52 protein-coding genes and 1 tRNA gene (1 of these 53 running past the window's edge) are annotated in these 56447 nt (G+C 66.4%); 24 read left to right on the top strand and 29 right to left on the bottom strand.

Going from position 1 to position 56447, the window contains the following annotated elements; genetic code table 11:
* The 5 genes from J0I42_RS14535 to J0I42_RS14515 form a co-directional block, all read left to right on the top strand.
* Positions 1-139, top strand: partial view of an ABC transporter ATP-binding protein gene (locus tag J0I42_RS14535; RefSeq protein ID WP_291655753.1) — the 3' portion only. Its footprint begins 914 nt before the window's first position; only the last 139 of its 1053 coding nucleotides appear in the window; its start codon lies beyond the left edge, outside the window; its stop codon occupies positions 137-139.
* Positions 140-369: 230 nt separating this feature from the next.
* Complete coding sequence (locus tag J0I42_RS14530) at positions 370-1674, top strand: ABC transporter substrate-binding protein (RefSeq protein ID WP_291655751.1); 1305 nt, start codon at positions 370-372, stop codon at positions 1672-1674.
* A 137-nt stretch (positions 1675-1811) separates the two neighbouring features.
* On the top strand, positions 1812-2768 hold the full coding sequence (locus J0I42_RS14525) for a carbohydrate ABC transporter permease (RefSeq protein WP_291655749.1): 957 nt from the start codon (positions 1812-1814) through the stop codon (positions 2766-2768).
* Positions 2761-3663, top strand: coding sequence for a carbohydrate ABC transporter permease (locus J0I42_RS14520; protein WP_291655748.1), 903 nt, complete (start codon positions 2761-2763; stop codon positions 3661-3663). Before J0I42_RS14525 ends, J0I42_RS14520 begins: the two co-directional genes overlap by 8 nt.
* A gap of 73 nt (positions 3664-3736) precedes the next feature.
* Positions 3737-4642: an NAD(P)-dependent oxidoreductase gene (locus J0I42_RS14515; protein WP_291655747.1), complete on the top strand. Its 906-nt coding sequence runs from the start codon at positions 3737-3739 to the stop codon at positions 4640-4642.
* A gap of 7 nt (positions 4643-4649) precedes the next feature.
* Here J0I42_RS14515 and J0I42_RS14510 read toward each other — a convergent pair whose 3' ends face one another.
* Positions 4650-5720 carry a LacI family DNA-binding transcriptional regulator gene (locus J0I42_RS14510; RefSeq protein ID WP_291655746.1) on the bottom strand — a complete coding sequence of 357 codons (1071 nt, stop codon included), beginning with the start codon at positions 5718-5720 and terminating at the stop codon, positions 4650-4652.
* Positions 5721-5821: 101 nt separating this feature from the next.
* Here J0I42_RS14510 and J0I42_RS14505 point away from each other — a divergent pair, with 101 nt between their 5' ends.
* Positions 5822-6733 carry an NAD(P)-dependent oxidoreductase gene (locus J0I42_RS14505; protein ID WP_291655744.1) on the top strand — a complete coding sequence of 304 codons (912 nt, stop codon included), beginning with the start codon at positions 5822-5824 and terminating at the stop codon, positions 6731-6733.
* 14 nt (positions 6734-6747) lie between these two features.
* On the opposite strand, the gene J0I42_RS14500 is transcribed toward J0I42_RS14505, so the two are convergent.
* The 11 genes from J0I42_RS14500 to J0I42_RS14450 form a co-directional block, all read right to left on the bottom strand.
* A complete protein-coding gene (locus tag J0I42_RS14500) occupies positions 6748-7491 on the bottom strand; it encodes an aspartate/glutamate racemase family protein (protein WP_291655743.1) in 744 nt (247 codons plus the stop codon).
* A gap of 389 nt (positions 7492-7880) precedes the next feature.
* A complete protein-coding gene (locus J0I42_RS14495) occupies positions 7881-8327 on the bottom strand; it encodes a PTS sugar transporter subunit IIA (RefSeq protein WP_291655741.1) in 447 nt (148 codons plus the stop codon).
* Positions 8328-8378: 51 nt separating this feature from the next.
* The gene (locus J0I42_RS14490; protein WP_291655739.1) at positions 8379-9071 is read right to left on the bottom strand and encodes a response regulator transcription factor; all 693 of its coding nucleotides are present in this window, start codon (positions 9069-9071) and stop codon (positions 8379-8381) included.
* A complete protein-coding gene (locus J0I42_RS14485; RefSeq protein ID WP_291655737.1) occupies positions 9068-11776 on the bottom strand; it encodes a sensor histidine kinase in 2709 nt (902 codons plus the stop codon). Before J0I42_RS14485 ends, J0I42_RS14490 begins: the two co-directional genes overlap by 4 nt.
* A 52-nt stretch (positions 11777-11828) precedes the next feature.
* Positions 11829-12434 carry a K(+)-transporting ATPase subunit C gene (locus tag J0I42_RS14480; RefSeq protein WP_291655736.1) on the bottom strand — a complete coding sequence of 202 codons (606 nt, stop codon included), beginning with the start codon at positions 12432-12434 and terminating at the stop codon, positions 11829-11831.
* 11 nt (positions 12435-12445) lie between these two features.
* A complete protein-coding gene (kdpB, locus tag J0I42_RS14475; RefSeq protein ID WP_291655734.1) occupies positions 12446-14491 on the bottom strand; it encodes a potassium-transporting ATPase subunit KdpB in 2046 nt (681 codons plus the stop codon).
* Between the two features lie 32 nt (positions 14492-14523).
* Complete coding sequence (locus tag J0I42_RS14470) at positions 14524-14694, bottom strand: hypothetical protein (RefSeq protein WP_291655732.1); 171 nt, start codon at positions 14692-14694, stop codon at positions 14524-14526.
* Positions 14695-14704: 10 nt separating this feature from the next.
* On the bottom strand, positions 14705-16408 hold the full coding sequence (gene kdpA, locus J0I42_RS14465; RefSeq protein WP_291655730.1) for a potassium-transporting ATPase subunit KdpA: 1704 nt from the start codon (positions 16406-16408) through the stop codon (positions 14705-14707).
* Between the two features lie 29 nt (positions 16409-16437).
* On the bottom strand, positions 16438-16527 hold the full coding sequence (locus J0I42_RS14460; RefSeq protein ID WP_291655728.1) for a K(+)-transporting ATPase subunit F: 90 nt from the start codon (positions 16525-16527) through the stop codon (positions 16438-16440).
* A gap of 287 nt (positions 16528-16814) precedes the next feature.
* On the bottom strand, positions 16815-18446 hold the full coding sequence (locus J0I42_RS14455; RefSeq protein ID WP_291655726.1) for an MFS transporter: 1632 nt from the start codon (positions 18444-18446) through the stop codon (positions 16815-16817).
* 297 nt (positions 18447-18743) lie between these two features.
* Positions 18744-18828: transfer RNA gene (locus J0I42_RS14450), tRNA-Leu, on the bottom strand.
* A 196-nt stretch (positions 18829-19024) separates the two neighbouring features.
* Between J0I42_RS14450 and J0I42_RS14445 the strand changes: the two genes are divergently transcribed.
* A complete protein-coding gene (locus J0I42_RS14445; RefSeq protein WP_291655724.1) occupies positions 19025-19636 on the top strand; it encodes a YqaA family protein in 612 nt (203 codons plus the stop codon).
* 7 nt (positions 19637-19643) lie between these two features.
* Positions 19644-20171, top strand: a complete 528-nt coding sequence (locus tag J0I42_RS14440; RefSeq protein ID WP_291655722.1) for a disulfide bond formation protein B — start codon at positions 19644-19646, stop codon at positions 20169-20171.
* 3 nt (positions 20172-20174) lie between these two features.
* Here J0I42_RS14440 and J0I42_RS14435 read toward each other — a convergent pair whose 3' ends face one another.
* Positions 20175-20732, bottom strand: coding sequence for an HNH endonuclease (locus J0I42_RS14435; RefSeq protein WP_291655720.1), 558 nt, complete (start codon positions 20730-20732; stop codon positions 20175-20177).
* 265 nt (positions 20733-20997) lie between these two features.
* Between J0I42_RS14435 and J0I42_RS14430 the strand changes: the two genes are divergently transcribed.
* Positions 20998-21459: a DUF3060 domain-containing protein gene (locus J0I42_RS14430; RefSeq protein ID WP_291655718.1), complete on the top strand. Its 462-nt coding sequence runs from the start codon at positions 20998-21000 to the stop codon at positions 21457-21459.
* A gap of 30 nt (positions 21460-21489) precedes the next feature.
* Here the strand turns inward: J0I42_RS14430 and J0I42_RS14425 are convergent, their stop codons facing one another.
* From J0I42_RS14425 to J0I42_RS14360, 14 genes are all read right to left on the bottom strand, one after another.
* Complete coding sequence (locus tag J0I42_RS14425; protein WP_291655715.1) at positions 21490-22374, bottom strand: 3-hydroxybutyryl-CoA dehydrogenase; 885 nt, start codon at positions 22372-22374, stop codon at positions 21490-21492.
* 81 nt (positions 22375-22455) lie between these two features.
* Positions 22456-23400: an electron transfer flavoprotein subunit alpha/FixB family protein gene (locus J0I42_RS14420; protein ID WP_291655713.1), complete on the bottom strand. Its 945-nt coding sequence runs from the start codon at positions 23398-23400 to the stop codon at positions 22456-22458.
* Complete coding sequence (locus tag J0I42_RS14415) at positions 23400-24146, bottom strand: electron transfer flavoprotein subunit beta/FixA family protein (RefSeq protein ID WP_291655711.1); 747 nt, start codon at positions 24144-24146, stop codon at positions 23400-23402. Before J0I42_RS14415 ends, J0I42_RS14420 begins: the two co-directional genes overlap by 1 nt.
* 163 nt (positions 24147-24309) lie before the next feature.
* Positions 24310-25008 (bottom strand): rhomboid family intramembrane serine protease, encoded by a 699-nt coding sequence (locus J0I42_RS14410; protein WP_291655710.1) that lies wholly within the window; start codon positions 25006-25008, stop codon positions 24310-24312.
* 8 nt (positions 25009-25016) lie between these two features.
* A complete protein-coding gene (locus tag J0I42_RS14405; protein ID WP_291655709.1) occupies positions 25017-25598 on the bottom strand; it encodes a cob(I)yrinic acid a,c-diamide adenosyltransferase in 582 nt (193 codons plus the stop codon).
* Positions 25599-25656: 58 nt separating this feature from the next.
* A complete protein-coding gene (locus tag J0I42_RS14400; protein ID WP_291655707.1) occupies positions 25657-26253 on the bottom strand; it encodes an acyloxyacyl hydrolase in 597 nt (198 codons plus the stop codon).
* Positions 26254-26408: 155 nt separating this feature from the next.
* Entirely contained in the window at positions 26409-26597 is a 189-nt protein-coding gene (locus J0I42_RS14395) for a twin transmembrane helix small protein (protein WP_291655705.1), read from the bottom strand.
* A gap of 72 nt (positions 26598-26669) precedes the next feature.
* Positions 26670-27950, bottom strand: coding sequence for a glycosyltransferase family protein (locus J0I42_RS14390; RefSeq protein ID WP_291655703.1), 1281 nt, complete (start codon positions 27948-27950; stop codon positions 26670-26672).
* A gap of 149 nt (positions 27951-28099) precedes the next feature.
* Positions 28100-28897: a polysaccharide deacetylase family protein gene (locus tag J0I42_RS14385; protein WP_291655701.1), complete on the bottom strand. Its 798-nt coding sequence runs from the start codon at positions 28895-28897 to the stop codon at positions 28100-28102.
* Entirely contained in the window at positions 28894-30033 is a 1140-nt protein-coding gene (locus J0I42_RS14380; RefSeq protein ID WP_291655700.1) for a glycosyltransferase family 4 protein, read from the bottom strand. Before J0I42_RS14380 ends, J0I42_RS14385 begins: the two co-directional genes overlap by 4 nt.
* 26 nt (positions 30034-30059) lie before the next feature.
* Entirely contained in the window at positions 30060-31247 is a 1188-nt protein-coding gene (locus J0I42_RS14375; RefSeq protein WP_291655699.1) for an ABC transporter permease, read from the bottom strand.
* The gene (locus J0I42_RS14370; protein WP_291655819.1) at positions 31244-32242 is read right to left on the bottom strand and encodes an ABC transporter permease; all 999 of its coding nucleotides are present in this window, start codon (positions 32240-32242) and stop codon (positions 31244-31246) included. Before J0I42_RS14370 ends, J0I42_RS14375 begins: the two co-directional genes overlap by 4 nt.
* Positions 32243-32248: 6 nt before the next feature.
* Entirely contained in the window at positions 32249-34216 is a 1968-nt protein-coding gene (locus J0I42_RS14365) for an ABC transporter substrate-binding protein (RefSeq protein ID WP_291655698.1), read from the bottom strand.
* Positions 34213-36120 (bottom strand): ABC transporter ATP-binding protein, encoded by a 1908-nt coding sequence (locus tag J0I42_RS14360; protein WP_465247682.1) that lies wholly within the window; start codon positions 36118-36120, stop codon positions 34213-34215. Before J0I42_RS14360 ends, J0I42_RS14365 begins: the two co-directional genes overlap by 4 nt.
* 330 nt (positions 36121-36450) lie before the next feature.
* On the opposite strand from J0I42_RS14360, the gene J0I42_RS14355 reads away from it, so the two are divergent.
* The 10 genes from J0I42_RS14355 to J0I42_RS14310 all read left to right on the top strand — a co-directional run bounded on the left by J0I42_RS14355 (position 36451) and on the right by J0I42_RS14310 (position 49013).
* Positions 36451-39177, top strand: coding sequence for an ABC transporter transmembrane domain-containing protein (locus tag J0I42_RS14355; protein WP_291655697.1), 2727 nt, complete (start codon positions 36451-36453; stop codon positions 39175-39177).
* Positions 39174-39623 (top strand): cyclic nucleotide-binding domain-containing protein, encoded by a 450-nt coding sequence (locus tag J0I42_RS14350; RefSeq protein ID WP_291655695.1) that lies wholly within the window; start codon positions 39174-39176, stop codon positions 39621-39623. Before J0I42_RS14355 ends, J0I42_RS14350 begins: the two co-directional genes overlap by 4 nt.
* 16 nt (positions 39624-39639) lie before the next feature.
* A complete protein-coding gene (locus J0I42_RS14345; RefSeq protein ID WP_291655694.1) occupies positions 39640-41448 on the top strand; it encodes an adenylate/guanylate cyclase domain-containing protein in 1809 nt (602 codons plus the stop codon).
* A gap of 76 nt (positions 41449-41524) precedes the next feature.
* Entirely contained in the window at positions 41525-42187 is a 663-nt protein-coding gene (locus tag J0I42_RS14340) for a class I SAM-dependent methyltransferase (protein WP_291655692.1), read from the top strand.
* The gene (locus J0I42_RS14335) at positions 42184-43434 is read left to right on the top strand and encodes a glycosyltransferase (RefSeq protein WP_291655691.1); all 1251 of its coding nucleotides are present in this window, start codon (positions 42184-42186) and stop codon (positions 43432-43434) included. The genes J0I42_RS14340 and J0I42_RS14335 overlap by 4 nt, the downstream gene beginning before the upstream one ends.
* Positions 43431-44591 (top strand): glycosyltransferase family protein, encoded by a 1161-nt coding sequence (locus tag J0I42_RS14330; protein ID WP_291655689.1) that lies wholly within the window; start codon positions 43431-43433, stop codon positions 44589-44591. The genes J0I42_RS14335 and J0I42_RS14330 overlap by 4 nt, the downstream gene beginning before the upstream one ends.
* A 152-nt stretch (positions 44592-44743) precedes the next feature.
* On the top strand, positions 44744-45727 hold the full coding sequence (gene cobS, locus J0I42_RS14325) for a cobaltochelatase subunit CobS (protein WP_291655688.1): 984 nt from the start codon (positions 44744-44746) through the stop codon (positions 45725-45727).
* Between the two features lie 16 nt (positions 45728-45743).
* Positions 45744-46094 carry a GFA family protein gene (locus J0I42_RS14320; protein WP_291655687.1) on the top strand — a complete coding sequence of 117 codons (351 nt, stop codon included), beginning with the start codon at positions 45744-45746 and terminating at the stop codon, positions 46092-46094.
* Between the two features lie 28 nt (positions 46095-46122).
* A complete protein-coding gene (gene cobT, locus J0I42_RS14315) occupies positions 46123-48015 on the top strand; it encodes a cobaltochelatase subunit CobT (protein ID WP_291655686.1) in 1893 nt (630 codons plus the stop codon).
* On the top strand, positions 48015-49013 hold the full coding sequence (locus J0I42_RS14310; protein WP_291655685.1) for an esterase-like activity of phytase family protein: 999 nt from the start codon (positions 48015-48017) through the stop codon (positions 49011-49013). The genes cobT and J0I42_RS14310 overlap by 1 nt, the downstream gene beginning before the upstream one ends.
* A gap of 177 nt (positions 49014-49190) precedes the next feature.
* Here the strand turns inward: J0I42_RS14310 and rpmB are convergent, their stop codons facing one another.
* Positions 49191-49478, bottom strand: coding sequence for a 50S ribosomal protein L28 (gene rpmB, locus J0I42_RS14305; protein ID WP_291655684.1), 288 nt, complete (start codon positions 49476-49478; stop codon positions 49191-49193).
* A gap of 288 nt (positions 49479-49766) precedes the next feature.
* On the opposite strand from rpmB, the gene J0I42_RS14300 reads away from it, so the two are divergent.
* The gene (locus tag J0I42_RS14300; RefSeq protein WP_291655683.1) at positions 49767-50576 is read left to right on the top strand and encodes a DUF3108 domain-containing protein; all 810 of its coding nucleotides are present in this window, start codon (positions 49767-49769) and stop codon (positions 50574-50576) included.
* Positions 50577-50727: 151 nt separating this feature from the next.
* On the opposite strand, the gene J0I42_RS14295 is transcribed toward J0I42_RS14300, so the two are convergent.
* Positions 50728-51912 carry a pyridoxal phosphate-dependent aminotransferase gene (locus J0I42_RS14295; RefSeq protein ID WP_291655682.1) on the bottom strand — a complete coding sequence of 395 codons (1185 nt, stop codon included), beginning with the start codon at positions 51910-51912 and terminating at the stop codon, positions 50728-50730.
* 255 nt (positions 51913-52167) lie between these two features.
* On the opposite strand from J0I42_RS14295, the gene J0I42_RS14290 reads away from it, so the two are divergent.
* The 4 genes from J0I42_RS14290 to J0I42_RS14275 all read left to right on the top strand — a co-directional run.
* Entirely contained in the window at positions 52168-54000 is a 1833-nt protein-coding gene (locus J0I42_RS14290; protein ID WP_291655681.1) for an IlvD/Edd family dehydratase, read from the top strand.
* 332 nt (positions 54001-54332) lie between these two features.
* Entirely contained in the window at positions 54333-55172 is an 840-nt protein-coding gene (locus J0I42_RS14285) for an isocitrate lyase/PEP mutase family protein (protein WP_291655680.1), read from the top strand.
* Complete coding sequence (locus tag J0I42_RS14280; protein WP_291655679.1) at positions 55169-55495, top strand: hypothetical protein; 327 nt, start codon at positions 55169-55171, stop codon at positions 55493-55495. The genes J0I42_RS14285 and J0I42_RS14280 overlap by 4 nt, the downstream gene beginning before the upstream one ends.
* The coding region (locus J0I42_RS14275; protein WP_291655678.1) for a GNAT family N-acetyltransferase at positions 55492-56447 on the top strand (956 nt) is incomplete at its 3' end. The genes J0I42_RS14280 and J0I42_RS14275, both read left to right, overlap by 4 nt.

The following is a 56447-nucleotide window of genomic DNA, read 5'->3' as shown; positions in this document are numbered from 1 at the left end:
CGTCGTCCGCTGCGGCGGCCAGGATCTGACCTGCATCTTCCGCGAGCGCATCTCGGCCCGGCCCGGCGAGACCATCGGCATCACCCCCGATACCAGCGTCACCCATCTCTTCGACGCGGCTACGGGCAAACGCATCTAGAGCAGGTGAGGCCGGATTGCGCTGCGATCCGGTCGAACTGCACGTGTTCTCGATGCAAAGTTCAGAACCGGCCTTTCCGATCGGCCTTCCTCGCGCCTGATCGGGCCGGGTGCCAAGGAATTCGCCGCCCCGCAGACCGGGCGGCGGATGATCGCTGTCAATGCCCATAAATCATGCAGGACGGTGGTCCCATGCAGGCCGCCGCCGCGCCAACGGAGGAGACGGTTTCCATGAGCATTTCCAGAAGAGACGTTCTGATCGGCGGCGCGGGGCTCGCGGCGGGCGCAACCCTGCCCTTTGCCCCCTCAATCGCACAGGCCAAGATCGAGCCCGGCGCGACGCTGCGCGTGCTGCGCCCGACCAAGTTCGTCGATCCCGACCAGGCCATCTTCAACGAGAACACCGAGGCCTTCACCAAGGCGACCGGCGTGCAGGTCAAGGTCGACTATGCCGGCTGGGAGGATCTGCGTCCCCAGACGGCGGTGACCGCCAATACCGGCGCGGGGCCGGATATCGTCGTCGGCTGGGCCGATGATCCGCACATCTTCTCGGACAAGCTGATCGATCTCACCGATATCGCCGAGGAGCTCGGCAAGAAGTATGGCGGCTGGTACCCGATCGCCGAGAAATACGGCAAGAAGGACAAGACCAATCAGTGGATCTCGATTCCGATGGGAGCTTCCGGCGCGCCGGCGGTCTATCGCGAATCCTGGGTTAAGGAAGCGGGCTTCGACACCTTCCCGAAGGACCTCGACGGCTTCCTCAAGCTCTGCCGCAAGCTCAAGGAGCAGGGACACCCGGCCGGCTTCGCGCTTGGCAACGCGGTCGGCGACGGCAACGCCTTCTGCAACTGGCTCGTCTGGACTCATGGCGGTTACATGGTCGACGAGAACAACAAGGTCGCGATCAATTCGAAGGAGACGGTCGAGGCGCTGAAATACGCCAAGGCACTCTACGAGACCTTCATTCCGGGCACGCTCTCCTGGCTCGACATCAGCAACAACAAGGCGTTGTCCGCCGGCGAAATCGGCCTGACCCAGAACGGCGTCTCGCTCTATTTCTCGATCAAGAACTCGAAGGACGAGAAGACCGCCGCGATCGGCAAGGACCTGAACCACGCCACCATGCCGGTCGGCCCGCTCGGGCGCCCGTCGGAGCCGGCGCTGATCATCAACGCCATGGCGTTCAAGCACACCAAGTTCCCGAACGCCGCGAAGGAATATCTCCGCTTCATGATGGAGAAGGAGAATTACGACAAGTGGCTGACCGGCTGCTACGGTTACTGGACGCAGCCGCTGAAAGGCTATGCCGAGAGCAAGGTCTGGTCGAGCGACCCCAAGATCGTGGTCTATCGCGACACCTGGGAGCGCGCGCTGTGGAGCGGCTACAAGGGCTCGATCAACGAGGCGGCCGGCACCGTCAATGCCGAGTATGTCGTCGTCCAGATGGTCGCTTCGGTCTGCGCCGGCCAGGCAACGCCGGAAGAGGCGGCCAAGGAGGCCGAGCGCCGCGCCAAGCGCTACTACCGGACGTGATGCGCGCGCCGTGCTGATCTGACCATATGCGGCCGCCGGTCCGTCCGGCGGCCGCTGAAATATCGCATCGGATTTGCCAGAAAAGCGGCAGCCGCTTTTCGCCCCGATGTCACAGCCGACCCGAACGCGAGGGCGCCATGGCCGTAGCTGCCGCCGAATCGCGAACCGTCCACAGCCTGCAGCAGAGCTGGCTTGTGCGTCTGTTCGACAACAAGCCATTCCTGATCTTTCTTTGTCTGCTGCCTGCGGCGGGCTTCCTGCTTGTCTTCCTCAGCTACCCGCTGGGGCTGGGCATCTGGCTCGCCTTCACCGATACCCGCATCGGCCGCGTCGGCTACTTCATCGGTTTCGAGAATTTCGAGTCGCTCTGGCACGACCGCGTCTTCATCACCTCGGTCTGGAACACGCTGCTCTATACGGGCGTCGCTACATTCGGGAAATTCGCGCTGGGACTTTGGCTGGCGCTGCTGCTCAACAACCACCTGCCGTTCAAGTCGCTGCTCAGGGCGATCATCCTCATCCCCTGGATCGTGCCGACCGTGCTCTCGGCCATCGCCTTCTGGTGGATCTACGACCCGCAATTTTCCATCATTTCCTACGTGCTCGTCGATGTGCTCGGCTGGCGCGACACCTATATCGACTTCCTCGGCCAGCCCTGGCCGGCGCGGTTCTCGCTGATCGCCGCCAATATCTGGCGCGGCATCCCCTTCGTCGCAATCAGTCTGCTCGCCGGCCTGCAGACCATCTCGCCTTCGCTCTACGAGGCGGCGATGCTCGACGGCGCCAATTCCTGGCAGCGCTTCCGGCATGTCACGCTGCCGATGTTGATGCCGATCCTGGCGGTGGTGCTGACCTTCTCGGTGCTGTTCACCTTCACCGATTTCCAGCTCGTCTACGCGATCACCCGTGGCGGGCCGGTGAACGCCACGCATCTGATGGCGACGCTGGCCTTCCAGCGCGGCATTCCCGGCGGCCAGCTCGGCGAGGGCGCGGCGATCGCGGTCGCGATGATCCCGTTCCTCGTGATGGCAACGCTGTTCAGCTATTACGGCCTGGCCCGGCGCAAGTGGCAGCAGGGGGAAGACAATGACTGATCAGACCCTGGAAGCGCGCCCGCATCTGACCGACAAGGAGCGTGAAGGCGTCATCGACTGGTCGTCGGGCCCGCGGCGCTTCATCACGCTCTATCTGCCGCTTTCGGTTTTCGTGCTCGTGCTGCTGTTCCCGTTCTACTGGATGGCGATCACGGCGATCAAACCGAACGGCGAGTTGCTCGACTACAAGAACAATAACCCGTTCTGGGTGAAGTCGCCGACGCTGGAGAACATCAACAAGCTGCTCTTCCAGACCGACTATCCGCAATGGCTGTGGACCACGATGATGGTCGCGGCCGTGGCGACGGCGCTGTCGCTGTTCTCCAGCGTGCTTGCCGCCTATGCGATCCAGCGCCTGCGGTTCAAGGGCTCGCAATATGTGGGCCTGGCGATCTATCTCGCCTATCTCGTTCCGCCCTCGATCCTGTTCATCCCGCTGGCGACCCTGATCTTCCAGTTCGGCCTGTTCGACTCGCCCTTGGCGCTGATCCTGACCTACCCGACCTTTTTGATCCCGTTCTGCACCTGGCTCCTGATCGGCTATTTCAAGTCGATCCCCTACGAGCTGGAAGAATGCGCGATGATCGACGGGGCGACGCGGCTGCAGACGCTGTGGCGGATCACCTTGCCGCTGGCCATGCCCGGCCTGATTTCGGCCGGCATCTTCGCCTTCACCCTGTCCTGGAACGAGTTCATCTATGCGCTCGCCTTCATCCAGTCGGCGGAGAAGAAGACGGTGCCCGTGGCGGTGCTGACCCAGCTCGTCGAGGGCGACGTCTATCACTGGGGCTCGCTGATGGCCGGGGCGCTGCTCGGCTCGATCCCCGTCGCAATCCTCTATTCCTTCTTCGTCGACTACTACGTCGCGTCCATGACGGGTGCGGTGAAGGAGTAACAGGCTGCAGTGCCGACTATCCCACGGGCATGGCGTGAGCTGTGCCCGCTTTCGTTCCGAGAGTATTTGCCTCATGTCCGCTCAACCGATCTCCAGCATCGCCTTTGTCGGGCTCGGCGCCATGGGCGCGCCGATGGCCGAGAACCTCGTCAGGAAGCAGTTCCGCGTCACCGGCTTCGACATGCGTGAAGCGGCGCGCGAGGCGCTCGTCGCGGCCGGCGGGCATGCGGGAGCAAGCGCGAAGGATGCGGCCGAGGGCGCCGAAGCGCTGGTGCTGATGGTCGTCAATGCGGCGCAGGCCCGGTCGGTGCTGTTCGAAGCCGGAGCGCTGGGTGTTCTGGCGCCGGGTGCGACCGTCATCCTGATGGTGACCTGCCCGCCGGGCGAGGCGGAGGCGATCGCGGCGGAGGTGACGAAGACCGGGCGGCATTTCATCGACGCTCCGGTCTCGGGCGGCGTGAACGGCGCGCGTAATGCGACACTGACGATCATGGTCGGGGCGCCCGGCGACAGCTTCGCTCGGGCGAAGCCGGTGCTCGACGCGCTCGGCGACAAGGTCTTCCATGTCGGCGAGAGGGCCGGGCAGGGCGCGACGGTGAAGACCGTCAATCAGTTGCTCTGCGGCGTGCATATCGCGGTCGCGGCCGAAGCGTTGTCGCTCGCCGAGAAGGCCGGCATCGACGGGCGCCTGCTCTTCGAGATCATGGGCGGCTCGGCCGCTTCCTCCTGGATGCTCCGGGATCGCGGGCCGCGCATGCACGAGCCCGACCCGGTGGTGGCGAGCGCGGTCGACATTTTCGTCAAGGATCTCGGTATCGTGCTCGATGCCGGGCGCGCTGCGAGGACGGCCCTGCCGCTGGCCGCGGCGGCACATCAGATGTTCCTGTCAGCCTCCGGTCTCGGCCATGGCGGGCGCGACGATTCGCAGGTGGTCCGGGCCTATCGCGCGCTCAACGCCAAGCCCGCCAACGATGCCTGAGGCTGGCTCAGCGCCGCGGCGGGCAGGTCGTTCCGCGGATGTGGAGGGCGGGCGTCAGCAGCAGGCGCTGCGTCGGGGCGGCGGGATCGGCGATGCGGTTCAGCAGGAACTCGGCCGATTTGGCGCCCATCTCGTTCTGGAAATTGTACACGGTGGTCAGTGCCGGGAACCATTGCGCCGCCTCCTTCACGTCGTCGCAGCCGACGATCGAGAAATCGCTGCCGGCTTCCAGCCCGCGATGGCGCAGGCCGAGCATTGCGCCGAAGGCGGCGAGGTCGTTCATGCAGGCGGCGGCTGTCGGCGGGTCATGGGCGTCGAGGACCTGCTGTATGCCCTTGAGCCCGTTTTCGCGGGTGCCGTAGTCGAAATGCACCAGTTGCGGGTCGAAGGGCAGGCCGTGGCGGGCCAGCGCATCGCGATAGCCGGCATAGCGGTTGCGCCCGGTCGAGATGCTCTCGTTGGCGCACAGGAAGGCGATGCGGCGATGGCCGATCCCGATCAGGTGCTCCATCGCCAGATTGGTGCCGTGGCGGTCGTCGGATCCGACGAAATCGAGATCGAGCTCGGGAATTTCGCGGGAAAGCTGGACGATCGGGATACCGGCATCGACAAGCGGCAGCAGATTCTCGGCGGTGCTGGCACCCGCGGGGCAGAGCACCATGCCGTCCGGCCGGTATTCGGCGAGCGTGCTCAGCACGCGCTGCTGCCGGTCCAGATTCTCGGAATAGGTGCCGAGCAGGATCGAGCGATCGTGGCGGGCTGTGGTCTCCTCGATCGCCGCCAGCAATTCGGCGAAATAGGGGTTGGTGATGTCGTGGAAGCCGACGCCGATGATGTTGGTGCGGTCGGTGCGCAGCGAAGCGGCGCTGCGGTTGTAGCTGTAGCCCATCTCGCGGGCGATCTCGCGCACACGGCTGCGCGTCGCTTCCGCAACGAGCAGCGAGCCGCGCAGCGCCAGCGACACCGTCGCGGTCGAAACCGAAAGGCGCTCGGCGATGACCTGCAAGGTGACGCGGCTGCGGCCTGCGGGCGTCGGGTTCCTGGGCTGGCGGGCCCCGGGGGGGTCGCTGGCAATCATGACTCGTCCACACTGGGCGCGGGCCTCGCGGCCGGCTGCCGGTCGGGCCATTTCGCCGAATTCCGGCTCCATCTCAACCATATCAGTGGGAGAATTTGAAGATGAGCGCACGCAAAGAGTCCATCGGCTTCATCGGCGTCGGCCTGATGGGGCAGGGTATGGCCCGGAATCTTGTGGACAAGGGTTTTCCGCTCACCGTGATGGGACACCGCAACCGCAAGCCGGTCGAGGCACTGGTCGCGGCCGGTGCGGTCGAGGCGAAAACGGCTAAGGAGCTCGCGGCGCGCTCCGGGATCATCTTCCTGTGCGTCACCGGTTCTCCTCAGGTCGAGGCCGTGATGAGGGGCGATGGCGGCATCATCGCCGGCGCGAAGCCGGGCACCGTAATCGTCGATTGCTCGACTTCCGACCCCACGGTGACCGTGAAGCTCGCGGCGGAACTGGAGGCGAAGGGACTGTATCTGGCGGATGCGCCACTCGGCGGCACGCCGGCTCAGGCCGCGCTCGGCCAACTTTCGGCGATGGTCGGGGCCGCGCCGGAGGTCTTCGCCCGGATCAAGCCGGCCTGCGAAGCCTGGGCACAGAAGATCGTGCATCTCGGGCCGGTCGGGGACGGTCACAAGATGAAGCTGATCAACAATTTCCTGTCGCTCGGCTATGCCGCGATCTATGCTGAGGCGCTGACGCTAGGCCAGAAGATCGGCATCACCCCGCAGGTCTTCGACAGCGTGCTGCGTGGGAGCCGCATGGATTGCGGCTTCTACCAGACCTTCATGCAATACGTGCTGGAGCGCGACCGCGACGCCCACAAGTTCACGCTGCGCAACGCGCTGAAAGACGTGCGCTATCTGGAGAGCGTCGCCAACGAGGCCGGCGTCGCCAATCCGGTCGGCAATGCCGTGAAGAACAGCTACGCGACCGCGGTCGCGAGCGGGCATGGCGAGGATTACGTGCCGATGCTCTCGGACTGGATCGCCGGGCTGAACGGTACGTCGCTCGCTAGCAAGGGCTGAAGCGGCGCTGGCTGTCAGGGCGCTGCAAGCAGCCGCGACAGGCCGTCCGAGAGCCCGGTACTCGCGACCGGTGCCGGCAGGGCGAGGTCGCCTTCGCGCGGCTTCGGCTGCGGGTGGTCGAGTTCGGACAGCAGCATCCGGATGCCGGCCTCCGCCGAGCAGATCACGGGCACGTCGACATACGGCTGAACGCGGGAGGCAAGGCCCGCCAGTCCGGCGCCGCCGAGAATGACGGCGCCGGCGCCGTTGCGCTTGGCGACCCGGCCGCAGGCTTCCGCGAGCATCGCGATCGAGCCGTCGGGATCGCGGGCGATGTCGGCGCCGGTGGGCGCCACCGTCTCGACGGCGGCGAGGCGGCTGCCCAGCCCGATGGAGCCGACGAATTCGTGCAGGATCGGTCCCCAGCGCTCGCCGCCGGTGACGATGGCGAAGCGCTCGGCTTTCTCCGCGGCGTAGCGGCTGCTGGCCTCGGCCATGCCGATCACGGGAATCCGGGCCATCTCCTTGAGTGCGAGCAGGCCGGGGTCGCCGAAACAGGCGAGATAGACGCCGTCGCAATCTCGGCCATGCTCTGCGAAGGCTTCGAGCGCGGCATGGGCGGCAATGACCCCCGCGCTGCGGCTGGCGATGTAATGCGCCCCGAAACGGCCAGTGACCGGCACGAACTCTGCCTGTTCCGGCAGATAAGGCTGGACTACGCGCGCGACCAGCGCCGTCATCTCCGGCATGGTGTTCGGATTCAGCAGGAGAATGCGCAAGCGAGGCCTCACAATCCTGGATCCCGCCGCGCGCCGCCTCCGGCCGCCCGAGCGGGCAACGGGCGTGCAATAGCCATCAGGAGCGAACGATGTCTCATCGGTTTGAGATCAACAGCAGATGTGCCGCCCGGCCCGCAAGCGGCTGAAGGGAGAAACAGTGCTTCCATTCCGGCAAGACCGGTTAGCATCGCACTGTCGCGCGTTCTCGCATTCCGCCGGGCTTGCGGCAAGAGTCGGCTCTGGAGCCGATCGTCGGCCTCTCGGTTGCAAGATGCGCTCCTGCTCGGCTGACTGGCCGAGCTTATCATCCGCGACGAATGCGTCCTCGTCACCGGCGGCGCGCGCCGCAAGCCGTCGATCATGTCGGCGCCGATAGCCGTGAAGGCCGGTCAGCTCTCTTCCAGCAGCAGCGCGTAGATATCCTCGCTGCCGGCGGCGTTGCGGATACGGTCGCGGAGCTCGGGAGAACGCAGGCGCTTTGCGATGCAGGCCAGCGCGTCGATCCGGCCCTTGCCGCCATTCACCGGCGTCAGCACCAGGCAGACGAGATCGACCGGCGCGCCGTCGATCGCCTCATATGCGACCGGCCGCTCCAGTCGCGCCAGCAGGCCGAAGGGTTCGGCGAGGCCTTCGACCGGCGCATGCGGCATCGCCAATCCATCGCCGACGCCGGTGGAGCCGAGTGTCTCGCGCCGGTTCAGCGCATCGAGGATCACGGGCTCGGGCAAGGCGATCTGCTCGGCCGCCTTCGTCGCGAGGGCGCGGAACAGGGCGGGCTTGCTCGCGGCAGAGAGCCTGATGATCGAGCGCGGGCGGATGATGTCGGATGGAATCATGACTCTGGTTTTCGTGGGATGCCATCGGCCGGGAAGGCCGGGCGACAGGGCTCATTCGGCTTCGCGCAGGCGGTAGCCGACGCCGGTCTCCGTGGTGATGTATTGCGGCTGGTCGGGAACGCGCTCGATCTTCTGGCGCAATTGCCGGACATAGACGCGCAGATACTGCACATCGGCCGAGGCGCCCCAGACCTGCTTCATCAGGAACTGATGGGTCAGCACCTTGCCGGCATGCTGCACGAGGATGCGCAGGATATCGTATTCCTTGGGTGAGAGCTTCACCTCCTGCTCGCCAAGCCTGACGATGCGCTTGACGAGATCGACCGAGAGTTCGCCGGTCTGGAAGATCGGCTTCTCCCCCTGCTGCTGGAGCTTGTGGCGCAGTGCCACACGCAGCCGCGCCGCCAGTTCCTTCATGCCGAAGGGCTTGGTGACATAGTCGTCGGCGCCATTTTCCAGCGCCTCGACGATGCCGGCCTCGTCGGTGCGGCTCGACAGGATGACGATCGGCAGCGTGAGCGCCTCCGCGCGCCATTTCCGCAGCAGCTCCTGTCCCGAGAGATCGGGCAGGCCAAGATCGAGGATGACGAGATCGGGCAAGTCCTCGGCAATACGTTCGGTCGCCTCGCGCGCTGTCGCGGCCTCGCGGATGGCATAGCCTTCGGTCGAAAGCCCGACGCGCAGCAGCCGGCGGATCGCCGGCTCGTCGTCCACGACCAGCACCTTGATGTCCGTTGCCGTCATGTCTGCGGTTCCAATGGTTTGGGCTGGGCGTCCGCCGGCAGGCTGATGGTGAAGACCGCGCCGCTGCGATCCGTCCGGTTGGCCGCCGCGATCGTGCCCCCCATCGCCTCGACGAAGCCGCGGCAGATGGCGAGGCCGAGCCCGGTTCCGGCGCGGACCTGGTCGCCCTTGCGGACGCGGTAGAAGCTGTCGAAGACGCGTTCGAGATCTGAAGGCGGCAGGCCCGGCCCCTCGTCGGTCACCGTTACCAGCACCTCGCCGCCATCCTGCCGGGCGCGGATGGCGATGGCGCTGCCGGCGGGCGCGTATTTCGCGGCGTTGTCGAGCAGGTTGAACAGCACCTGCTCGAACAGGACGGGATCGAGCCGGAGCATCGGCAGGTCGCGGGGCAGGGCGGTCTCGACGTTGTGGCCGGCGGTAATCTTGCTGGCGCGGCGCAGTGCGCTTCCGACCACGTCGGCGACATCGACCAGGGCCGCGTTCGGCTCCATCGCTCCGGATTCGATCCGAGTCATGTCGAGCAGATTGGCGATGAAGCGGTTGAGGCGCTCGGATTCGTCGATCACGGTCGCGAGCAGGGCGGTGCGATCCTCTTCCGGCAGGGCCTGGCGATAATCGCGCAGGGTGCCGGCGGCGCCCAGGATCGAGGCCAGCGGTGTCTTGAGGTCATGCGAGATCGAGGTCAGGAGCGCCGAGCGCAGACGGTCGGCCTCGGCCGCGAGCCTGGCCCTGTCGACATCGGCGACGAGCTGGATGCGCTCGATGGCGACGGCAGCCTGATCGGCCAGGGCATCGAGCAGGCGTTGCTGCTCCGGCGTCAGCAGCGGACCTTCCTTGTCGTCGTCGAGGCCGATGACACCGATCGCGGTGCGGCCCGTCCGCAGAGGCAGATAGAGCCTTTTCGCGCCGGGCAAGGTGTCGGCGCCGCGCCCGGCGGGGCGGTCATGCTCCCAGGCCCAGCGCGCGGCGGCGATATCGGCATCGACCAGCGTGTCGTCGGGCGGATAGCCGGCGCGGACCGAAAGCGTGCCCTCGTCCGGCATCAGGATGACGACACGCAGGCGCAACATCGAGGCGATCTGGAAGGCGCTGGCCCAGAGCACGTCGTCGAGCGTGCCGGTACCGGCGAGCTTCTTCGAGAAAAGATAGAGATCCTCGGTGGTGCGGGCGCGCTGGCGGGCGGCATTGGCCTGGCGCTGGACACGGGCGGTCAGGTTCGAGGCGATGAGCGCGACGAGCAGGAAGAAGCCGAGTGCGACGACGTTCTCGGGATCGCTGATCGTGAGCGCATAGAGCGGTGCGATGAAGAAGAAATTCAGCGCGAGCGCGCTGAGGATCGAGGCGAAGAGGGCCGGCCACAGGCCCGCCGTCACGGCAGAGGCGAGGACGGCGGTGAGAAAGACCAGCGCGATATTGCGCAGGTCCATGATCTGGCTGAGCAGTTCCGCAGCGCCCAGCGCGATCGCGACATAGGCCAGTGCCGCAAGATAGGGTTTGGCCGAGAAGCCTGGCTCGCCGACGGCCGAGATGCCACCGCCCGTCTCGGGTGCCTGTTCCCGCAACGCCACGACATGGATGCCGATATCGCCGGCGCGGCTGATCAACTCATGCGAGACGGAGGGGCGCAGCCATTCGCGCCAGCGGGGCTTGGCCGGCTTGCCGACGATGATCTGGGTGACGTTGCCCGCGGCGGCATGGCGGAGGATTTCGCCGGCCACGTCCTGTCCTGGCAAGGTGATCGCTTCGGCGCCGAGCTGTGCCGCGAGTCTCAGCGCATTGGCGATCCGTGTTTTCGCCGCTTCCGTCAGGGCCGCAGCCTGCGGCGTCTCGACATGGAGCGCGTTCCAGGGCGCGCGCAGGCGATCGGCCTGCCGCTTGGCATGGCGGATCAGGGCGGGGGCGCCGGGGCTGTCGTCGATGCAGACCAGGATGCGCTCCCCCGCGGCCCATGGACCGGAGATCGCGTGTTCCTGCATATGGCTGAGGAGCTGGTCGTCGACCCGTTGCGCGGTGCGGCGCAATGCGAGTTCGCGCAGCGCCGTCAGGTTGCCGGGCGAGAAATAGTTGGCGACGGCGCGCTTGGCCGTCTTGCCGAGATAGACCTTGCCTTCCTCGAGGCGCTTGATCAGGTCGGCCGGGGTCAGATCGATGATCTCGATGTCGTCGGCGCGGTCGACGATCGAATCCGGCACGGTCTCGCGCACGCGGATGCGGGTAACCTGCGCGACGACGTCGTTCAGGCTCTCGACATGCTGGATGTTGAGCGTGGTATAGACGTCGATGCCGCGCGCGAGCAGCTCCTCGACATCGAGATAGCGCTTGGGATGGCGGCTGCCAGGCGCGTTGGTATGGGCGAGCTCGTCGACGAGGACGAGCGCGGGACGGCGCGCCAGGACCGCGTCGAGGTCCATCTCGTCGATCGCGCGGCCCTTGTAGTCGACGAGCCGGCGCGGGACGATCTCGAAGCCGTCGACCAGCGCTTGCGTCTCGCTGCGGCCATGGGTCTCGACGACGCCGATCACGACATCGATCCCTTCCGCCCGGCGCGCGCGTCCGGAACTCAGCATCTCATACGTCTTGCCGACACCGGGCGCCGCGCCGAGGAAGATCTTCAGGCGCCCGCGCCCCTCGCGCTGGGCGCTCGCCAGCAGCGCTTCGGGTGAGGGCCGGCCTCTCGTCTCGCGATGGCTGTCGGCGATGGTCATGCGGTCCGCACGGGAATGTGGCGGCGCGTGGTGCACCGCCGGGGTCTTTGTGTCAGCGTTGGCCGGCGCCGTCGAGAGCGAGATTCAGCGCGAGCACGTTGACGACGGGCTCGCCGAGAAAGCCGAGCTTGCGCCGCTCGACATGGGTGTCGACGAGCGCTTTCAGCGTTGCCGGGTCGGCATTACGGGCCCTGGCGACGCGCACGATCTGGAAATAGGCGGCCTCGGGCGAGATATGCGGGTCGAGCCCGCTGCCCGAGGCAGTCACCAGCTCCATCGGCACCGGCGCGTCGGGGTTCTCGGCCTTGAGCTTCTCGGTCTCGGCCTTGATGCGCTCGACCAGCTTCTGACTGGTCGGGCCGAGATTGGAGCCGCCGGAATTGGCGGCGTTGTAGGGCGCGTCGACCGTCTTCGAGCTGTCGTTGGGGTCGGTGCCGGCCGTCGCCGAGGGCCGGCCATGGAAATAGCGCTCGTCGGTGAAGTTCTGACCGATCAGGCTGGAGCCGATGATCCTGCCGTCCTTCTCGATCAGGCTGCCATTGGCCTGGTGCGGGAAGATGGCCTGGGCGATGCCGGTCATGGCGAGCGGGTAGGCGAGGCCGGTGATGGCAGCGAGTGCGACGATCATCACCAGCGCGGGGCGGATCTGCTTGAGCATGGTCGTGTTCCTCAGACGAGGCCGATGGCGGTGATGGCCATGTCGATGGCCTTGATGCCGATGAAGGGAACGACGAGGCCGCCGAGCCCATAGACGGTGAGGTTGCGGCTGAGCAGGGCGCCGGCGCCAACGGCGCGGTATTTCACGCCCTTCAGCGCGAGCGGGATCAGCGCGACGATGATCAGCGCGTTGAAGATGATCGCGGAGAGGATGGCGCTTTGCGGCGTCGCCAGCCCCATGACGTTGAGCGCGCCGAGCTGTGGGTAGAAGGCGAGGAACATCGCCGGGATGATGGCGAAATACTTGGCGACGTCGTTGGCGATCGAGAAGGTGGTCAGCGCGCCGCGGGTCATCAGGAGCTGCTTGCCGATCTCGACGATCTCGATGAGCTTGGTCGGGTCGCTGTCGAGATCGACCATGTTGCCGGCCTCGCGGGCGGCGACCGTGCCGGTGTTCATGGCGACGCCGACATCGGCCTGGGCCAGTGCGGGAGCGTCGTTGGTGCCGTCGCCGCACATGGCGACGAGCTTGCCCTTGGCCTGTTCCTCGCGGATCAGCGCGAGCTTGTTCTCAGGGGTCGCCTGGGCGAGGAAATCGTCGACGCCGGCCTCGGCCGCGATGGCGGCGGCGGTCATCGGGTTGTCGCCGGTGATCATCACTGTGCGGATGCCCATGCGGCGCAGTTCCGTGAAGCGCTCGCGGATGCCGCCCTTGACGATGTCCTTGAGGTGGATGACGCCGAGCAGACGCCCGTCGCGGACGACCGCGAGCGGCGTGCCACCGGCCTTGGCGATCTCGGCGGCGATGGCCTGGATTTCACGCACGGCCTCGGTGCCGGCACCTTCGACATATTTCAGGACGGCATCGACCGCGCCCTTCCGGATCTGCGAGCCTTCGAGATCGACGCCGCTCATCCGGCTCTGCGCGGTGAAGGGCACGAAAGTGGCGTGCAGCGCGCCCATGTCGCGGGCACGGATGGCGTATTTCTCCTTGGCGAGCACGACGATCGAGCGACCTTCCGGCGTCTCGTCGGCGAGCGAGGCGATCTGGGCGGCATCGGCCAGCTCCTGCTCGCTGACGCCACGCACCGGACGGAACTCGGTCGCCTGGCGGTTGCCGAGCGTGATCGTGCCGGTCTTGTCGAGCAGCAGCGTATCGACGTCGCCGGCGGCCTCTACGGCACGGCCGGACATGGCGAGCACGTTGAAGCGCACGAGGCGGTCCATGCCGGCGATGCCGATGGCGGAGAGCAGGGCGCCGATCGTGGTCGGGATCAGCGTGACAAACAGCGCGACCAGCACCACGACCGGGATATAGCCGCCGGCATAGGTGGCGAAGCTCGGGATCGTCACGGTCGCGAGCACGAAGATCAGCGTCATGCCGGCGAGCAGGATGTTGAGCGCGATCTCGTTCGGGGTCTTCTGGCGTTCTGCGCCCTCGACCAGCGCGATCATGCGGTCGATGAAGGTCGAGCCCGCCGCCGCGGTGATGCGCACGCGGATCCAGTCGGACAGCACCTGCGTGCCGCCGGTCACGGCTGAGCGGTCGCCGCCGGATTCACGGATGACGGGAGCGGATTCGCCAGTGATCGCGGCCTCGTTGACCGAGGCGACGCCTTCGATGGCCTCGCCGTCGGACGGGATGATGTCGCCGGCTTCGACCAGCACGATATCGCCGACCTTGAGCGAGGTGCCGGGCACGAGCCGGAACTGGCCGGGATCATCGCCCGAGAGCAGCTTGGCTTCCGTCTCGGAGCGGGTCTTGCGCAGCGAGTCGGCCTGGGCCTTGCCGCGCCCCTCCGCCACCGCTTCCGCGAAATTGGCGAAGAGCACGGTGAACCAGAGCCAGAGCACGATCTGGAAGGAGAAGCCGAGATTGGCGCCTCCCGTGGCGAGGTCCTTGACGAAGAGGATGGTGGTCAGCGCCGAGACCACGGCGACGACGAACATCACCGGGTTGCGGGCGAGGCTGCGCGGGTCGAGTTTGCGGAAGGCGTCGGCGAAGGCCGGCAGCAGGATCCGGGCGTCGATCAGGCTCGCGGATTTGGATGGGCTCATGAGAAGCTCCGGCGAAGGGGTGTAAGTCCGGTTCAGGCGGCAACGAGGCCGGCGAGCGCGCGGACGAGCAGCAGGACGAGGAACAAAGCGACGGTCAGGCCGAGGATGAGGGTGGCAGGACGCGGGGGCGCCCTGTCCGTTTCCCGCGAGGCGGCGTCCCGATGGACGGCGTCGCGGCGCATTTGGCGCAGGCAGCTTGTCATGATGGCCTCCTCAGAAGCTCTGGCCCGCGAGCATCGCGAGATGCTCGACGATCGGGCCGACGGCCAGCGCAGGAAAGAAGGTCAGGCCGCCGACGATCAGGATGACACCGACGAGCAGGCCGACGAAGAGCGGGCCGTCGGTCGGGAAGGTGCCGGCCGAGGAGGGTATGGATTTCTTCGCGGCGAGCGAACCGGCGATGGCGAGCGCCGGGATGATGACCAGGAAGCGGCCGATGAGCATCGTGATGCCGAGCGTCGTGTTGTACCAGAGCGTATTGGCCGAGAGGCTGGCGAAGGCAGAGCCATTGTTCGCCGCCGCGGAGGTATAGGCGTAGAGGACCTCCGAGAAGCCGTGCGGGCCGCCATTCCCGACGGAGGCCACTGCATCGGGAAGCACTACGGAGACCGCGGTGAAACCCAGTATGCCGGCGGGCAGGCAGAGGATGGCGAGCATCGCCATCTTGACCTCGCGGGCCTCGACCTTTTTGCCGAGATATTCCGGCGTGCGGCCGACCATCAGGCCGGCGACGAAGATCGCCAGCACGACGAAGAGGATGATACCGTAGAAGCCGGCGCCGACGCCGCCGATGATGACCTCGCCGAGTTCCATGTTGATGAGCGGGATCATGCCGCCGAGCGCGGTGAAGCTGCCATGCATGGCATTGACGGCGCCGCAGGAGGCCGCCGTGGTGACGACGGCGAAGAGGGCCGAGAGCGGAATGCCGAAACGCATCTCCTTGCCCTCCAGATTGCCGCCCTGGAGACCGAGCGCCTGAACAAGCGGATTGCCTGCGGCTTCCGCCCAGTAGCAGACGGCGATCGCAGCGATGAACAGGGTGCCCATGGCGGAGAGGATCGCCCAGCCCTGGCGCTCGTTGCCGACCATCCGGCCGAAGACATTGGTCAACGCGGCACCGATCGCGAAGATCGAGACCATCTGGAGGAGATTGGTGACCGCGTCCGGGTTCTCGAAGGGATGGGCCGAGTTGGCATTGAAGAAGCCGCCGCCATTGGTGCCGAGCATCTTGATCGCGAGCTGGGAGGCGACGGGGCCGCGTGCGATGGTCTGCTGGGTACCCTCGAGGGCGGTTGCCGTTACCGACGCGTCGAGCGTCTGCGGAACGCCCGAAGCGACATAGGCGAGCGTCAGCAGGATGCAGAGCGGCAGCAGGAGGTAGAGCGTCGCGCGGGTCAGGTCGACCCAGAAGCTGCCGACCGATTTGGCGGAGGCCCGGGCGAAACCCCGGATCAGCGCGACCGCGACGGCGATGCCGGTCGCGCCCGAAACGAAGTTCTGCACGGTCAGGCCGAGCATCTGCGTCAGGTATGACATGGTGCTCTCGCCGCCATAGCCTTGCCAGTTCGTGTTGGTGACGAAGCTGACCGCTGTGTTGAAGGCGAGGTCGGGGGCAACGGCGCTCATGCCGTCCGGGTTCAGCGGCAGCAGTCCCTGGAAGCGCTGCAGCCCGTAGAGCAGCAGCAGGCCGGAGAGGTTGAACAGCAGCAGGGCGATCGCATAGGCGCTCCAATGCTGTTCCTCGCGCTCATGCGTGCCGGCGAGGGCATAGAGCCCGCGCTCGACCGGTGCGAGCACTGGGGAGAGGAATGTGCGCTCGCCGTTGAACACGCGCGTCATGTAACCGCCGAGCGGCTTCACCAGGGCGAGCACGATCGCGCAGAAAACGAGGATCTGGATCCAGCCATAGAGTGTCATGGGGAGGCTTTCTCAGCTCGCGCCGGCGCTCAGAAGCGCTCGGGGCGCAGCAGCGCATAGGTGAGGTAGACGAGTAGGGCTGCGGTCACCGCGCTGCCGAGGAGATAGTCGACGATCATGAGAGGGCTCCTTCAGAGCGCGCCGCAGGCCGAGACATAGGCGAGGGCTGCCGCGAAGAAGCCGAGCGCGAGCGCGAGCATGGCGAAATCCATTGCCGTGGTCCTTTCGACCGGGCGTTGCCGATGGGCCGAGGCGCGCGGGTACAGGTTCTCGCGGAAGGCGAGGACGCGAGCGGATCGGCCATGACGGGGATTATCGTGCCGGCGGCATAGCCGTTCGAGACGGCGAGCGGCGTCGCGGAATAGGAATTTTATAGGAATTCGGGAGCGACAGGCCGGCGCGGTTTTCAGGTATGAGGCGTGTCAGACCGGATGATGTCGGCCTTTCGCGGCGAGGCTGTCGGCCGTTCGATCGAAAGGGTCACCGGCGGAGCGTCGTCTCCGATGTGCAGATCGGCGAGGCTGTCGTTCAGTGCGCTGTCGGCTGCAGTCCGGCGGTAGTTGAAGCGCAGATAGTCGTTCCAGGTCGGCGTGCGGAAAGTCTCGGTCCAGACCGTGATGTCGTGCAGGTTGCGCGTCAGGATCCAGCGTCGTGCACCGTTGCGCCCCTGCGCGCGCCGGCGCTGCAGCATCAGGGCGAGGAAGGTTTCAACCTGATCCGGGGCGATCCGATACTCGATCTTGACGGCGATCGGCCCGCTTCGCGGCTTCAGATTCAGGCCGAGCGCCGGCGCTTCGAAGCTCTCCGGCGTCGAGACATCGGAATCCTTGCGCTGATGGATGGGCAGAAGAAAACCGAGAAGGGCGACGCCGAGAGAGGCAGCCGTCGATGCCTGGAGGGCGAAAGCCAGCGAATAGCTCTCCGTGACCATGCCCCAGAGCCAGCTCCCGGCAGCGAGCCCGAACGAGGTGAGGGCGTAGTAGAGCGAGATCGTTCGGCCGACGACCCAACGGGGACTCGCCCATTGCACGCTGATGCTCAGGCCCGACCATCCCAGAACCCATCCGGCACCGCCCAACATCAGCACGACGGTCGCGACAGCCGTGGTCTGCGTCAGCGAAAGACCGAGCGTGCATGTCGCGCAAGCGAGGCAAGCCAGCTTCAGCAACTGTTCGTCCGACAGCTTTCGCCGGAGCGTCGTCGAGGCGAGGCCGGCCAGGAGCGCTCCTGCGCCAAAGCCCGTCATCAGCGTGCCGTAGGCGATTGCTCCCTGTTTCAACTGATCGCGAACCACCAGCGGAAGCAGGGCGAGGATCGCGATGCCCGAGAGACCGAACAGGAAGCCGCGCCCGATCGCCGTCTTGATCTCCGAGGACAGGGAGGTGAAGCGGATGCCGTCGGAGATCGCCGTCAGCATCGCTTCGGGCGGCAGTCTCGACACCGGCACTTTCCATCGGGAGCGCCAGACCACGGCCAGCGGCGCGAGATGGCCGAGGGTATACAGGCAGAACGCCGTCAAGGGGCCGAAGGCCGCGAGGATGATGCCGCCGAGCGCCGGCCCGATGCTGCGCACCGTGTTGAACCCGACGGATGTCAGCGTCACGGCCGCCGCGAGATCCTTGCGGTCGACGATATCACCGACCGAGGCCTGCCAGGCCGGATCATTGAAGGCGATGCCGCACCCGGCGAGAAAGCTGAAGAACAGGATGACCCAGGGATTGATCATGCCGAGCGCGACGAGGATCGTCAGTGCCGCGGCGGTCACGGTCATCAGAGACCGGGCTGCCAGCATCACCTTGCGGCGATTGAAATTGTCGACGATGGCGCCTGCGAAGATCGACAGGATGAAGGCCGGCAGGTTCGTCGCGGCCTGAACCAGCGCGACCATGACGCTGGACGGGGTGATGGTGGCCATGAGCCAGCTCATGGCGATGGTCTGGATCAGCCACCCGAGCGCGGAGATCAGCCCGGCGAGCCAGATCGCGCGAAACGTGACGTTCCTGAGAGGCGCAAACGGTCCAGCGTTCGCCGCACGCATCCCCACATCCATGACTCGGCTCATTTCCGACGTCTGCTCCTGGACCGCCGGCTTTGGTTCCGAGCGTGATTCTGAATCTTATGTCACGTTTCCTGTTCGGGGGGCGTCACTTTACGGCATGGGAGGCTTGCAGAGAGACGAGCGGTCCGCCTGGGGCAAGATTGCCCGTTGCGCCGCCGGTGCGGCATCCGAGAGGCCGCCTGGCGGGACGTCGTCCCGGCTTCCATCGACGACGTGATGCGTAACGATCCGATCGAGACGGTCCCAGACCGCGAAAGCATCGTTGAGAGCGGCGAATGGTGCCCCTGGCCGGGATCGAACCAGCACTCCTTGCGGAACTCGATTTTGAGTCGAGCGCGTCTACCAATTCCGCCACAGGGGCCCTTGCAGGCGGGCGGACTATAACGATCGACCGATGCCGGTCAATCGGCGGAGGCGTCATTCCCGCAGGTTTCAGCGCATGGTTCGCAGGTGTTTCGCTGCAAGAAGAGAAATACGGACGAGACCGCTCGAAAACGCGCCGATCCACGGCACGCAAGCCGTTGCGTCACCATCCCGCCCATGCTCTAGAGCGCGCCATGCTCAAGCGCCTCTATGAATGGACGATGTCGCTCGCCGCCCGGCCGCGGGCGGAGCTCTGGCTGGCGGTGGTCGCCTTCGTCGAAAGTTCCTTCTTCCTGATCCCGGCCGACGTGCTGTTCGTGCCGATGGCGCTGGCGCGGCCGCAGCGGGCCTATCGGCTGGCTTTCGTGGCGACGCTGTTCTCGGTGCTCGGCGGCATCGCCGGCTACGCGCTCGGCTATTATGCCTTCGAGGCATTGGCGAAGCCGGTCCTCGCCTTCTACGGCAAGCTCGGCGCCTTCGAGACGCTCAAGGCCTGCGCCGGGCCGGATACGACGCTGATCCTGCTGACGACCTCCGGCCTTGCCCATCTGCCGCCGATCAAGGTGGTGACGATCCTGGCCGGCGCCGTTCATATCGGCCTGACCTTCTTCGTTATCTCCTGCGTGCTGGCGCGCGGGGCGCGCTTCTTCGCGCTCGCCTTCCTGCTCAGGCGCTATGGCGTCACCATTCGCCATTTCATCGAGCGTCGGCTGAAAGTGATCGCGGTGGTGGGCGCGGCATTGCTGATCCTGCTTTATTTCGGCCTCAAGCTCGTCGCAGGGTCCGGCCAGCTTCTCTCCTGCTGAGCTCGCCATGACCACCTCCCTTCCCGTAGCCTCCGCTTCGCGCCATCTCCCCAGCGCGCGGCAACTGATCGCTCTCATCGGCGTAGCGAGCCTGGCACTGATCGCCGGAGCCTGGTTCTTCGAGCTCGTCGTGCATCTGCTTCCCTGCAAGCTCTGCCTCGAGCAGCGCCTGCCGCATTATACGGCGATCGGATTGGCTTTGGCCGGGCTGGCGCTGGCGCACTCCCCGCGCTTGCAATGGCTCGTCCTGCTCGGCCTGGCCGGGCTGATGGCCTGGAGCACCGGACTCGGCGTCTATCATGCCGGCGTCGAATGGGGCTGGTTCCTGGGGCCGAACGATTGCGGCGGCGCGGCTCCGGCAGTGGCGGGCATGCAGGATTTCATGAAGCAGTTGCAGGCCGCACGGATCGTCGCCTGCTCCGAAGCCGCATGGCGCTTCCTCGGCCTGTCGCTCGCAGGCTGGAATGCGCTGGCCTCGGCCGGGCTCTTCCTGCTCGCCGTGTTCGGGCTGCTGCGCGGGAAGGCGCCAGCGTAAGCTTTACGGCTCCAGTTCCGAATCCCAGTAGAGATAGTCCAGCCAGCTCTCGTGCAGGTAGTTCGGCGGAAAGAGCTTTCCGTTGCGGTGAAGGTCGTTGACCGAGGGCGCATAAGGCTTCTGGGCCGGAAACATCTCGACGGTGGCTGGCATCTTGTCGCCCTTGCGCAGGTTGCAGGGCGAGCACGCGGCGACGACGTTCTCCCAAGTGGTCAGGCCGCCCTTCGAACGGGGAATGACGTGATCGAAGGTCAGCTCCTCGCGCGCGTGGCAATACTGGCAGGCGAAGCGGTCGCGCAGGAAGACGTTGAAGCGTGTGAAGGCCGGGGTGCGCGAGGGCTTGATATAGCTCTTGAGCGAAACAACCGAGGGCAGTCGCATATCGAAGCTCGGGCTGCGGACAACGGTGTCGTATTCCGAGACGATGTTGACGCGGTCCATGAAGACCGCCTTGATCGCATCCTGCCAGCTCCAGAGCGACAGGGGGTAGTAGCTGAGCGGCCGGAAATCGGCGTTCAGCACCAAGGCCGGACAACCGTCCGGCGATGCCATCGGATGCATCACATGCGCCGTCAAACTCGTCGCACCTCCGCTTCGTCAAGCGGGACGAATCCCGCCCAAGGATCAATGTAAGCGCGAGACGACAGGAATGTGAAGAAACTTGTTGCAGGTGCGTTGAAGCAATCGGGTGCGCTGCGGGCACATAACGGCCCGACTTTGCGGTTAGTGCGGTGAGGCCGCGCGCCGTCGATTCGTCGCCGAAACACCGGAGTATCTGCCCGTGAAGCCTCGGATTGCCATGTTCCTTGCCCCGATGGTCGGGATCTTGCCGGCTTTCGCGGCGGAGATCCGGGTCGAGGGCGCACGGATGTCGCGGGATTTCGCCTGCGAGGGCGGGCAGGATGTCATGATCTCCGGTGCTGGACACAAGATCGTGCTCACCGGTCGCTGCGGTGCAGTGAGCGTGCATGGCGCAGATCACCAGCTGTCCTTCGAGGCGGCCGGGGAACTCGTGGTCAGCGGGATCGCGAACAGGGTCGAGGGCGGCGTGGCCGAGGGGCTCGTTGTCGAAACGGCCAAGAACCAGGTGCAGGTCACGGTGAAGGCAGTCGAGACGGCGAAGATCGATGTTTCCGGCGCGGAACAAAGGCTCGAGCTGACGCTTGCCGGGCCCGCGCAGATCGAAATTCAGGGCGCGAAGAACGCTGTCGAGTGGCGCGCCGAGGCCGGGGTCAAGGCGCCGTCGGTCTCGGCCACGGGCATCGAGAACCGGATCAGCCGCCGCTGAGGCGGCGGCTGCGGTGCAGAGCCGGCCGGTTCAGCGAGTCGGGACCGGCTTCTCGCCGCGATAGTCGTAGAAGCCACGCTTGGTCTTACGGCCGAGCCACCCGGCCTCGACATATTTCACCAGCAGCGGGCAGGGGCGATACTTCGAATCGGCCAGCCCGTCATGGAGCACCTGCATCACCGAAAGGCAGGTATCGAGGCCGATGAAGTCGGCGAGCTGGAGCGGGCCCATCGGGTGGTTGGCGCCGAGCCGCATCGCCGTGTCGATCGCCTCGACCGAGCCGACGCCCTCGTAGAGCGTATAGACGGCCTCGTTGATCATCGGCAGCAGGATGCGGTTGACGATGAAGGCCGGGAAATCCTCGGAGACCGAGACGGTCTTGTGCAGCTTGCCGACGAGGCTCTTGGCGCGCTCGAAGGTGCCGTCATCGGTGGCGATGCCGCGGATCAGCTCGACGAGCTGCATCAGCGGCACCGGATTCATGAAATGGATGCCGATGAAATGCTCGGGGCGATCGGTCGCGGCGGCGAGCCGCGTGATCGAGATCGAGGAGGTGTTGGAGGCGAGGATCGCGTCCGGGCGCAGATGCGGGCAGACTGCCGTGAAGATCTTGCGCTTGACCTCCTCGTTCTCGGTCGCGGCTTCGATGACGAGGTCGCAATCGCCGAGATCGGCGAGAGCGACCGCTGGCTGGATGCGGGCGATCGCCGCGCGGCGCTCCTCCTCCGCGAGGGCGCCCTTCGAGACCTGACGAGCCATGTTGCCGTCGATCGTGGCGAGCGCGGCCTTGATGCGCTCTTCGGCAATATCGTGCAGCCGGATGTCGAAGCCTGCGGCAGCCGCGACATGGGCGATGCCGTTGCCCATCTGGCCTGCCCCGATGATGCCGATCGTCTTGATCGCGTGGTCCGACATGGTTCTATCCCGGATAAACGTTCAGCTCCCGCGGGAGCGGAGCGGGCCGCCCTGGGGCGGCCCGGAAGGGTGGTGCCGGCTTTACTTGCCGGCTTTGGCGAGCTCGGCGTCGAGCTCGGGCAGGATGGTGAAGAGATCGCCGACGAGGCCGTAATCCGCGATCTGGAAGATCGGGGCTTCCTCGTCCTTGTTGATGGCGACGATGACCTTGGAATCCTTCATGCCGGCGAGATGCTGGATCGCGCCGGAGATGCCGACCGCGATGTAGAGCTCGGGGGCGACGACCTTGCCGGTCTGGCCGACCTGCCAGTCGTTCGGAGCGTAGCCCGCATCGACCGCAGCGCGCGAGGCGCCCATGGCGGCACCGAGCTTGTCGGCGACGGGCTCGATCACCTTGCTGAAATTCTCGGCCGAGGCGAGCGCACGGCCGCCCGAGATGATGATCTTGGCCGAGGCCAGTTCCGGACGGTCGGACTTGGCGACCTCCTCGCCCTTGAAGGACGAGTTGCCGGGGTTCCCGGCGGCCGCGACGGCCTCGACCGCAGCCGAGCCGCCTTCGCCCGCCGCCGCGAAGGAGGCGGTGCGGATGGTCAGCAGCTTCTTCGCGTCGGTCGACTGCACGGTCTGGATGGCGTTGCCGGCATAGACCGGGCGCTCGAAGGTGTCGGGCGAGACGATGCCGCTCACATCCGAGACCTGCATCACGTCGAGCAGGGCGGCGACGCGCGGCAGCACGTTCTTGCCCGTCGTGGTCGAGGGCGCGACGATGGCGTCATAGCCATCGGCGAGCTTGACGACCAGCGCGGCGAGCGGTTCGGCCAACGCGTGGCCGTAAGCGGCGTCATCGGCCAGCAGGACCTTCTCGACGCCGGCAAGCTTCGCAGCCGCATCGGCCGCGCTCTGGGCGCCCTGGCCCGCGACGAGGATGTGGACGGGGCCGCCGAGCTGGCCGGCTGCGGTCAGCGCCTTGGCGGTGGCGTCCTTGATCGAGGCGTTGTCGTGTTCGGCGATCAGCAGCGTGGTCATCAGATCACCCCGGCGGTCTTGAGCTTGGAGACGAGTTCGGCGGCGGAGGCGACCTTGACGCCGGCGGAGCGGCCGGCGGGTTCGGTCGTCTTCAGCACCTTGAGGCGGGGCGCGACATCGACGCCGAGCGCTTCGGCCGTGGTCTCGTCGAGCGGCTTCTTCTTCGCCTTCATGATGTTGGGCAGCGAGGCATAGCGCGGCTCGTTGAGGCGCAGATCGGTGGTCACGATGGCCGGCAGCTTGAGCGACACCGTCTGCAGGCCGCCATCGACCTCGCGGGTGACGTCGACCGAATCCGCCGCCAGCTCGACCTTGGATGCAAATGTGCCCTGGCCCCAGCCGAGGAGGGCGGCGAGCATCTGGCCGGTCTGGTTGCAGTCGTCGTCGATCGCCTGCTTGCCGAGGATGACGAGGCCCGGGTTTTCCTGCTCGACCACCTTCTTCAGCAACTTGGCGACCGCGAGCGGTTCGACGATGCCGTCGACCTTGACGAGAATGCCGCGATCGGCGCCCATGGCGAGGCCGGTGCGGATCGTCTCCGCGGCCTGCGCCGGGCCGATCGAGACCACGACCACCTCGGTCGCCTTGCCGGCTTCCTTCAGCCGCAGCGCCTCTTCCACCGCGATCTCGTCGAACGGGTTCATCGACATCTTGACGTTGGCGAGCTCGACGCCGGAACCGTCCGCCTTCACACGGATCTTCACGTTGTAGTCGACAACCCGCTTGACGGGCACCAAGATCTTCATCGCCAGATCACCGTTCAGAAGAGATGAGCCTTGCACCGCAGCGTACCTGACGGCAGGACAGCGGCATCGCGGCCCTCGGCTGGAATGCGCTGGGACCGTAACGACGCCCGTTTGCGCTTGTCAACGCCCGTCCAGACACGGCTCGAAGGCAAAACAGCGCGGCTCAGCCACGGGCGGCCTTGCGTCCGAACAGGGCGATGCTGCGGTGCACGAAGAGCGGGGTCAGCGCTGCGCCCGTCGCCAGCCCGCCGAGATGCGCCCACCAGCCGACATTGCCGTCGGCGCCGAGCAGGGCTGAAGCCGCCTGAAGCAGGATCCAGCCTCCGAGCGCATAGAGCGCCGGGATGTGAATCGGAATCCAGTTGAAGGCGAGACCCCAGATCCGGACCTGTGGGTAGATCATCAGATAGGAGGCGATGACACCGGAGATGGCACCTGACGCTCCGATCAGCGGTTGCTGCGAATCCGGATAGATGCCGGCATGGAAGAGCGAGCCGCCGAGGCCGCAAAGGAAGAAGAAGGCGAGGAAACGGGCATGGCCCATCGCATCCTCGACATTATCGCCGAAGACCCAGAGGAACAGCATGTTGCCGACGAGATGCGCGACATTGGCGTGGAGGAGGATGTTGCTGAACAGGGTCGCCCAGGCCGGGACATGGGCAAGCCCTTCCGGCAGTTGCGCCGTGCCGAACAGGACCGAGGGAATCATGCCGAAGCCGGCCATGATCGCCAGCTCCGCTTCTTCTCCGGGCCAGAGCTGCAACACGATCTGAAGGGCCAGGATGGTGCCGATCAGCCCATAGGTGATGTAGGGCGTTCGCATGAAGCGCAGCGGCACGCCGTCATGCAGGGGGACGAACATGGCTGATCTCAGCGATTCTGTCCGGGCACCCAGAGCACGTCGCCGGCAGCCTTGGCATTGAGGTAGCGGGAGGCGACGAACAGGAAGTCCGAGAGGCGGTTGATGTATTTCAGCGCCGGAGCGGCCACCGTCTCTCCCTCGGTCGCGGCGAGCTCGGTCATCAGGCGCTCGGCCCGGCGGCTGACGGTGCGGGCGAGGTGCAGGTGCGTGGCGGCCTGCGTGCCGCCGGGCAGAACGAAGGAGCGCAGGGGAGCGAGATTCGCGTTCAGTTCGTCGATCTCGGCCTCGATCCGGTCGACCTGGGCCTGCACGATGCGCAAGGGCTCGAAAGCGAGGGGCTTGCCGGTCTCGGGTGTCGAGAGATCGGCGCCGAGATCGAAGAGATCGTTGCTGATGCGGCCGAGCATCGTGGCGACCAGGGCATCCTCCGCCGCGGCATGGAGACGGGCGAGGCCGACGCAGGCATTGGTCTCGTCGACGGTGCCGTAGGCGGCGACGCGCAGGTCGAATTTGGGCCGGCGCGGGCCGCTCGTCAGCCCGGTCGTCCCGTTGTCGCCGGTGCGCGTGTAAATGCGGTTGAGCTTGACCATGCCATGCTTATAGCGCGGCTTTGGCCGGGTGGAAGCGCATTTGGAGAGTGGCTGGACTTCAGAAAGTGTAGCCCAGCCTTGCACCGATATTGGCGGGCCCCCGGCCGGTCGAGCCGGTCTTGTCGGAACAACCGACCGTGCTGAAATGCTCGAGCGTGGTGACAAGGCTCCAGCGGTCCGAGAGCCGGAAGCCGAGGGCGGCGGCCTCGCGCGTACCGGTGTTGCAGCCAAGCGCGAGACGATTCTCCGGCACGATGGGGCCGGTCTTGCCGTCGTTCAAGGCGGCAGCGAGGCTAGCCTCGACGAAGATGTCGCGGGTTACGTCGAAGGACCAGGTCGCCCCCGCATAGGCATAGCGCGTGCCGTTGAGGTTGACGCTCGCGCCCAGGTTGAAGCGTGGGATGAAGGCCGCGGCGATGCGGTCGCTCAGCGGAACGATGCGCGGAGACAGGAGATCCGCGCTCAGGTTGGGCAGGCCGCTCTCGCGGCCGCCGGGATTGGCGAGGCCGGCGCCGATCCGGGCTTCCCAGGCGGGGGCGGGCGCTTCAGTGGCGGGGGCGTAGCTGGAGACACTGCCGGAGAGGGAGCGGGTCTGCGCGGAAGCGGCAGGGATAGCCAGGCAAACGGCAAGAGGCAGCAACGCGACGCGGACCATGGGCCTTCGACAATGAACGTGTGAGCAGGCGTTAGTGAAGCACACATACTCGTGTTCGGAATGTGGCGAAGCCCGGACATCCAGGCTCTCATCCACAGCCGGACAAGGTATCGGACTCAGTTATTCCAATGACTTGCGTCCAGTGTCGCAGGCGTTCAGCCGTTGCGCCACCACAGGACGATGACGATCAGGACGATGGCGGTGAACTGCAGGATGACCCGCAACCGCATCAGCCTTTGCGAGGTGTTGGCGCTGCCGCCGCGCAACATGTTGATCAGCCCGAGCAGCAGGACGACGGCGACGGCGCCGACCGCGACGGACACGAGGGTGTTCGAAAACGTCATGGCGACAGGCTTATGCTGGTGCGAGGGGCTTGGCCAGCGCCCTGATGGGGCTGGCGCCGGTTGAACCGTGGGTCAGCTCGTCGCAGCCGTCTGCGCCAGGGCACGGCCGCGGACGGGCAGGGAAAGATCGCCGGCGAGCGCACGGCTGATCGCGGGCAGGCCGTCGAGCAGGTCCGGCACGAAGGCCTGTGACGGGGGCGGACGACGCGGCAGGGCGTGGAGTGCGGCGGCCATCACGCGCGGATCGCGCTCGCCCTCGCCTGCCTGCGAGGGATCGTAGAGGACATCGACCAGCTTGAGCTCGTCGGCGCGGCCGGCGCGGATCGCCTGTTCGAGGCGCGGCCGCACGCGCGGCACGATCAGCGCCGGTTTGTCGAAGGAGAGAATCTCGCAGAAGGTGTTGTAGCCGCCCATGGCGACGACGCAGTGGGCGCGGTTCATCAGCAGTTCGAGGCGCGGGTCGAAGCCGAGACCTTCGAGCTTCGGGTTGCGGGCGATGCGCTCTGCGAATCCCTTGCGCTTCTCGCGCGACATGAAGGGGCCGAAGACGATAAGCGCGGGCAGTGCGATCGTCGGGTCGGTCTCGTAGGCTGAGATCACCCAGTCGATGACGCCGGCGCCATCGCCGCCGCCGCCGGGCGTCACCAGGATGAATGGCTGCTTGGTGATGCGCGGATAGCGGTTCGGCGGCATCGGGTTTGGTACGGCGCGTTTGAGATAGCCCATGTACTGGAGCTTGTCGGCGAAGCGCTGCTGGCCCGGCAGGCCGGTCAGGGGCTCATAGACGTTTTCCAGACCGTAGACGAAGATGTCGTCATAGATCGTATCGAGCGCTTCCAGCGCGCCGTTGCGGCTCCATTCCTCCAGCACGGCGGCGGGTTCGTCGAGCACGTCGCGCAGGCCGAGCACGATGCGGGCGCCGCGCCGGCGCAGAATGTCGAGCGAGGGCTTCAATTCACCGCGCAGGCCGACAGGCTCCTTGTCGACGATGACGACGTCGGGGTCGAAGGACAGGACGGTCTGCTTGATCAGGTCGGCACGCAGGCGGATGGTGTCGGTCAGGTCGAGATTGAGATGATGCGGCTCGTATCCGCCGTCGCTCTGTTTCTCGACACCGGGAATGCGGACATAGTCGACGCCGTCGCCGAACTGGAAGCTCGAGATAACGGACGAGCCGGAGACGATGATCACCGAGATATGCGGGAAGCTCGCGATCAGCGCATTGGCGATGGCGCGGCAGCGGCGGATATGGCCCAGCCCGAAGGTGTCGTGGCTGTAAATCAGGACGCGCGGGGCATGGGGGCTGCGCGGCGCACGTTCGGCGCCGGCGAGATCAACGACGTTTGAAGGCATCGGCTCGTCGCCCCCCCGGGAAAGGCCAGACGACCTCTTGGCGAGGACGAACGCAGTTGGAACTCTGAGGCGAATATAACTGTTCGCCGGGCACGATCCAAGCCCATCGACTTATCGCCCGCCGATAAAAACGGTGTGGATCGTGGCGGTCATCGTGGGTCGGAAATGCCCTGCCTGTCGCGGCCCGGCGGCCGGACCAAGCCGGCCGGATCGATCAGGCGGATCGCGGGGTGAGCGGAGGTCGCGGCCAGAATGCCGGCGAGGAAGGACCAGGCGGTTTCGTCATGGTCGCGATGGTGCAGGAGAAGACCCAGTTCGATATCGCCGGCTGCGCCCTGCCGTCCTTGCGCCAGCAAGGCGACGAGATCGCCGAGGACCTCGGTGGCCGAACGGCCGATGCGACCGCCATGCCAGTCCATGATGTCGACATCGGTGTTCAGCAGGCGTGGACCTCCGCCCGGTCCGTGGCGATAGCCGCGAAAGCAGGACAGGCCTGCGAAGCCGAGCGCTTCCAGGCGCGCGGCATGCCTCTGGGCGATGCGGTTCCAGGGCGGCACGAAGATCGGCAGGACCTCGTCGCCGAGAAGATCGTGCAGGCGCTGCCGGCCCTGCGCGATATCGGTGCCGACATCGGCCGCTGTACGCTCGGCGCCGAATTCCGACTTCTTGCTGCCGGCAGGCGCGTGGTTCCGGTGCGAAGCACCATGCTGGCAGGGCCGCAGCAGGGGCATGCCGCGCAGCTCCCCCGCAAGCGCGGGTTCGGCCAGCAACGGAATGACCGCAAGCAGGATCGGCGCCGCGAAGCGGTCGGCCAGATTCGAAAGGCGGTTGAGCGCCGGGCTTGGCGCTATGGCATCATCGTCGCGCAGCCAGAGGCCGATCTTGCGGCCGGACGCATTCCAATGATCGAGTTCGATGTCGAGCGCCTGCCAGCACGAGGTCTTCATGGCCTGGCTTTCCCGGAGGATGATTTCAGCTTGGCGCTCCGGTTTCGCAGGGCCAGCGCGAGGCCTTCCGCCAGTCTTTCGGCGGCACGTGCGGGCGTACGCTCGGCAAGAATGAAGCGGCGCGCGGCTGCGCCCATGCTTTCGCGCAGTGCTGTGTCGCGCAGCAGGCGAGTGAGAGCTGCGGCCAGCGCTTCCTCGTTCCGCTCCGGCACCAGCAGGGCGGTTTCGCCTGCCCGGACCGTCTCGGCGACGCCGCCACTGTCACAGGCCACGACCGGCAGGCCCGCCGCCTGGGCTTCCAGATAGACCAGCCCATAGGCCTCGCCGATGCCCGGCCAGAGGAAGATGTCGTGCCGGGCTAGCTCGGCCTGGGTGGCCTCGCGATCGAGCTGGCCGCGCCAGGTGATACGGCTTTCGGGCAGGCTGGCGAAGGCGGCGCCGATCTCGGTCCGGCAAGGGCCATCGCCGACGATGCTCAGCGTCCAGTCCTCGTCCCGGCAGCGCTCGAGGACATGAGCGAGCGTGAGATAGCTCTCCAGCTTGACGCCCTTGCGCATCATCGCGACGGTGACGAGGCGTGGCGGGCCGGTCCTGCCGGTCTTGCGAGAAGGACCGGGGCCGGGGGCGACGAAGGGGGGCAGGGCCAGCAGGGCCGTGCCGGTGTTCTCCCAGGGCACGAGACCCTGCCGGTCGCGATCGGTGAAGTAGAAATGGACGTCGCCTGCAGCAAGGCCCTGCCGTACGGTCGCCGTCTGCGCGGCCCATTCTCCGACGGCGCGCCGGGCCGAATCGCTCGATTCGGCGGTGACATAGGGAATGCCGAGTTCTGCCGCCATCTCCGGGCCAAGGAAATCCGGCGAGCGGTAATAGTTGTGATAAGTGAACCACAGATCTGGCTGCGGCCTACCTTCCCTGTAGCCCGCGAGCAGGGCGTCCCGCAGCCGGGCGGCATCGGCCGCGACGCTAGCGAAACGGGCGGGATCGGCCGCGCGAAAATAGGTCTTGGGCGCCGCGACGGGCTGCACGGCATGGCCGAGGTTTTCGAGCGCGGCGACGATCTGGCGGGCCATGAGGCGGTCGCCGGAGACGCCGCGGTCACCAACCGGATTGAGCGGGGTGTGGAAAGCGATATGCAAGACGATCTTCGGTGTCGGTGACGCTGTCAGCGATAGGGGTCGGCCGCGTCGCGCAGACCGTCGCCGAGGAAGTTGAAGGCCAGGATGATCATGATCACGGGCACGACCGGATAGAGCAGCCAGGGATAGAGCGCCACCACATTGATGTTCTGGGCCTCGTTGAGCATCACGCCCCAGCTCGTGATCGGCGGTCTCAGGCCGAGGCCGAGGAAGGAAAGCGCGGTCTCGCCGAGGATGGTCTTGGGGATGGTGATCGTGGCCGACGCGATGAGATGGCTCATGAAGCCGGGCACGAGATGCAGCGCGATGATGCGGCGCGGTTTAGCGCCCATGAGCTGGGCGGCGACGACATAATCCTCCTCGCGCAGCGAGAGCAGTTTCGAGCGCACCGAGCGGGCGAGCCCGGTCCAGTCCATCAGGCCGAGGATCACGGTGATGCCGAAATAGACCAGGAGCGGGCTCCAGGTCGGCGGCAGGATCGAGGCCAGTGCCAGCCAGAGCGGAATATGCGGCAGCGACTGCACGATCTCGATGATGCGCTGCACGAAGAGGTCGACGCGGCCACCATAGTAGCCGGCGATGCCGCCGATGATGACGCCGAGCACGAAGGACACGGAGACGCCGAGCAGGCCGATGGAGAGCGAGATGCGCCCGCCATAGAGGATGCGCGAGAGCATGTCGCGGCCGAGCCGGTCCGAGCCGAGCAGGAAGAAGGTACCTCCCTCGGGCGGGCAGACGAGATGCGTATTACCGGAGATCAGGCCCCAGAACGTATAATCGTCGCCCTTGCAGAAGAAGCGCAGCTTCTCCGGGCGGGTCGCATCCACCTCGTATTCGCGCTTCAGGTTCTCCATGTTGAGACGCATCGTATACGGGTAGACGAAGGGGCCGATGAGGCTGCCTTCGTGAAAGAGATGGATGCTCTGGCTGGGCGCCCGGATGAAATCGGTATTGCGCGTCGTGTAATGATAGGGCGCGAGAAATTCGGCGAAGGCCGCCATCGCGTAGATCGCGACGATCACGAAGGCGGAAATGACCGCGAGCCTGTGCTTGCGGAACTTCCACCACATCAACTGCCATTGCGAGGCGAGATAGACCCGCTCCTGCTCCGGAGTCATCGTCTCGGTGGCATAGGGCTCGAAAGGAGCCGTCGAGACCTCGTGGGGCAGGGGCGCACCGTCCGGCGGCAGATGGTTGAGCGTCGTCGCCTTCACTTGGTCGCGGCTCCCTGAAGGCGGATGCGCGGATCCAGGATGGCGAGCGCAATGTCCGAGATCAGCACGCCGATCACGGTCAGGAAGGAGAGGAACATCAGGAAGGAGCCGGCGAGATACATGTCCTGGCTCTGCAGGGCACGGATCAGGAGCGGGCCGGTGGTCTGCAGCGAGAGCACGATGGCGACGACCTCGGCGCCCGAGACGATCGAGGGCAGGATATCGCCGATATCCGAGATGAAGAAGTTGAGAGACATGCGCAGCGGGTATTTGCGCAGGGCCTTGCCGGGCGGCAGGCCCTTGGCGCGAGCGGTGACGTAGTACTGCTTCTGCAATTCGTCGAGGAGGTTGGCGCGCAGCGCCCGGATCATGCCCGCGGTGCCGCCGGCGCCGATGATGATGACGGGAATCCAGAGGTGTTCGAGCACCGATTTGAGCTTGGCCCAGCTCATCGGTTGGTTGAGATAGGCGGGGTCGACGAGGCCGCCGATCGAGGTGCCGAACCAGATATTGGCGAAATACATGAAGACCAGCGCCAGCAGGAAATGCGGCACGGCAAGCCCGACGAGGCCGAGGAAGGTCAGGCCGTAATCGCCCCAACTGTATTGATGCGTGGCCGAATAGATGCCGATCGGAAAGGCGACGACCCAGGTGAAGATGATGGTGGCGAAGGAGACCATCATGGTCAGCAGCAAGCGATCGCCGACGATCTCCCGGACCGGGCGCTGATACTCGAAGGAATAGCCCATGTCGCCCTGAAGCAGGCCCGCGACCCAGTAGACGTAGCGCTCGACCGGCGGCTTGTCGAAGCCGTATTCCTTCTTGAGGAACTCGATGCGGCTCATGTCCGCCTTCTCACCCTGAGCCTGCATTTCGGCGGCGAGCGTCTCGAAATAATCGCCTTCGGGCAGGTTGATCACGGTGAAGATCAGCGCGCTGGTGACGATCAGCGTCGGGATCATGATCAGGATGCGCTTGAGGATGTAGCGGATCAGCACGCGTCAGGCTTTCGTCTCTTGCTGATCGGTCTTTTGCCGGTCGAACCAGAAGGTGTCGGGCATGTAGCGGCCGATGAAGGCGCCGGGCTCGAAGCTGTAGAGGCCCTTCTCGGGCAGGTTGCGCAGGTCGTTGGAGACGACGATCGGCTGCAGGGTGCTATTGATCACGCCGATGGTGAAGAGCTGCTCGGCATTGATCGCCAGCATCTTGTGCCAGACCGCGCGGCGCTGGTCCCGGGTCGAGCTGACGCGCCATTGCTCGTAGAGCCGCACGAGTTCGTTGACCTCCGCCAGAGCCGGCCGTTCGCCCTCGCGGCCGCTGCTCTCGATGAACTGGCCCCAGCGCGGCCACTGGAACTGGGCCGAAGAGGTCGGCGCCAGCGCGTCCGGCTCCATGTCGGAGGTGACGAGCGCGTTGTCCATGCCGGCCCAGGCCGACATCACGGTCTGGCCGGCAAGGATGCGGCGGCGGAAGACATCGCGCTGGGTCGAGCGCGGATAGATCTTCATGCCGACATCGAAGAAATCCTGCTTCAACAGGTCGAGGATGTCGGTCTCCTCGGTATTCTCGCCGGCGGTCTCGATGGTGAATTCCAGCCGGCGTCCGTCCGGGAGCAGGCGGATGCCATCGTCGTCCCGCTTCGTCAGGCCAATCTCGTCGAGCAGGCGGTTTGCCAGCGCCGGGTCGTGCTGGGTCCAGAGTTCGGCGAGCTTCGCGTCGTAGAGCGGGCTTTCGGGCAGGGCGGTGTTGCCGCTCTCGCGCGCCAGTCCGAAGAAGATGACCTTGTTGACGTCCTTGCGATTGATCGCGACCGAGATCGCCTGGCGGTAGCGAACGTCGCGGTTGAGGTCGCGCCAGACCGGGTCGATGGCATTCAGGTTGGGGAGCAGGGCGAAATAGGCGCCTTCCGCCCGCTTCCAGAGCCGGACGTCGAAATTCATCCGTTTCGAGGCTTCCTTCAGGAACGTGTAGTTGTCGAAGCGGAGATAGCGGGCCTGGAGATCGGCCTCGCCGGCCGCGGTCTTGGCGGGAACGAGAGCGCTTGTGCCGATCGTCAGCGTCACCTGGTCCGCATAGGGAAGCTGACGGCCGTTCCTGTCGATGCGGTGGAAATAGGGATTGCGCTCGAAGACGAACTGCTCGGCCGGCAGGGCTGTGGTGTTGCGCCAGGGTTCCAGCGTCGGCAGCTTCGGATTCTCCGGCCGGTACATGCGGGACAGGCGTTCATGCAACGCTCCCCAGTCGCGCACGCGGTGTTCCTTCACGCGCTGGGCGAGTTCATGTTTGGGCGCGTGGCGCTCGTGGAACTGCTTGAGATACCCGGAGGGCATGAAGATATAGGTCGGCTGCGCACCGGCCAGAGCCGGCAGGAAGATCGGGTTCGGCGTCCTCCAGCTATAGCGGACTTCGGTTTCGCTCAGGATTTCGAAGCGGGGCGGTTCGCCGGCCGAGAACAGCGCCTGGGGCGGCCCGCCCGGCGAAAGCCGCTTGTTGTTGGCGATATCCTCCCACCAGTAGCGGAAATCCTCGGTGGTGAAGGGCGATCCGTCAGACCAGCGATGGCCCTGGCGCAGCTTGAGCGTGAAGATGCGGCCGTCCTCGATGTCGCAGCTCTCGAGGATGTCCGGAACCAGCTCCAGATTGTCGTCATAGACCATCAGGCGGGTGTAGCCGTAGAGCGTCATCATGCGGATATCGCGCTGGTCGCCCATCAGCATGCGGATATTGCCGCCATGGCGGCCGGGCTCGCGGCCGAGCGCCGCCAGATCGATGATGCGCGGATTGGCCGGCAGGCGCGCGGCGACCGGGGGCATGGACCCTGCCGCGATCCTGTCGGCGAAGAACGGGCTGTCGATCGCCGGGCCGGCATAAGGCGCTGCGCGCGCACGGCGTGGCAGGCTCAGGCCTGCGAGCGCGGCGGAGCCTAGCAGCAGCGTGGTCCGGCGGGTCGGGGGGCGGCGCTGCGTCATGGCACCAGCTCCCTGATATCGGCGCTCGGCCGCGCCAAAACGAAATGGCCGTCGCCCAGCGGGAGGGGCGTCAATGCGGTCTCGTCCGGTCCGACCCTGAAGGCGGCGCCCCAATGACTGTCGTCGGAGGCGCCGCCAGGCGCAGCCAGCTTGAAGTCGAGCTTGCGGTCGAGATCGGCAAAGGGCACGGAACGCAGCAGCGCCCGCGTATAGGGATGGGCCGGGCGGGCGAAGAGAGCATGGCGCGGCGCCAGTTCGACGATCCGGCCATTCGCCATCACCGCGATGCGATCCGCCATGTAGTTCACCACGGCGAGATTGTGCGAGATGAACAGGAAGGTCAGGCCGCGCTCGGCCTGGAGATCCTTGAGCAGGTTGAGGATCTGCGCCTGCACGGAGACGTCGAGCGCCGAGACCGGCTCGTCGCAGATGATCAGTTCCGGATCGAGCGCCAGTGCGCGGGCGATGCCGATGCGCTGGCGCTGGCCGCCCGAGAAGGAATGCGGATAGCGGTTGAGGAAGCGGATATCGAGCCCGACATCCTGCATCAGACCGCGCACCCGCTCGTTCTGCTCGGCCGGGTCGCCGCGGCCGTGGATCACCAGCGGCTCGCGCAGGATGTTCATCACGGTCATGCGCGGAGAGAGCGACGAGACCGGATCCTGGAAGATCATCTGGACGCGCGGGCGGAACCGACGCAGGTCCTCTCCGTCGAGGCCGAGCACGTCGACCCGTTCGCGCCCGTCGTCGAAGATCACTTCGCCGGAATCGGGCGTGACGGCCCGCATCACGATCTTGCTGACGGTCGTCTTGCCGCAGCCGCTCTCGCCAACGAGGCCGAGGCATTCCCCGCGCCGGATGTCGAAGCCGACATTGTCGACAGCCTTGACGCTGGTCTGGGTGCCCTTGCCGAAGAAGCTGCGCGAGCCCGTGACATAGGTCTTGTGCAGGCCGCGGACACTGAGCAGTGGTGCCGCGTCCGCAGCGGGCGTCGGCGGAGGCGAGGCCACGACCGGGCGCGGGCGCGCCTCGCGCAACGCGACCAGCCGTTCGCCGTCCTGCATGTCGAAATGCGGGGAGGCGTCGAGCAGGGCCTTGAGATAGGGGTGACGCGGGCGGCGGAAGATGTCCTCGACCGGGCCGCGCTCCATGATCTCGCCGTGGAAGATCACGACGACCTCGTCGGCCATGTTGGCGACGACGCCGAGATCATGGGTGATGAGCAGGATCGCCATGCCCATCTCGGCCTGGAGATCGCGCATCAGATCGAGGACCTGGGCCTGGATGGTGACGTCGAGTGCCGTCGTCGGCTCGTCGGCGATCAGCAGGGCGGGCTGGCAGATCAGCGCCATGGCGAGCATGGCGCGCTGGCGCAGGCCGCCGGAGAGCTCGAAGGAGTAGAGGCCGAAGGCACGCTTCGGGTTCTTGAAGCCGACGCGCTTCAGCATCGCCTCGATCAGTTCGCGCGCCTCGGCCTTCGGCATCGGCCGGTGCAGGAGCAACGCCTCCTCGATCTGGTTGCCGATCGTATGGACCGGCGAGAGCGAGGACATCGGCTCCTGGAAGATCATGCCGATGCGCCCGCCGCGCAGCGCCCGGATGCCCTCGCCTTCGGCCGGCAGCGTCGCGATGTCGACGACGGTCTCGGGAGCCAAGGGATCGCGGAACAGGATCTCGCCGCCGGTGATGCTGCCGGCGCGGGGCAGGAGACCCATGATGGCCTGCGAGATCACCGTTTTGCCCGAGCCTGATTCGCCGACGAGCGCGACGGTCTTGCCGGCAGGGACGCGCAGGCTCGCGCCCTTCACGACGTCACGGGACAGGCCGTGGATCGTGAAGCCGATACGCAGGTCGCTGATCCGCAGGATGTCCATGCTCTCGTCGATAAGTCCCGGAAGCCTCATCGCCTCCACAGCTGTCCTCACGTCACTAGACGTCGAAAGCAACGGCTTGCCAATCGCTTTCGACGTCTGCGGCATTATCGCCCGGTGCGGGTGACACTCCTGCGACGCAGGGCCGTGCCGCAGCCGGTCGCCGCGACGCTTCCGGCAGGGCCACGGCGGCGATCACATATGTGCGATTATCGCATGGGGGCGGCACGGCGCGACGCGGAGCTGGACGGGCCCGTCGCGGCGCGCATTGCACTCGGCCGCAACCTCACCACATATGGTCGCTTCGGGCCCGCCGGACCCGGTCGAGGTCGCGCCGCGAGCGCTTCGGTACAGGGTTGCCCTTTGGAGACCAATCTCTTCCGTTACATCTGGCAGAAGAGCCGGGCCGAGCAGGTCGTCGTCCTGCTGATCATTCTGGTCTCGATCCCGTTCAACTGGGCCTCGTTCGACGTGCCCAAGCGCATCGTCAACGACGCGATTCAGGGCGGTGCCTTCAAGGACGGCCGGACTACCGCGACATTGATGGATTTCACCCTGCATCTGCCGTCATGGCTCGGTGGGGCGAGCTACAGGCTGTCGGAGGGCGTGGAGGTCGGCCAGTACGGCCTGCTGATCGGCCTGAGCGGCTATTTCCTGCTGCTGGTGCTGATCAACGGCGCCTTCAAATATGTCATCAACGTACGCAAGGGCATTCTGGGCGAGCGGATGCTGAGGCGCATGCGCTACGACCTGTTCAGCCAGCTCATGCGGTTCCGGCCCGAGGAGATCCGCTCGGTCAAGCCGGCCGAGATCGCCAGCATGATCAAGGACGAGGTCGAGCCGATCGGCGGCTTCGTCGGCGATGCCTTCATCCAGCCGGTCTTCCTGCTCAGCCAGGCGCTGACGGCACTCGTCTTCATCATGGCGCAGAGCTTCTGGCTGGGCTCGATCGCGCTTCTGATCGTGCTGGCGCAGGCAATCATCATCCCGATCCTGCGGCGCGAGCAACTCCGGCTCGGCCGCGAGCGCCAGATCGCCTCGCGCCAGCTCGCGGGCCGAATCGGCGAGATCGTCGATGCCGGCCCGATGATCCAGGGCCACGGCGCCACGGCCTATGTCCAGTCCGACATCGCAGGGCGTCTCGGGCGACTCTTCGATATCCGCTACGCGCTCTACAAACGGAAATTCGCAGTCAAGTTCCTGAACAACCTGCTCGCGCAGATCACGCCGTTCTTCTTCTACTCCATCGGCGGCTTCTTCGCATTGCAGGGGCGGCTCGATATCGGTCAGCTCGTTGCGGTGATCGCCGCCTATCGCGACCTGCCGCCGCCGATCAAGGAGCTGATCGACTGGGACCAGCAGCGCAACGACGTGACGATCAAATACGATCAGGTCATCTCCCAGTTCAACAGCGACGAGACCCTCGTCCTCGAAGAGGAGAACGGCGTCGCGACCCTGCCGGAGAAGGGCGAGATCCGGCTCGAATCCGTGCAGATGCTGGATAACCGCGGCCAGCCGCTGCTGACGCCGCTCTCGTTCACCCTGACGCGGCCGGGCGTCGCCGCGGTGATCGGCCCGCAGGGGGGTGGCAAGGACGTGCTCGGCCGGATTCTCGGCAGGCAGGCGACGAGCTATACGGGCCGCGTGCTGATCGACGGCGAGCCGCTCGCGGGCATGTCGGTCGAGCGGGCGAGCCATATCATCGGCTATTCCGGCGACGAGCCCGAGATCATCGCGGGCTCGATGCGCGACAACATCCTCCTGCCGCTCCGGCGCCGGCGCCCCGACCTGAAGGCTGAAGGCGGGATATCCGCGCCCGAGCACCGCCGTTTCGTCGAGGCGATCCGCTCCGGCAACTCGCCTTTCCCGTTCGAAGCCGACTGGACGGATTATGCCGGGGTCGGCGTGGCGGACGCGGCCGAGCTCGGAGCCCGGGTCCATGAACTGCTCGACCTCTTCGGCTGCACGCAGGAGGTCTACGAGCTCGGGCTCGGCGGCAAGGTGATGCGCCCCGTCAGCGAACAGGCGATCGAGCGCCTCATCACGGCGCGCCGGGTGGTCGCGGCCGAGCTCGTGCGGATCAAGCAGAGCGATCTGATCGAACCCTTCGTGCTCGACCGCTACAATCGCAATGCGCCGATCGTCGAGAACCTGATCTTCGGGACGCGAACCACGATGCGCTTCGACAGCGCGACCCTGCTGTTCGAACCCTACGCCCAGTCGATCCTGAAAGCCGAGGCACTGGTCGAGCCTTTGGCCGAGATGGGCGCGCGCATCGTCGCGACCGTCGTCGAAATCTTTGCCGGCCTGCCGCAGGGCCATGCGCTGTTCGAGCGCTATTCCTTCGGCGCGAATTTCGAGTTCGAGCGCCTGAACGAGCTGGCGGACCTGCTGGCCAAGCACGACATGCGCAATCCGCTCGACCAGGAGACGGAGCGCGATCTCGTGGCGCTAGCACTGGGCTATATCGAGCCCAAGCACAGGCTGAACCTCATCGATGCCCGCCTGGAGCGGCGCGTCCTGCGGGCGCGGGAGAGCTTCCGCAAGCATCTGCCGGCGGATGCGGCCGACGATGTCGACTTCTACGATCCCGACAAGGTGATGGTCGGTGCCAGCGTGCGCGACAACCTGATGTTCGGGCGCATCGGCTACGGCGTGCCCGATGCCGCGCGCAAGGTCGGGGAGATCGTGCTGCAGGCGCTGGCCCGCTCGGGGCTGGGCGAGGCGCTGTACCGGCTAGGCCTCGATACCGAGAGTGGTATTCGCGGGCGCTACCTGCCGGCCCGGCTGCGCCAGGCGATCCCGCTCGTGCAGGCGCTGGTCAAGGCGCCGCAGATCGCGGTGCTCGACATTTCCGCCCTGCTCGCGATTTCGGACGATTCCGAGGAGATCGTCGCCCGGCTGGAGGGCTATTGCGCGGACATGACGCTGTTTCTTCTGGTCGGAGATGCTAAACTTGCAGGAGAGGCCCCGCAACGGGTGGTGTTCCACGGAGCGACGGGGACGGTCGAAGCGCAGGGCGCGCCCGATGCGGTGAACAGGCGGGCGCCGCGCTTCGAGAACCCCGGGCGAATGGAGGCGCGATCATGAGTCTGGAAACCGATATCGGCTGTCTGCGTTGCATCCCGCTGTTTCAGGACATGCCGGCATCGCGGCTCAAGCTCGTCGCCCTGATGGGCGAGCGGCTGCAGTTCGAGCCGGGTGCCGTCCTGATCAGCCCCCAGGAGAAGCTCTCGGGCGTCTACGTCATCATGGAGGGCGAGGTCGAGATCCTGCAGCCGCGCGAGAACGGCGAGGAGCGGCGCTTCCTCAAGGACACCGGGACCATCACCGGTGATGTGGCCCTGCTGAGCGGCCAGCCCTTCATCGCCACCATCAGCGCCAAGTCGCGGGTTCTGGCACTGCGGATTCCCAAGGATCTGTTCTTCGAACTGCTCCAGACCGTTCCAGAGTTCAGCCTGGCGGTCTGCCGCGATCTGGCGGCCCGCGTTCACCGGCTCGCCTCCGTCCTGCTGCGCGAGCACGAAACCGTTTGACGAGGTCGATCAGCGCATGAACCGGCCGCAAGCTGCAGGCACGAGCCGCACCGGAATGTCGCGCGGCGGCATGGGGGCGAGCATGGACCAGGTCTCGTCCTGGAACCGGGATATCCGCTTCGTTTCCGGGCTGATCCTGCTTACCTTCGCGACGACCCATTTCCTGAATCACGCCGTCGGCATCTTCGGTCTCGAGGCCATGGAGAAGGTCCAGGACTGGCGCTACGGCTTCTGGCATTCCCGGCTCGGAACGGCCGTGCTCTACGGTGCGCTGATCGTCCATCCGGTCTTCGCGCTGCTGCGGGTGGTGCAACGCCGCACCTTCAAGATGCCGCTGCGCGAGATGCTGCAGATCGCGCTCGGCCTCACCATCCCGCTGCTGCTGGTCGACCACATCATCGGTACGCGGGTGATGGGCATCTATTTCGGTGCTGACGAGGGCTATCGTTCGGTCCTGCGCCGGCTCTGGCCGGGCGCCGCGCTGACGCAGTCGCTGCTGCTGCTGCTGGTCTGGACGCATGGCATCCTCGGCATCCATTTCATGCTGCGCGCCCGCGACAGCTATCGCCATTGGCGCGATCCCTTCCTGCTGATGGCGATCCTGATCCCGCTTCTCGCCATCATCGGTTTCTCCGTCGGCGCGCGCGAGGCCAAGCAGATGGCGCTGCCGGCCGAACTGGTCAGCGATGCGCAGGCGGCGATGTTCGTCCGCGATGTCATGTGGGGGAAGGGCGCCTTCTACGGCCTTGTCGCCTCCTTCCTGCTGTTCATCGGCATTCGCGAGATCCGGGTGCGGACGACACGCCAGATCACGGTGCGCTTCGTCGGCCACGGCACGCGCAGGCTGGCGCCGGGGCCGACGGTGCTCGAGATGTTCCGGCGCTTCGGTATTCCCCATGCCGCGCTCTGCGGTGGACGGGCGCGCTGCGCGACCTGCCGCGTGCTGGTGATGGACGGCAACGACAAGCTGCCGAGGCCGGGCCCGAACGAGGCCAAGCTGCTGCGGCGGATATCGGCTCCCGAAGGCGTCCGACTCGCCTGCCAGATCCGGCCGCGCGAGGATCTGCAGGTACAGATTCTGCTGGCCTCGCGGCTGAATGCCGGCGCGACGCGCGCGTTCGAGCTGAACGACGCCGCTGGCAAGCGCGGTCTGACCGTCGTCGTGGCCGATCTCCGGGCGTTCTCCGCTCTCTCCGAGCGGCAATTGCCGCGCGAGCTGATCGGCCTGCTCAATCGTTTCTTCGACGAGATGGGGCAGGCGATCACCGCGCATGAAGGGCGGATCGACGCCTTCTATGGCGACGGTTTCATGGCGGTATTCGGTCTCGAGGGTCCGCCGGCCCGAGGGGCGCAAGCCGCGATCACCGCTGCGGGGGACATCGTGCGCGCGGTCGATGCGCTCAATCGCGAGTACGGCGCGGCGCTGCCTCTGCCGCTCCGGATCGGCATCGGCATCCATACCGGCGATGCGATCACCGGTGCGGTCGAGAACGACAATCTCGGCCGGCGCGAGATCACGGTCGGCCAGACCGTGATGGTCGCAAGCCAGCTCGAGTCGGCGACGCGGCGCGTGCTTGCCGATATCGTCGTCTCCGAGGACACGATCCGGGCGAGCGGACGCAGCTATGCCGGCACGACGACGCTGAAGATCGCCATCAAGGGACGGGAGAAGCCGTTGACGGCCTATGGCTTCGCCAGCGCGCCGGAAATCGCCCGCCGCAAGCGGGAGGACGTGGCGATGCCCGCGCCCGTGGTCGCGGGGGGCGAGGTGACCACGCCGGCAGAGGTGGTGCAGGAGCAGGGCGAGGCGAACGAAAAGGGCTGACCCTTGTGCAGGCGGCTGGTTTTTTCCGGGCGCGCATGTCTATGGTCCGCCGGCTTTTCCGGATGACGACCAACCCATGATGCCCGAACCGCCCCAAGAGGCCTTTCACGACCTGCTGCGCGGCATGGCGGCGCTCTCGGGCAACCGCATCGTCGCCGATGTCGCGCGGCTTTACGGCAAGGGCGCGCCAGCCGATCTCTCGATCGCCTGCAACCACAAGCAGATCGCCTCGAAGCAATGGCTGGTCGAGGCGTTGGCGCAGGCCTGTCCGAAGCCTGCGGGGCCGGTCTGGGTGCTGGGCGCCTGGTATGGCGTGCTCGGCGCGCTGCTGCTCGACGATGAAAGGCTCGCGATCTCCGAAATCGTCAGCCTCGATATCGACCCCTCCTGCGCAGCGGTCGCGGAGATCCTGAACCATCGCCATGTCGCGGCGGGGCGGTTCCGGGCGGTGACGGCCGACATGATGGCGATGGATTTCGCAGCGCAGTCGACCCTGCCGGGGCTCATCGTCAATACGAGCTGCGAGCATCTCGACGATGTGCCTGGCTGGCTGGCGACCTTGCCGAAGGGCCTGCCGCTGGTGCTGCAGTCCAACGACTATTTCCGCGAGCCGGACCACCGGAGCTGTGTGCCCTCGCTCGACGCCTTCCGCGAGCAGGTGGGACTGGCGGATATCTGGTTCTCAGGCGCGCGGCCGACGAAGAACTATACGCGCTTCATGCTGATCGGGCGGCGATGACGGCGGGGGAGGCGCCGCGCATCGCGGTGGCGATGAAAGGGTATCCGCGGCTGTCGGAGACTTTCATCGCGCAGGAATTGCTGGGTTTACAGCAGCGCGGGCTGCCCTTCGAAATCTGGTCGCTGCGCCATCCGACAGATGCGGCGAAGCATCTGATGCACCATCAGATCACGGCGCCGGTGCGCTACCTGCCGGAATATCTGCATGACGAGCCGGCTCGCGTGGTGCGCGGGATGCTTGCCGCGCTGCTGCGGCCGGGCCTGCTGCGCTTGCTGCCAGTCTTCCTGCGCGATCTCGCCCGCGACCGGACACGCAACCGCTGGCGCCGCTTCGGGCAAGCCTGCGTGATGGCGCATGAATTGCCCGATGATATCGGGCACCTGCATGTGCACTATCTGCATACCCCGGCTTCGGTGATCCGCTATGCCGCCCTGCTCGGCGGCCTGACATGGTCGTTCTCGGCCCATGCCAAGGACATCTGGACAACCGAAGACTGGGAAAAGCGCGAGAAGATCGCCTCTGCCGCCTGGGGCGTCACCTGCACGCGCGACGGGCATCGCGAGCTGGAGCGGCTTTCCGACCGGCCGGACAAGGTCGGGCTGCTCTATCACGGGCTCGATCTTGCGCGCTTTCCGGCGCCGGGACCGCGATCGGCGCGCGATGGCACGGATCCGGCCGACCCCGCGCGCTTCGTCACCATCGGAAGAGCGGTGGCGAAGAAGGGTTTCGACGATCTGCTGGAGGCATTGGCCCGGCTGCCGGCAGCGCTGCACTGGCGGCTGACGCATATCGGCGGGGGGGAGAAGCTCAAGGCCCTGCAGGCGCAGGCGCGGACGCTGGGGCTCGACGACCGGATCGTCTGGGCCGGGCCGAAGGCGCAGGACGAGGTCATCGCCGCCTTGCGCACTGCCGACGTCTTCGTGCTTCCCTCGAAAGAGGCGGGCGACGGCGACCGCGATGGCCTGCCCAATGTGGTGATGGAGGCGGCAAGTCAGGGCCTGCCGATCGTCGCGACCGATTTCGCGGGGATTCCGGAATTCGTGCGCGACGGCGCAGAGGGGCTGCTGGTCCCGCCGGGAGATGTCCCGGCCCTGGCGGCCGCGCTGGGTGAACTCGCCGGGGCGCCCGGGAAACGAGCGGCGTTGGGCGAGGCGGCTTATGCGCGCCTGACGGACGCCTTCTCGGCGCAGGCCGGTCTCGATCGGATCGCCGGGATGCTGAAGCGCTCGGCGGGTGAGGGGGCATGAGCGCTTCCGTTCTGATCGCCGTGACGCATCTGCTCGGCAGCGGCCATCTCGTCCGTGCGGCGAATCTGGCGCGGGCACTAGTGCAAGGCGGTTTCTCCGCGACGCTGGCCAGCGGCGGCATGCCGTTGCGCGTGATGGATGGCGAGCCCTTCGCTTTCGTGCAATTGCCGCCGATCAGGACCGAAGGCACCGACTTCCGGACGCTCCTCGACGAGGCCGGCGAGCCGATCGATCCGGAGCGGAAGACTGCCCGCATCGCCATGCTCGCAGAGCTGGCGACGCGATTGCGGCCCGATGTGGTTATCGTCGAGCACTTCCCCTTCGGGCGACGGCAACTCGCCGGGGAGTTCCTCGCACTGATCGCGGCAGTGAAGGCGGCGCGGCCCGAGGCGCTGGTTCTGTCCTCTGTGCGCGACGTTCTGGTGACGCCGCGGCCCGACCGGATCGCCGAAGCCGAGGAGCGGATCGCCGGGGTGTTCGACGCGGTCCTGGTCCATGGCGACGCCGGTTTCCTGCCGCTCGACCGGTCATGGCCAGTGGGCGAGGGGCTCGCGGCGAAATTGCGCTATACCGGCTATCTCGCCGATGATCGGCCGGTCGGCACCGCACAGGACAATGGCGAGGTCATCGTCTCCGGTGGCGGCTCGGCCGCGGCCCTGCCGCTTTTCGCCTGCGCGGTCGCGGCGGCGCGGCTCGACCGTTCCGGGCGACGCTGGCGGCTTCTCGCCGGGCGCGGCATGGCGGATACCGATCTGGCGCTGCTGGCGGCCGACGCTCCCGACAAGGTCGTGATCGAGCGGGCGCGGCCGGACTTTCCGGCGCTGCTCGCCGGCTGCGCGGTCTCGATCAGCCAGGCCGGCTACAACACCGTGCTCGATCTCGTCGCAGCCGGGCGACCGGCGATCGTCGTGCCCTTCGATGCCGGCAACGAGACCGAACAGACCGTCCGGGCCGAGGCGATGGAGCGGGCGGGGCTGGCGCGCTGTTTCCGGCTGTCGGGTGATTTCGTGGGGGATGCCGTGGCGCTGGCGGATGCTGTCGGGGAAGCCGTCGGCTCTCGGCCGCCGGTCCTGCCGCTCGACCGCGAGGGCGCGGCCCGCTCGGCTGCGATCGTGACCGAGCTTCTTGCCGAGGCGGCCGGGCGCGCGCGCCTCTGAGCCGGCATGCCCTTTGCGAGGGCCGGGGTGCAGCTTTGCGAATTGCCGCTTCCGGTCTTTCGCTCTAATGAGGGACGATCCGCCTCCCTCCTCGGTCGGCTCTGGGTTAACCGGCGAATTCCGGTCATGGCCCTTTGCCTGGAGACAAGATGATGACGACGACGACTGCGCCCGGCCTGCCCGACATGAAGCTGTCCGTGCGCCAGACTTTCGGGATCGATTCGGATCTCGAAGTGCCGGCCTTCTCCGCAGCCGATCCGCATGTGCCGGACCTCGACCCGGATTACCGCTTCGACCGCGACACCACGATCGCGATCCTCGCCGGCTTCGCGCATAACCCCCGCGTCATGATCTCGGGCTATCACGGCACCGGCAAGTCGACCCATATCGAGCAGGTCGCCGCCCGCCTCAACTGGCCCTGCGTCCGCGTCAACCTCGACAGCCACGTCTCGCGCCTCGACCTCGTCGGCAAGGACGCGATCGTGCTGAAGGAAGGCAAGCAGATCACCGAGTTCCAGGACGGCATCCTGCCCTGGGCGCTGCAGAACAACATCGCGCTCGTCTTCGACGAATACGATGCCGGTCGCCCGGACGTGATGTTCGTGATCCAGCGCGTGCTGGAGCAGTCGGGCAAGTTGACGCTGCTCGACCAGAAGCGCGTCATCCGCCCGCATGCGGCCTTCCGCCTGTTCGCCACCGCCAACACGGTCGGCCTCGGTGATACGTCCGGCCTTTATCACGGCACCCAGCAGATCAACCAGGGCCAGATGGACCGCTGGTCGATCGTCACCACGCTGAACTATCTGCCGCACGACAACGAAGTCGCGATCGTTCTGGCCAAGTCGAAGCACTATCAGAACACGCCGGACGGCAAGGACGTCATCAACAAGATGGTCCGCGTCGCCGATCTCACCCGCAACGCCTTCATGAACGGCGATCTCTCGACCGTGATGAGCCCGCGCACGGTCATCACCTGGGCCGAGAACGCGGCGATCTTCGGCGATATCGGCTTCGCCTTCCGCGTCACCTTCCTGAACAAGTGCGACGAGATGGAGCGCACGCTGGTGGCCGAGTTCTTCCAGCGCTCCTTCGGCAAGGAACTGCCGGAGAGCGCCGCGAACGTGGTGCTCAGCTAACAGGAGGACAGGAGCTATGGCGCAGTATCAGGGAAGCTGTCACTGCGGGCGGGTCGCCTTCGAGGTCGAGGCCGATCTTGGACGGACGATTGCCTGCAACTGTTCGTACTGCCAGCGCCGCGGCTCCATCCTCACGTTCTCACCCGCCAGTGCCTTCACCCTGACCAAGGGTGAAGACGCGCTGACCGAGTACCGCTTCCATACGCAGAAGATCCAGCATCTGTTCTGCGAGACCTGCGGCATCGAGTCCTTCGCCAGGGCGAATGGACCCGATGGCACGCCGATGGTCGCGGTCAACGTGCGCTGCCTTGCCGGTGTCGAGCCAACCGAATTGTCGCCGACGCAATATGACGGGCGGTCGCGCTAATCCTTCGAAGCCAGAGGACGGCCCAGTCTTGTCCATCTCGAACCGCAAGCCCGGAACGCCGAAGGAGGCTCCGGCCGAGCCGCTGAAGCGGGCGATCTCCGGCGCGATGAAGGCGATCGCGCGCAAGCCGGAGATGGAAATCGTCTTCGCCGCCGACAAGCCCTCGCTCGTCGGTGAGCGGGCGCGCCTGCCCGAGCCGCCGCGCAAGCTCAGCCCCGGCGATGTCGCGATCCTGCGCGGCCATGCCGATTCGATGGCGCTCAGGCTTGCCTGCCATGATGCCGCGATCCACCGCCGCGCCGCGCCCGAGGGCGATGCGGCCCGTGCCGTGTTCGACGCCGTCGAGCAGGCCCGCGTCGAATCGATCGGCTCGCGGCGGATGTCCGGCATGGCCGGCAACATCACCGCGATGCTGGAGGACCGCTACCACCGCGGCGGGCGTTATGAGGAGGTCACCGACCGGGCCGATGCGCCGCTGGAGGATGCGCTGGCATTGATGGTACGCGAGCGCCTGACCGGTCTGAAGCCGCCCAAGGCGGCCGAAAAGGTCGTCGAGCTCTGGCGCGAGCAGATCGAGGCCAAGGCCGGCGCCGATCTCGACCGGCTCACCAGGACGATCGAGGACCAGCGCGGCTTCGCCCGCACGGTGCGCGACATGCTGGCCGCACTCGACATGGCCGAGCAGACGGCGCAGGGCGACGAGTCCGACGAGGACGAGGACAATCAGGACCAGTCCTCCGAGGATCAGCAGCAGCAGGACGGCGAATCCGAGCAGGAGAGCGGTGCCGACCGCTCCGAGGTCGAGGTCAGCGAGGACGCGACCGAGGAGCTGCAGGAGGGCGCCTCCGAGGCGACCGATGCGCCGGCCGGCGACTGGGACGAGGAGGACGAGAGTTCCGAATCCGAAGAGGCCGGCGAGGCGCCGCGCCCGCGCGAGAGCCGCGGCAACGAGCGGCCGCAGACCGACTACAAGGCCTATACCCAGAAGTTCGACGAAGTCGTCACCGCCGAGGAGCTGTGCGACGCCGAGGAACTGACGCGCTTGCGCGCCTATCTCGACAAGCAGCTCGCCCATCTCCAGGGCGTGGTCGCGCGGCTCGCCAACCGGCTGCAGCGGCGCCTGATGGCGCAGCAGAACCGCACCTGGGAATTCGACCTGGAGGAGGGCGCTCTCGATCCCGCCCGCCTGCCGCGCATCATCCTCGATCCGTTCCAGCCGCTCTCGTTCCGGCAGGAATCGGACACGAATTTCCGTGACACGGTGGTCACCTTGCTGATCGACAATTCCGGTTCGATGCGCGGCCGGCCGATCACGGTCGCGGCGACCTGCGCCGACATCCTGGCCCGGACGCTGGAGCGCTGCGGCGTCAAGGTCGAGCTGCTCGGCTTCACGACGCGCGCCTGGAAGGGCGGGCTGTCGCGCGAAGCCTGGCTGCAATCGGGCAAGCCGGCCAATCCCGGCCGCCTCAACGATCTCCGTCACATCATCTACAAGGCGGCGGACGCGCCCTGGCGGCGCGCGCGCAAGAATCTCGGGCTGATGATGCGCGAGGGGCTGCTCAAGGAGAATATCGACGGCGAGGCGCTGGACTGGGCGCATAAGCGCCTGCTCGGCCGGGCGGAGCAGCGCAAGATCCTGATGGTGATCTCGGACGGCGCGCCGGTCGACGATTCCACCCTCTCGGTCAATGCCGGCAATTATCTCGAGCGGCACCTGCGCCATGTCATCGCCGAGATCGAGACACGCTCGCCGGTCGAGCTCATCGCCATCGGTATCGGCCATGACGTGACGCGCTACTACCGCCGCGCCGTGACCATCGTCGATGCCGAGGAGCTGGGCGGCGTGATGACAGAGAAGCTCGCCGAGCTGTTCGAAGAGGACGGGCCCGCCGGCTCCGGCTCCAAGCGCCGGGGGCATTGATGCGCCTTGCGCGCCGCGCTGTCCTGACAGGGCTCGGCGCGTTCGCGCTGCCGGGCGCCGCGCAGGCGATCGAGCAGACGCGGTTTCCCGTCGGGATCTCGGCGCGGCCGATCGCGGCTTTCGAGCCGCGCCGGCCGGAGCAGCGCCGTTTTGGCGCGCTACAGTTCCGCAGCGGGCTCGTGCTCTCGTCCGGCCATCCCCGATTCGGTGGGTTCTCCGGCTTGGCGCGCCTGAATGGCGGACGTGATCTCGTCGCGGTGACGGATCGCGGCTACTGGCTGACGGCGAAGGTCGCTTATCGCGACGATAAGCTCTCCGCTCTCGAAGACGGCGAGATGGCGGCGATTCTCGGCGGTTCCGGCCGGCCGCTGGCGCGCTCCGGCCTCTACGACACCGAAAGCCTCTGCATCCATGAGGGGGTGGCTTTCATCGGGATCGAGCGTAAGCACGAGATTGTCCGCTTCGACTGGGCCCGCGACGGCGTCGAGGCGCGTGCGCGACCGGTGCCCGTGCCGCCGGAGATCAAGCGCCTGCCGCGCAATCGCGGGCTGGAGGCGCTCGGCGTCATGCCAGTGGGGCCATTGAAAGGCGCGCTGATCGCGATCGCAGAGCGCTCGGGCAAGGAGGACGAGTCGACGCTCGGTGCCATCCTCGGTGGCCCGCAGCCCGGCCTGTTCAAGCTCGCCCGGCATGACGGCTACGACATCACCGATCTCGCCTTTCTACCCGGCGGCGACATGCTTGTGCTGGAACGCTGGTATCAGCCGCTGCGCGGCGTCGGCATGCGGATGAGGCGTATCGCCGGGCGCGACATCCGGCCGGGAGCGCTGGTGGACGGCCAGCGCCTGATCGAGGCCGACCTCGGCTTTGAAATCGACAACATGGAGGGGCTGTCGGTCCATCTGGAGGAGGACAAGACGATCCTTACCCTGATCTCCGACGACAATTTCTCGTTCCTCCAGCGCACGCTGCTGCTGGAATTCGAGCTGCTTCCATAGGCGGCATCATGGTCGGGCTTGCCCCGAGCATCTCACGACCAGCAGGCGCCGGACCTTCCCTTGTCGGGATATTCTCGGGTCTGCGCTTTGCTTCGCCCGAGAATGACGGCTGGTATGGCCCCAAACGAAAAAAGCGGCCTTGCGGCCGCTTCCTTCAAACCCGAGAGGGCGAACCGCTCAGTTGGCGGCGAGCTTCTTCTCGAGGTCGCGCTTCAGCGAAGCAGCGCCGCTCGAGAGGTCGCCGGCCGGAGCCTTGAGCAGGAAGGCATCGAGGCCGCCGCGATGTTCGACCGAACGCAGGGCGTTGGCCGAAACGCGCAGGCGCACCGAACGGCCGAGCGCGTCCGACTGCAGCGTGACGTTCACGAGGTTCGGGCGGAAGACGGTCTTCGTCTTGCGGTTCGAGTGGCTGACGAGGTGGCCGGTCTGGGTGGCTTTCCCGGTCAGTTCGCAACGGCGGGCCATGATATCGTTCCTTACGTTCCCGGGGGCGCTCAAACAAAAAAAACCGACACGTGACGTGCCGGCGAGCACCGGAAGTCAAATTGAAGTCGCGGTTCCATAGCCAAGGCTGCGGCTTGCGTCAAGGAAAACTCGGTTCGCCGTTCACATGGCCTTCAGCGTTAACGGGGTGTAAAGATCGGGGTCCGATGCTTCAACCGGCCGTCGCTTCGCCGTGGGGCGGAGCCGGTCACGATTCGGGCCGATTCAGAGTGCATTCAGCGCAGAATCGCGCCGTTCCGGAGGCAATGGATGAAATCCGCCGTCGCATCGTCCCTCGCAGGCTTCGTCCTCGCCGCCGGTCTGGGCGCGGGGGCCAGTGCGGCCTCGCTCGACGCGCGCTACGATGTCTCGCTCCTGGGAATCACCCTGGGTACGGCGAGCCTGAGCGGTGGAATCGACAATTCGGGCTACAAGCTCGACATGACCGCGAAGCTCACGGGAATCGCCGGGAGCGTTACCGGCGGGCGCGGCTCGGGCGCGGCGACGGGGGGGCTCGTCGGCGGCAGGCTGGCGCCGAAGACTTTTGCCGTCAGCTCCGCCAATTCCAGCGAGAGCCGGACCGTACGCATGGCGCTGGCCGAGGGCAGTGTCGCGGGCATCGATATCGAGCCGCCGATCGACGAGAAGCCCGATCGCGTACCGCTCAACGACAGCCACAAGCGCAATATCGTCGATCCGCTCAGCGCCTTCCTGATGCCGGTCAACGGCAAGGGCAGGGACAGCGCCTGCAACCGCACGCTGCCGATCTTCGACGGCGCAGCGCGCTATGACATCAAGCTCACGAGTGCCGGCACGCGCAACGTCAAGCTCGAGGGCTACAGCGGCCCGGTCTCGATCTGCCAGGCGCGCTTCGTGCCGATCGCCGGCCACCGGGCGCTTCGGCCCAGCACCAAGTTCATGGCGGAGAATCGGGACATCACGACCTGGCTCGCGCCGATCGCCGGCACCGATGTCATGGTGCCGGTGCGCATCTCCGTGAAGACGATGATCGGCACGGCGGTCATCGAGGCCGCGAGCTTCAAGGTCGATCCCGGCGTGACCGCCAGCGCGCGGAACTGAGCCTCAAGGCGGTCAGGCTCGGGCTTGACCGCGGCATCCTGGAAGCCGGCGTCTCTTTGCCATCTGCTTTTCGGTCATAAGCTTCCCGGGTCGAAGCCGCGCCTCGCCCGGGAATGACGCCCCGCGTGGGCCGTGAATGTGGTGCGCGCGCTCACGCCGCCTTCGCGGTGCTGAGGAAGGTCTTCATCCGCTCCAGCGCCTTCTCGATGTTCTCCAGCGAGTTGGCATAGGAGAGGCGGATATAGCCCTCGCCATGAACGCCGAAATCGGGGCCGCCGATTGTGGCGACGCCGGTTTCCTCCAGCAGGGCGGAGGCCAGCTTCTTCGCTTTCCAGCCGGTCTGCGAGACATTCGGGAAAGCGTAGAACGCGCCCCTGGGCTCGATGCAGGAGACGCCGGGAAGGCCGTTCAGGCCCTTGACCACAGCCTTCCGGCGCCGGTCGAATTCCGCCAGCATCATATGGACCGCGTCCTGCGAGCCGGTCAGCGCGGCGAGCCCTGCCCATTGCGCAGGGGCATTGACGCAGGAATGCGAGTTCACCGCGAGCTTGCGGGCGTTGTCGAGCAAGGGCTTCGGCCAGACCGAGTAGCCGAGCCGCCAGCCGGTCATCGCATAGGTCTTGGACCAGCCGTTGAGCAGGATCAGCCGGTCGCGGATCTCGGGGTAGCTGAGAAGGCAGACATGCTTCTCGCCGTCATAGACCATCTGGTCGTAGATCTCGTCCGACATCACCGCGACATCGGGGAAATTCGCGAGACCGGCGACGAGCTTGTCGATCTCGGCCTTGGGCGTGACGCCGCCGGTCGGGTTCGCCGGCGAGTTGATGATGAGGAGCCGGGTCTTCGGCGTGATCAGCGCCAGCGTCTCCTCGGCCGAGAAGGCGAAGCCGTTCTCCTCGCGGATCGGCACCGGGATCGGCGTCGCGCCGGTATACTCGATCATCGAGCGATAGATCGGGAAACCGGGGTCCGGATAGAGGATCTCGGCGCCGGGTTCGCCGAACATCAGGATCGCCATGAACATCGTGACCTTGCCGCCGGGCACGATCATCACGCTCTCGGGCGAGACATCGACCGCGAAGCGCTTGTGCAGGTCGGCGGCGACCGCCTCGCGCAAGGGCAGGATGCCGTTGGCCGGGGTGTAGCCGTGATGGCCATCGCGCAAAGCCTTCACCGCCGCCTCGACGATATGGTCGGGCGTCGAGAAATCCGGCTGACCGATGCCGAGATTGATGATGTCCTTGCCCTGGCGCTGCAATTCGGTGGCGCGCGCCAGCACGGCGAAGGCGTTCTCCTCGCCGATGCGGGAGAAGGAGGGGACGACGTGAAGGGTCATGGCGCGTTTCCTCGGGCTTCGTTGGCGTGGCGGCCGGCTCGCCTGTCTTGGCGTCAAAGCGGCGCGGCTGGCAAGCGCGGGCGGCGCATCGCAGGATTGTTGCATGCTGCATACAGCATGATTAAATAGTATGACTATCAGTCAGAATGGGCCTTGCCGAGCCGTAGGCGATGGGCATGATGGCTAGTCTCAAATCGTTTGAATGTGAGATCGGCAAGCGGCCGCCAGCGCCGTACCGAGCGAGAGGAAACGCGGATGGCCAAGGCACCCGGCAAGACCCCCGGCAAGAAGCCGGTTCGGCGCATCAAGCCCGAGCAACTGCGCTCGAAAGCGTGGTTCGACAATCCCGATAACGCCGACATGACGGCGCTCTATATCGAGCGCACCATGAATTACGGCCTGTCGCGGGAAGAGCTGCAATCGGGCCGGCCGATCATCGGCATCGCCCAGACGGGCTCCGATATCGCGCCATGCAACCGCCATCATATCGAGCTGGCCGCGCGCGTTCGCGACGGTATCCGCGAGATGGGCGGCGTGCCCTTCGAGTTCCCGATCCATCCGATCCAGGAAACCTGCAAGCGGCCGACCGCGGCGCTCGACCGCAACCTGCAATATCTCTCGCTGGTCGAGATCCTCTACGGCTATCCGTTGGACGGCGTCGTTCTGACGACGGGCTGCGACAAGACCACGCCGGCCCAGATCATGGCTGCGGCGACGGTCGACATTCCGGCAATCGCGCTGCCGGGCGGGCCGATGCTGAACGGCTCCTTCCGCGGCGAGCGCACGGGCTCCGGCACGATCGTCTGGAAGGCCCGCCAGATGATGGCCGCCGGCGAGATCGATTATAAGGGCTTCGTCGATCTCGTCGCTTCGTCGGCCCCTTCGGCCGGCCATTGCAACACGATGGGCACCGCCTCGACGATGAACTCGCTGGCCGAGGCGATGGGCATGACGCTGCCCGGCGCGGCCGCGATCCCCGCGCCCTATCGCGACCGCTACGAGATGGCCTATCTCACCGGCAAGCGTATCGTCGAGATGGTCTGGGAGAACCTGATCCCCTCGAAGATCCTGACGCGCGAGGCGTTCGAGAACACCATCGTCATCAACTCGGCGATCGGCGGCTCGACCAATGCACCGGTCCATGTCAACGCCATCGCCAAGCATATCGGCGTCAAGCTCGACAACGAGGACTGGACCAAGATCGGCTACGACATCCCGCTGCTGGTGAACCTGCAGCCGGCCGGCGAATATCTCGGCGAGGACTATTACCGCGCCGGCGGCCTGCCCGCCGTGATCGCGGAGCTGATCGAGAAGGGCAAGCTCAAGCCCGCGATCACCGCCAACGGCCGGACGCTGGAAGAGAACTGCAAGGGCGCCTTCTCGATCGCCCGCGAGGTGATCAAGAGCTACGATCAGCCGATGAAGGCGCAGTCGGGTTTCCTCAACCTCTCCGGCAACCTGTTCGATTCCGCGATCATGAAGACCAGCGTGATCACGCCGGAATTCCGCAAGCGCTATCTGGAGAACCCCAAGGACCCGATGGCCTTCGAAGGCCGCGCCATCGTCTTCGACGGTCCGGAGGATTACCACCACCGCATCGACGATCCCGCGCTCGCCATCGACGAGCACTGCATCCTGTTCATCCGCGGCGTCGGCCCGATCGGGTATCCGGGCGCGGCCGAGGTCGTGAACATGCGGCCGCCGGATTACCTGATCAAGAAGGGCGTCACGGCGCTCGCCTGCGTCGGCGACGGGCGCCAGTCCGGCACCTCGGGCTCGCCCTCCATCCTCAACGCCTCGCCGGAAGCGGCGACGGGCGGCGGGCTTGCGCTGCTGAAGACCGGCGACAAGGTCCGCATCGACCTCAAGAAGCGCACGGCCAACATCCTGATCTCGGATGCGGAACTGGCCGAGCGCAAGGCGGCGTTCAAGGCGGCGGGCGGCTACAAGTACCCGAAGAGCCAGACGCCCTGGCAGGAGATCCAGCGCAAGATCGTCGACGAGCTCTCCGAGGGCATGGTCCTCAAGCCGGCGGTCAAGTACCAGAAGATCCACAAGAAGTTCGGCATTCCGCGCGACAACCACTGAGCGGGTTGCCGCGTTTGAGAAGGGTTTTGCCCCGTGCGTGCGCGCTGCGGCATGTGAATGCCGCGGCGCAGACCACGGACCGCCACCCGGCAAGGGTGCCCTTGCTTCTTACGATCCCGTACGCGCAGCGGCACTTCGCGTCGCGGCGCGTACGGGATGACACGTCCATTGGCGCTCTTCCGTCCGTGCTCCCCGCCCGCGCTGCGCCTTACGCCATTCCGCCCGCGCATCGGCGTTCGCTGCGCGACGCGCGGCCTCCGGGGCTGACAAATGACCTCGCCCTCGACACTATGGCAGTCATTCGTTCCGCTTCCATTTGAAACGATTTAAACATGGCGCAGAGCCCTCAGGTCGAAGCCTTCCGCAAGCTGCACGAGGCCGGCTGCTTCGTGATGCCCAACCCCTGGGATTCCGGTTCGGCCCGCTGGCTGCGCGGGCAGGGCTTCAAGGCGCTGGCGACGACCAGTGCGGGCTATGCCTTCACGCAGGGGCGTGCCGACCAGGACGTGCCGCGCGACATGATGCTGGCCCATATCGCCGAGATCGTGAAGACAGTGCCTGATCTGCCGGTCAATGCCGATTTCGAGAACGGCTATGCCGATACGCCCGATGGCGTCGCCGCCAACGTCAAGCTCTGCGTCGCGACCGGCGTCGCGGGCTTGTCGATCGAGGATGCTACCGGGCGCCAGGACGAGCCGCTCTACCCCTTCGAGCTCGCGGTCGAGCGGGTCAAGGCGGCGCGCAGGGCGATCGACGAGACCGGCTCGGGCGTCGTGCTGACGGCGCGGGCCGAGTGCTTTCTGACGGGCCATCCCGAGGCGCTGAAGGAATCGGTGCGGCGGATCGAGGCCTATGCCGCGGCCGGCGCCGACGTGCTCTATGCGCCCGGTCCGAAGACCCCTGCCGATATCGGAGCCGTCGTCAAGGCGGCTGGCGGCAAGCCGGTGAACACGCTGATCTATGGCGATTTCGGTTTGTCGGTTGCGGACATCGCGGCGACCGGGACGCGGCGCATCTCGATCGGCGGAGCGCTGGCGCGGGCAGCCTGGTCCGCTTTCATCGAGGCGACGCGCCTGATCGCGGAAGAGGGCAGCTTCAGAGGCTTCGCCGGCAACGGCGCTTCGGCCCCGCTGAACCCGTTCTTCACCAAAGATCTGGCGGAGCGCTCATGACTGGTACGCTCCTGCTCGCGCCGGAATGGCTCGGCCTCAGCGGTCTCTGGCAGATCGACGCCAAGGGCAAGCGCAAGGCCGTGGATGCCGAGGATGTCGGCCTGTCCGAAGAGCTCGCGGACCGTCTCGAAGCCTGGATGGACGCTTTCGACGCGATCTATGACGAGGACGAGCCGGCGGCTTCCGATTTCGGTGATGCCGTCGAGCGGTTGGCCTGGGAGGCCGAAGGGGCGGCGTTGACCCATGCCATCGCCAGGGAACTCGGTGCGGACTGGGAGATCCGGCACGATCTCACCGGCTGGAAGGGGAAGGCAGCATCATGACGACGCTCGACTGGAAGGCGCCGCCTTTCCCGCCGGCCAAGGTCCTGGAAGGCCAGTATTGCCGGCTGGAGCCGCTCGATGTCGCCAGGCATATCGACGACATCTGGGCCTGTGACGTCGGGCGTGGCGATGTCTGGGACTGGCTGCCGGCCGCGCCGCCGAAGGACAAGGAAGCCTATCGCGCGCTGCTCGATTCGATGGTGGCGAAAGCCGGCATCGTGCCGCTCGCCGTGATCGACAAGGCCGACGGCAAGGCGAAGGGCCATCTCTGGATCATGGAGATCCGGCCCGAGCACGGCGTGTTCGAGGTCGGCTGGATCACCTATTCGCCGGCGATGCAGCGGACACGGGCGGCGACCGAGGCGATCTATCTCGTCGGCGATTACGGCTTCTCGCTCGGCTATCGCCGCTACGAGTGGAAGTGCAACAACCGGAATGAGCCCTCCAAGCGCGCCGCTCTGCGCTTCGGCTTCCAGTATGAGGGCCTCTTCCGCCAGCACATGGTGGTCAAGGGCGCCAATCGCGACACCGCCTGGTTCTCGATCCTCGACGGCGAGTGGCCGGTGCGGGCCCAGGCTTTCCGCCGCTGGCTGGCGCCGGCCAATTTCGACGCGCAGGGGCAGCAGAAGCTCTCGCTCGGTGCCTTCAACCAGACCGGGGGCCATGTCGGCGCGGTCACCCTGCGCCGGGCGGGGCTGGCCGATGTCCCGGCGATCCTTGCGCTCAAGAACGCCGCCTATACGCCGAACGAGAGCATCATCGGCGTGCCGTCTCTCCCGCGGATCGCCGATTACACGCAGGTCGTCGCCGAGCACGAGGTCTGGCTCGCGGAAGGCGAGGGTGGTGACCTGGAAGCCGCGCTGGTGCTCGATATCGAACCCGAGGATTTCACCGTCTGGAGCGTGGCCGTCGCGCCCGAGGCCGGCGGGCGCAGGCTCGGGGCCGCGCTGAT

Source organism: Allobosea sp., from assembly GCF_017308015.1.
Classification (GTDB): Bacteria; Pseudomonadota; Alphaproteobacteria; order Rhizobiales; family Beijerinckiaceae; genus Allobosea.
The sequence above is the reverse complement of the archived record's forward strand: the minus strand, read 5'-3'. Positions and strand labels throughout refer to the sequence as shown.

Excerpts from the sequence above, each read along its gene's own strand:
- J0I42_RS14330 (WP_291655689.1), top strand. The coding sequence starts at position 43,431 with ATGAGCGCTTCCGTTCTGATCGCCGTGACGCATCTGCTCGGCAGCGGC.
- J0I42_RS14440 (WP_291655722.1), top strand. The coding sequence starts at position 19,644 with ATGACCACCTCCCTTCCCGTAGCCTCCGCTTCGCGCCATCTCCCCAGC.
- J0I42_RS14520 (WP_291655748.1), top strand. The coding sequence starts at position 2,761 with ATGACTGATCAGACCCTGGAAGCGCGCCCGCATCTGACCGACAAGGAG.
- J0I42_RS14415 (WP_291655711.1), bottom strand. The coding sequence starts at position 24,146 with ATGAAGATCTTGGTGCCCGTCAAGCGGGTTGTCGACTACAACGTGAAG.
- J0I42_RS14470 (WP_291655732.1), bottom strand. The coding sequence starts at position 14,694 with ATGACAAGCTGCCTGCGCCAAATGCGCCGCGACGCCGTCCATCGGGAC.
- J0I42_RS14310 (WP_291655685.1), top strand. The coding sequence starts at position 48,015 with ATGCGCCTTGCGCGCCGCGCTGTCCTGACAGGGCTCGGCGCGTTCGCG.
- J0I42_RS14445 (WP_291655724.1), top strand. The coding sequence starts at position 19,025 with ATGCTCAAGCGCCTCTATGAATGGACGATGTCGCTCGCCGCCCGGCCG.
- J0I42_RS14485 (WP_291655737.1), bottom strand. The coding sequence starts at position 11,776 with ATGACCATCGCCGACAGCCATCGCGAGACGAGAGGCCGGCCCTCACCC.
- J0I42_RS14495 (WP_291655741.1), bottom strand. The coding sequence starts at position 8,327 with ATGATTCCATCCGACATCATCCGCCCGCGCTCGATCATCAGGCTCTCT.
- J0I42_RS14435 (WP_291655720.1), bottom strand. The coding sequence starts at position 20,732 with ATGCATCCGATGGCATCGCCGGACGGTTGTCCGGCCTTGGTGCTGAAC.
- J0I42_RS14530 (WP_291655751.1), top strand. The coding sequence starts at position 370 with ATGAGCATTTCCAGAAGAGACGTTCTGATCGGCGGCGCGGGGCTCGCG.
- kdpA (WP_291655730.1), bottom strand. The coding sequence starts at position 16,408 with ATGACACTCTATGGCTGGATCCAGATCCTCGTTTTCTGCGCGATCGTG.
- J0I42_RS14455 (WP_291655726.1), bottom strand. The coding sequence starts at position 18,446 with ATGCGTGCGGCGAACGCTGGACCGTTTGCGCCTCTCAGGAACGTCACG.
- J0I42_RS14480 (WP_291655736.1), bottom strand. The coding sequence starts at position 12,434 with ATGCTCAAGCAGATCCGCCCCGCGCTGGTGATGATCGTCGCACTCGCT.
- J0I42_RS14280 (WP_291655679.1), top strand. The coding sequence starts at position 55,169 with ATGACTGGTACGCTCCTGCTCGCGCCGGAATGGCTCGGCCTCAGCGGT.
- J0I42_RS14300 (WP_291655683.1), top strand. The coding sequence starts at position 49,767 with ATGAAATCCGCCGTCGCATCGTCCCTCGCAGGCTTCGTCCTCGCCGCC.
- J0I42_RS14525 (WP_291655749.1), top strand. The coding sequence starts at position 1,812 with ATGGCCGTAGCTGCCGCCGAATCGCGAACCGTCCACAGCCTGCAGCAG.
- J0I42_RS14285 (WP_291655680.1), top strand. The coding sequence starts at position 54,333 with ATGGCGCAGAGCCCTCAGGTCGAAGCCTTCCGCAAGCTGCACGAGGCC.
- J0I42_RS14360 (WP_465247682.1), bottom strand. The coding sequence starts at position 36,120 with ATGAGGCTTCCGGGACTTATCGACGAGAGCATGGACATCCTGCGGATC.
- J0I42_RS14405 (WP_291655709.1), bottom strand. The coding sequence starts at position 25,598 with ATGGTCAAGCTCAACCGCATTTACACGCGCACCGGCGACAACGGGACG.
- J0I42_RS14490 (WP_291655739.1), bottom strand. The coding sequence starts at position 9,071 with ATGACGGCAACGGACATCAAGGTGCTGGTCGTGGACGACGAGCCGGCG.
- J0I42_RS14425 (WP_291655715.1), bottom strand. The coding sequence starts at position 22,374 with ATGTCGGACCACGCGATCAAGACGATCGGCATCATCGGGGCAGGCCAG.
- J0I42_RS14390 (WP_291655703.1), bottom strand. The coding sequence starts at position 27,950 with ATGCCTTCAAACGTCGTTGATCTCGCCGGCGCCGAACGTGCGCCGCGC.
- J0I42_RS14295 (WP_291655682.1), bottom strand. The coding sequence starts at position 51,912 with ATGACCCTTCACGTCGTCCCCTCCTTCTCCCGCATCGGCGAGGAGAAC.
- cobS (WP_291655688.1), top strand. The coding sequence starts at position 44,744 with ATGACGACGACGACTGCGCCCGGCCTGCCCGACATGAAGCTGTCCGTG.
- J0I42_RS14395 (WP_291655705.1), bottom strand. The coding sequence starts at position 26,597 with ATGACGTTTTCGAACACCCTCGTGTCCGTCGCGGTCGGCGCCGTCGCC.
- J0I42_RS14510 (WP_291655746.1), bottom strand. The coding sequence starts at position 5,720 with ATGATTGCCAGCGACCCCCCCGGGGCCCGCCAGCCCAGGAACCCGACG.
- rpmB (WP_291655684.1), bottom strand. The coding sequence starts at position 49,478 with ATGGCCCGCCGTTGCGAACTGACCGGGAAAGCCACCCAGACCGGCCAC.
- J0I42_RS14350 (WP_291655695.1), top strand. The coding sequence starts at position 39,174 with ATGAGTCTGGAAACCGATATCGGCTGTCTGCGTTGCATCCCGCTGTTT.
- J0I42_RS14385 (WP_291655701.1), bottom strand. The coding sequence starts at position 28,897 with ATGAAGACCTCGTGCTGGCAGGCGCTCGACATCGAACTCGATCATTGG.
- J0I42_RS14460 (WP_291655728.1), bottom strand. The coding sequence starts at position 16,527 with ATGATCGTCGACTATCTCCTCGGCAGCGCGGTGACCGCAGCCCTACTC.
- J0I42_RS14515 (WP_291655747.1), top strand. The coding sequence starts at position 3,737 with ATGTCCGCTCAACCGATCTCCAGCATCGCCTTTGTCGGGCTCGGCGCC.
- J0I42_RS14420 (WP_291655713.1), bottom strand. The coding sequence starts at position 23,400 with ATGACCACGCTGCTGATCGCCGAACACGACAACGCCTCGATCAAGGAC.
- J0I42_RS14345 (WP_291655694.1), top strand. The coding sequence starts at position 39,640 with ATGAACCGGCCGCAAGCTGCAGGCACGAGCCGCACCGGAATGTCGCGC.
- J0I42_RS14400 (WP_291655707.1), bottom strand. The coding sequence starts at position 26,253 with ATGGTCCGCGTCGCGTTGCTGCCTCTTGCCGTTTGCCTGGCTATCCCT.
- J0I42_RS14340 (WP_291655692.1), top strand. The coding sequence starts at position 41,525 with ATGATGCCCGAACCGCCCCAAGAGGCCTTTCACGACCTGCTGCGCGGC.
- J0I42_RS14365 (WP_291655698.1), bottom strand. The coding sequence starts at position 34,216 with ATGACGCAGCGCCGCCCCCCGACCCGCCGGACCACGCTGCTGCTAGGC.
- J0I42_RS14410 (WP_291655710.1), bottom strand. The coding sequence starts at position 25,008 with ATGTTCGTCCCCCTGCATGACGGCGTGCCGCTGCGCTTCATGCGAACG.
- J0I42_RS14335 (WP_291655691.1), top strand. The coding sequence starts at position 42,184 with ATGACGGCGGGGGAGGCGCCGCGCATCGCGGTGGCGATGAAAGGGTAT.
- J0I42_RS14505 (WP_291655744.1), top strand. The coding sequence starts at position 5,822 with ATGAGCGCACGCAAAGAGTCCATCGGCTTCATCGGCGTCGGCCTGATG.
- kdpB (WP_291655734.1), bottom strand. The coding sequence starts at position 14,491 with ATGAGCCCATCCAAATCCGCGAGCCTGATCGACGCCCGGATCCTGCTG.
- J0I42_RS14290 (WP_291655681.1), top strand. The coding sequence starts at position 52,168 with ATGGCCAAGGCACCCGGCAAGACCCCCGGCAAGAAGCCGGTTCGGCGC.
- J0I42_RS14320 (WP_291655687.1), top strand. The coding sequence starts at position 45,744 with ATGGCGCAGTATCAGGGAAGCTGTCACTGCGGGCGGGTCGCCTTCGAG.